The sequence below is a fragment of the Natrinema hispanicum genome (genome assembly GCF_900111485.1).
GTDB lineage: Archaea > Halobacteriota > Halobacteria > Halobacteriales > Natrialbaceae > Natrinema > Natrinema hispanicum_A.
The window spans coordinates 55,514-97,340 of the sequence record NZ_FOIC01000013.1; the positions used below are offsets into that span (position 1 = coordinate 55,514).

Sequence of the window (41,827 nt, forward strand, 5' to 3'; positions counted from 1 at the left end):
GGCTCTCGTTGACGACCGTTTCTGGGTTGATCTGGCCGTAGGACTGGATACCGGCCTCCGCTGCGATGTTCGTTATACCGGCCGTCGTCAGGACCTCGTTGATGAACGTTCCCGACCCGGCAGTGTATCCATCACCCATCGCGTAATACGCCGTCGGACGGTCCGCCCCCTCGAGCGTTCGTTCGACGATCTCGAGTTGCTCGTTCATCCAGGTAATCGTCTCTTCGGCACCGTCACACTCGCCGGTGAGTTTGCCGGCCGTCCGGACGTTTTCACGAACGTCCTCGAGCGATTTGGCGTCGCTGAACTGATAGACGGTCAGGCCCGCGTTCCGAAGCTGTTCGATGTCGCCTTCCTTCGTCGCGTTCGCCGCTAACACGAGGTCAGGATCGAGGTTGACCACCTGTTCGTGCTTGATCGTCCAGCCGTCACCGATGTTTACACGATCACCGCGGTCAAAATCACTGGTTGCATAGCCGTAGGGCAGCCCCACGAGACGGTCCTCGGCACCGATTTCGTACACCGTCTGCGTGTCGCTGGCCTGTAGCGTGACGATCGATTCAGGTCGCTCCTCGAGCGTAATGGTCGTGCCAGTCGCATCGGTCAGCTCGAGGGGGTACTCACACGTCACGTCGACGGTCGATTCTGGTTCGGCGTTCGACTGCCCGGCCGCAGTGGGCGCGAACGCAGAAACGGCAATTAGCAGGGCAAACAGGACGGTTATGTGACGTCGCATCGCTCCCACCTCAACCCTACTTCAACAAATATTTGCCTACTGCAAGATTGGTTGTCGGGTATGTATCGATCGGGTCGGACAGCAGTGTGGTCGGCGGGGCTGTTCGTCCTGCTCGGCGCGGTCGTTCTCACCAGCGCCGCACTCGGACCGGTCAGGATCGATGTCGTGACCGTCGCGATGGCGATGTTGAACGCGGTCGTCATCCCTGTCGGGGTGACAAGTAGCAGTGCGTCGCTTCCCGTCTTCGGCGTCTCCGTTCCGACTCCGGGACTCGAGTACGCGACCGTCTTTTCGTTCGACGTGCCGGTGACACACCAGATCATCGTCAAAGACATTCGACTGCCACGGATCACGCTCGCGGCGACGGTCGGACTCTCGCTCGGTGCCGCGGGAACGGTGATGCAGGGGTTCTTCCGGAACCCGTTGGCGGATCCGTCGATCATCGGCGTCTCCTCGGGTGCCGCAGCGGGTGCGGTCGCGGCAATCGTCTTTCCGGGTCTCATTCCCTTCGGAAGCCTCCACGTCCCGGCCTTTCTCGGCGCGCTCGCGACGGCGTTTCTCGTCTATGCCATCGCGACAGAGGGTGGCCGAACGCCAGTCGCGACGCTATTGCTCGCCGGCGTTGCGATCCAGACGTTTCTCGGCGCGATGATATCGTATATGCTCGTCCATAGCGGTGACTCGCTTCAACAGGCCGTCTACTGGATGATGGGGCATCTCAACAACAGCCAGTGGGGAGACGTGGGATTTGCTCTCCCAATCACGCTGGCGGGCGTTCTCGCACTCTGTGCGTTCCGACAAGAGCTGAACGTCCTGTTGCTCGGCGAGGAAGACGCACACCACCTCGGCGTGGAAGTCGAGCGGACCAAACTCCTCTTGCTCGTGCTCGCGAGCATCGTAACCGCCGCCGGCGTCGCAGTTGCAGGCGTCATCGGCTTCGTCGGCCTCGTCGTGCCACACATCATGCGGCTGATCGTGGGGCCGGACCACCGGATCCTGTTGCCGACCAGCGCACTCGCCGGCGCATCGTTCCTGGTGGCGACCGATACTCTCGCTCGGACCGGTCCGGCCGTCGTTCCGGTCGGGATCATCACGGCGGCGCTTGGCGCACCCTTCTTCCTGTTCCTGCTCAGCCGCCGGGAGGTGCGCTCGGTATGACCGAGCCCGGGCAGTCCCCCGAGACGGCTGATTCCGACCTCGAGAGCGACGAGCAGTCGCGTCCGGATCCAGCGACGATCTCCGTCGAGGACTGCGCGCTGTCATTCGGCGAACTCTCGGTACTCGAGGACGTCTCGCTCACGATCGAGCCGGGCGAGTTCGTCGGTTTCGTCGGACCGAACGGAGCCGGAAAGACGACGCTGTTGCGGACGATCAGCGCCGCGCTCGAGCCCGATTCAGGCACTGTCGCGATCGACGGGACCGACGTTCACGATCTTTCGTCGCGGGCCTCGAGTCGGCTCGTGTCGGTTGTGCCCCAAAACACCTCGATTTCGTTTTCGTTTCCCGTCCGCGATGTCGTCGAAATGGGGCGACATCCACACCGCTCGCGGTTCTCGTCGGCAACACCCGAGGACCATGCTGTGGTCGAGCGCGCCTTAGAGCGCACCCGGACGGCGGAGTTGGCCGACCGACCGATCGACGAGGTAAGCGGCGGCCAGCGCCAACGCGTCGTTCTCGCGCGGGCGATCGCCCAGGCGACGCCAGTCATGCTGTTAGACGAACCGACGGCGAGTCTCGACGTCAACCATCAAGTCGAGACGCTCGAGCTCGTCCGCGAACTGGTCGACGAGGGCCGAACCGTCATCGCAGCGATCCACGATCTCGATCTCGCGGCACGCTACTGTGATCGACTGGTGTTGCTGTCGGACGGCACGGTCGCCAGAGACGGCCCACCAGCGACGGTGTTAACCGGCGACGCGCTCGCCGATTCGTTCGACGCGAACGCGGTCGTGACACAGAATCCGGTGACGGGAACCGAGACGGTGACGGCGCTGGCAGACGCCCACGAGCCGGAGCCAGCGTCGCGTCCGGACCAGGTTCACGTCCTCGGGACAGGAGCCGCCGCAGCCGGCGTCATCGCCAGACTCGCGGCCGCGGGGATCGACATGACGCTCGGTCCCGTCTCGAGCGGCGACGCTGCAGCCGAAACCGCCCGTTCGCTGGGCGTCGAGGCCATCGAGACCGAACCGTTTGCGCGCTTGGCCCCCGAGGACCGCGCTACCGCCGAGACGCTCGTTCGGGAGGCCGATGTCACGGTGCTTGCCGATCTCGTCCTCGGGGCCAGCACGCAGCCCCTGCTCGACACACTCGAGACGGCCGACGGGCTGGTCGCCATCGAGACGCGGCCGCTCTCCGAGCGAGATTTCGCAGGGACGGACGCTCGAGCACGGTACAACGCCTGTTGTGAGCGCGCAGTGGACGCGACGCTCGAGGGACTCCTCGAGGCGGTCGCCGACGCGACAGTAGGTGGCTCGTCATCGCGGCAGTCGGTTGACTCGATCGACGCCAACGACTGAGACGGCCTGCTGTAACGAATTCATAGCACGTCCCACAGCGATCGTTGATGGATCGATACTGACTTCGCAGCCGGTAGTAGCACGGACTCCTTGTTCAGCAAAACTCGTGGCACGCGGTAAGTACAGATGATGTACTGGCCGAAGTTGACGCTGTATTAGACTTATATATCATCTCGTCTAATTTTGAATAGATGGCTCCCGATATTGAGATGGACGGCGGAACGACTGAGACAGATCGAGGTGAACATGTGGGACTGTCACGAAGCGCTGTTAGAAACGGGATACTCGACGCTGTCGGAACCGTTGCCCTTCTTGGATTCTCTCTTTTAGCCCTCTTCATTGGTGTGAGAGGATTCTTTATCGATTCTTCAATAGCTATCAGCGGAGCATTCATTGTTATTTCATGTCTGTTGGCCGCAGCAGCATTTAATCTCATCCCGCCATTCCGGAATTAGAGTTACAATAGAATTCAGTGATGTTCTAAGCAGTCAGTTTGCACCTGTAGTTACCGACTCGGAGTTGTACTTGTGAGCGCAGTGTGACACTGCCGCCCCGCGAGCGGACTGGACGGTTTTTTACCCCTCCGCCTCCGAGTGGCCGCCAATGACCGAGTACGATTACGAGGCCCTCGGACTCGTCGCCGGGCTGGAGATCCACCAGCAACTCGATACGGCGACGAAGCTGTTCTGCCAGTGTCCGACCGACCTCCGCGAGCCCGATGCGGCGACCCGTTCGTTCACGCGCTATCTCCACCCCACCCGGAGCGAACTGGGCGAACTCGACGACGCCGCCGTCGAGGAGAGCATGGTCGAACGCGAGTTCGAATATCTTGCCTACGACTCGACCTGTCTCGTCGAGGAAGACGACGAACCACCCCACGAACTCGACGACGAAGCCCTCGAGACGGTGCTCGAGATCGCCCAGCTGATGGACATGAACCCGGTCGATCAGGCCCACGTCATGCGCAAGATTGTCGTCGACGGGTCGAACACGAGTGGCTTCCAGCGCTCGTCGCTGGTCGCCACCGACGGCGAAATCGAGACCAGCGATGGGGCCGTCGGCATCGAGGATCTCATGCTCGAAGAAGAGAGCGCCCAGCGCGTCGCAGAAACCGACGACGGGGTGCGCTACAGCCTCGACCGACTGGGGATCCCACTGGTCGAGATCGGCACCCGTCCGGATATTTCGACACCCGAGCAGGCGCTCGAGGCTGCCGAACGGATCGGGATGCTGTTGCGCTCGACGGGGAAGGTCAAACGCGGCCTGGGGACGATCCGCCAGGACGTCAACGTCTCCATCGAGGAGGGTGCCCGCGTCGAGATCAAGGGGGTCCAGAGTCTCGACGACATCGACGATATCGTCCACAACGAGGTGGGCCGACAGGTCGAACTCGTCGCGATCCGCGACGAACTCGAGGAACGCGACGCGTCGGTCGGCGACACGCAGGACGTGACTGCGGTCTTCGAGGACACCGACAGCGGCGTCATTCAGGGCGCGCTGAATTCGGGTGGCTCCGTGATGGCAGTGCCGCTCTACGGCTTCGACGGCCTCGTCGGGCGTGAGATCGCACCCGACCGCCGCCTCGGCACTGAGTTCTCGGATCACGCCAAACGCCACGGCGCGGGTGGGATCTTCCACACCGACGAACTCCCCGCCTACGGCGTCACCGACGAGGAGGTCGCGGCCCTGCGCGATGCGGTCGGTGTCGATCCCGAGGACGCCGTCGCAATCGTCGCCGACGAAACGGAGATTGCCGCAAACGCCATCGAAGCCGTCGCCGACCGGGCCGCGACTGCGCTCGAGGGCGTGCCCGAAGAAACCCGCGGTGCGAACGACGACGGCACCACCCGCTACCTGCGCCCGCTGCCTGGCGCAGCGCGGATGTACCCCGAGACGGACGTCCCGCCGGTCGAACCGGACCCGAGCGAGGTGCCAGAGCCCGAACTCCTCACCGCGAAGGTCGAGCGCTATCAGGACGAGTACGATCTCGGCGAGGGGCTGGCCGAGCAGGTCGCCTACGGCAAGTACATGCCGCTATTCGAAGACGTAGTTGCTGATAGTGTCGATCCAACGCTGGCCGCGACGACACTCGAGTCGACGCTGACCGAACTCCGTCGCGACGACGTTCCCGTCGAGGCGCTTACCCGCGAGCACATCGAGGACGTCCTCGAGATGGTCGACGACGGCGACTTGCCAAACGAGGGCGTGCCGGACCTGCTGACGGTGCTGGCCGAGGAGCCAGATCAGACGGCCGAGGCGGCAGCCGAAGAGGCCGGGCTCGGCGGTGCCGACGAGGACGAGGTCCGCGAGGCCGTCGTCGAAGTCGTCGAGCGCAACGAAGCGCAGGTCGAAGACGAGGGCATGCAGGCGTTCTCCGGGCTTATGGGCGAATGTATGGGCGCGCTCCGTGGGAAGGCGGACGGCGACCTGGTGAGTCAACTGCTGCGCGAAGAGATTCAGAAGCGAGCCTGAGCGCATACGTCAGTTCGGCCTCGAACTCGAGCCGATTCGATCCCGTTCTTACCCGTCGACTAATTCCTCGAGCAGCGTCTCGAGGCTGTAACTCTGCAAAGCATCCCGTTCTTCGACCGCCGAGATGACGAACGTCGAGACGGTTCGGTCGACACCCTCGAGTTCCTCGAACTCGGCGATCAGGCGCTCGACCATCTCACTGCCGCTCAGTCGTGCGATGACGATGAAATCCGTCTCACCCATCGTGAAGTAGACGTTCGTGACGCCCTCGACGGTCAGGAGCCGATCCGCGAACTCCTCGTAGGAGCCCTGGTAATCGGCATGGATCTCGACCAGCACGGTGACGCCGAGGCCGAGTTCCTCGAGGTCGATGTCGTAGCGGTCGTTTGCGATGATTCCCTCCTCACGAAGGTTGTTGAGTCGGTAGTGGATCGTCGAGACCGGAATGCCGGTCGCTTCGTGGAGCTGTTCGGGGCTGCCGGTCTCGAGTTCGGCGATCGCCTTGAGCAAGCGCACATCGCGGTCGTCCATACGACGGCGTCGGATGGCGGGCGACATGTGTCTTCCGACCGATGTAATTGGAGATATCTACAATAAGGACGCCAGCTATAGGGCAGTAATCGGAATATATCCATATGTGTGGTTCTTGATTCGGGAAATCGCGGTTGGTTGTAGAAGCATCTAAATAGAACAGTCGTTTCCGAATCGCGTATGACTACGATCGATTCAGTGCCAGATGGGTACCGCGACGCGGTGCTCTTTTCGACACTCGCACTCTGCTGGGGCAGTTCGTTCGTTGCGATCGAAATCGGCCTCGAGTACGTGCCGCCGCTGCTGTTCGCCGGGCTTCGCTACGCGCTTGCGGGCGTGATCGTCCTCGGATACGCGGTCGTCGTAACCGATCGCACGCGACCACGAGGGAAGGCGGAGTGGCTAGCCGTCACGGTCGCCGGCGTCTTCGTCATCGCGCTCTATCACGGGCTGTTGTACCTCGGCGAACTGTACGTCTCGGGGGCTGTGGCAGCGACCGTTGTCAGCACAGCACCGATCCTGACGGCAGCATTCGCCGGCATCATCCTCCCGTCAGAACGGCTCGCACCCGCCGGCGTCGTCGGCTTCGTACTTGGGCTCGCTGGCGTGATCGCGATCGTCCAGCCCTCCCCCGACGCGCTCGCGGGTGAGGTCACCGTTGGCGCTGCCCTCGTGTTCGCCTCCGCGATTGCGTTCGCTCTCGGCAGCGTCCTCGTCCGGCCGATCGACGCGGCGGCGCTGCCGCTCGAGACGCTCCAGGCGTGGGCGATGCTCATCGGCGCGGGCGTGTTGTTGGGGTGGTCGTCTCTGCGCGGCGAATCGATCGCAGCGGTCGAACTGACCGCCGAGATGCTGCTCTCGTTTGGCTACCTGACGATCATCTCCGGCGTGTTCGCCTTCTTCCTCTACTTCGAACTGCTCGAGCGAAGCGGCGCGACACAGGTCATCCTCGTCAGCTACGCCGAGCCGGTCGTTGCGATGGGCGTCAGCTGGCTCGCGCTGGGACACGTCGTCGACTCGCTGACGCTCGTCGGGCTGGTGACGATCCTCGCCGGCTTCGTCGTCATCAAACGTCGGGCGCTCCGGTCGTTGCTCCGCTCGCTCCTCGAGGAACGGTCAGCTACGACCTCGTGAAGACGTTCGGCGTGCGCCAGCGATCCGCCCCATAGCCGGTCGATCGCTTCGAGCACCAATCGACCGGTCGCTTTGAACGGCTACCCAGCATCTCTCCTCCCAACTCGTGGGAATTGTTACCATTAGTCTATTTCGAAGCGTGAAACCTCGAATACCTGCACTGGCGGAAACATTTATCAGCACGCACGTTGGCCGATTGCATGACCAATGTCCGAGACGCGAGATTCCGAGACGACGGCGCTTACAGCGGTTTGTCACGTGCGCGCACCGTTACTGCTCGAGCCGATCGACGAGCAGATTGAGACGCTGCAGGCCTGTGAGTCCGAGGGCGCGATCGACGAGTTGCTCCTGCGCAGTTGGCCCCAGGAAGTCGCACTCTCCGATGAGAGTCCGTATCAGGAAGTCATCGACACCTACGAACGGTTCGCACAGTGGGCCGACGACCGCAGCGTGAGCGTTCAGCCGCCGTTCCGGGAGCGGTCGACGACGTCGCAGGTGACCGGCAAGACGCGAGACCGGCTGGTGACGCCGCTTCTGTGTCTCGAGGTGTACGCCGACGACGAACTGGTCGGTGTGTTCCCACACACGGACGAGCGAACCGAGGAGACGTACACGACCGACGAGGCGATCGCCACGCTCAGAACCGGCGAGGTGCCGGAACCACTCGGTTCGGTCGCACGCGAGGACACGCGCGCGTCTGCGACGAATACGTGTCCCGACTGTGGCGGGACGCTGGTCGACGGCCAAGGGCTATTCGCCTGCAATGACTGTGGGTGGATCGGAACCATCACCGAAACTGGACGATACGAGCCACAGCCGGCTGAACTCACGAACGAACGTGAGCCGTCACCCGTCGCGACTCGGTAGTCAGCGCGCCAGGACGACCACACGCAATTACTCGCGAGCGAACTCCCCGCCGTACTCGGCGTCGACCGTCACTGTCGTCTCGGCGCGGTTGACTGTGGCCGTGTTCGCTTCCGTTCCCAGTGAGGACTCGAGTGTTCCTTTATCGACCAACTCGTCACTGCTGTAGCTGACGGTGGCGCGTGCAGTCGCGGTATCGCTACTGGTGACCGAAAGGTTCTGATGGACGCCGTATGCACCCTCGAACGCACCGAATTCGAACTGTAACTCGTTCTCGGTGCCCGTCTGATCGTCCGAGAGCGTCCCCGACGCGAACGCATCGTTCTCTGTGTAGAGACAGCAGGCGATACCACTGTTTTTGCCGGCACGAAGCAGTTGCTCGAAGTCACCGTCGGCCTCGTGTTTCGGTGTTTGGTCGCCGGCTGCTGTCGCGACTGTTCGCTCGACGGCGGCCGCCGGGTCGAACGACGAGTCGGCCGCGTTGGGATACGAATATGCGTAGACAGTCTCCGTGACACCGACGATTTCGTCGCTTTCACTGTCAGCGTAGACAGCGTATCCGTCGGACTCGGTCTCGAGGGTGTATCCAGCAGCCTCGAGATCAGAGGTGATACCGTCGCGGTCGTACGAACCGACGAGGGCGTACACGCCATCGGCGTAGACGAACTGTTCCTCGCCGTTGGCGGTCTCGTTGTTTTCGTTGTATGCGTTGAAACCGGCGGATGTGGCCAGCTTTTCGAGTCCGAACGAACTGAGGAGCGCGACGACGACAGGGTTACCGACGAGTGGGTCCGTCGGCTCTTTGCCCGCCTCGGCACCCTGGTCTTCGATCAGGGTCGACATCGTCCTGACGTCGATCGCGCCATAGAAATACTCCGATTGATCGGTCGTCGGTAGCATCGACGCGTACGGAGGGAGCGTCTCAGCAGCCGAGTTCGTGGTCCCACTGTCGGTGGTATCTGTGCTATTGCCATTGTCATTGCCATTACCATTGCCGTTTCCGCCGGACGACGACGAGCAACCGGCGAGAAGCGCCATTCCGCCAGCGAGTAATCCGAGCGCGTTTCGGCGACGAATGTCAGTCATCCTGTGGTGATGGTCACTGAATCCGTATTATTGTACTGACTTGCGAGACGTCGTATCACACACTGTCACTGTTTTCGGCGGGCCGTTCGGTTGCTCGACGGAGAACCCCAAGTAGTGTGTTTGCCTCACGTTCGGTCACGTCGGCCCGACCGAATACCCGTCGGACCATCCGCATCGTCTTGTCTTGTTTTTCGTCGGGATGGTTGAGTTCCTCGAGCAGCGCACCCCACTGGTCGTAGAGCCGATCGACGGTCGGCTCGGGGGCGCGGACGCGCTCGAGGTCGGGCAACTGCGTCTCGTCGAGGGTCAGCGATCGGAGCTCATAGAGCGTGATCGTCGCGGCCTGCCCGAGGTTGAGCACGGGATAGTCGGCGTTTGCCGGGATCGAACAGATTTCGTCGATTCGAGCCAGTTCCTCGTTCGTCAGACCGACGCGTTCGCGGCCGAAGACGAGTGCGGTCGGTGCCTCGACGGTCGGGAGTCGGTCGGCGAGGTCTGCGGGCGTCGAGTAGGGAAATCGCATGTGGCTGTTGTCGTCTTCGTTCGTCACCGCCGTACAGCCGATCGTGTGATAGTTTTCTACGAGATAGTCGAAACTGATCTCGTCGGCGTTCGGCAGCACGTCCTCGCGTGCGTGGCCGGCGAAGCCGTAGGCCTCGCCGTCGGGATCGAGTTCGGGTGGGTCGACGAGCAGGAGGTCCTCGAAGCCGAAATTCTTCATCGCGCGGGCGATGGTCCCGACGTTGCCGGGCGATTGTGCGTCGACGACCGCAACCGCTGGCGGCGTTCGACTGGCAGGTGGCTCGGATGATGGCAAATCGTCGGTCATTGGGACGAGGGTGAGACGAACTCGAGACGAGTCGGTGCAGTCAGGTCGCCAAACGAGTCGCTGGGAGACGGCGATCGTGACTGAAACGCTGTGGCCGTCGGAGTCATGGCCGAGATTCGGGGTGGGACCGCAAAAAGAGACGCGTTCGCGGTTCGGTGGGGAGATGACTGACGACGAGGTAGCGACGGCCGTCGAGAATCGACTTATCTAGAGGCTTCTAGAGAAGAGACCTAGATAGACTAGTAGATACCATAGAATGATATTATACTAGTACTCTAGTATATCTAGTGTATAGTCTAGTATGTAGTACTATACTAGTATGAGAACATTCCGTCCTGTCGTAGCTGGTTTTGTTTTGCTTCGTAAAACGCCGGGGGACACTAGCGAATGTATTTTCGACCGGAGAGCGCTCAGAACGGGGCAGAATTCGTGTATCGGCTCTGATAACGGAGTGTGAGAGGGACACACCCCCCTCGCGTTTGTAACTCCATATCCGTGTGTGGGTTCTGATCTGGAACACACCAGTATCGCGGATGTAAAATCGGTCCAAAACCGGTGTTTTCTTCCGGATATTCGGCGATCAATCTCGACCACCCCCACCCTCACGGCGTTACAAACGCGAGGGGGGTGTGTCCCCGGTCGATAATCGGTAGATCAGTCACTCGAGTCGCTCTCGAGTGAGATTTCGACGGTCGCTGCGGGATTCTGTCCGTGGCCGTCGGATGGGATCGTAGAGTCGAAACCCAAGCCAACGTGTCGCTGACCGGGTCGAGCATCCGAGCCTTACACCCGCGATGGGGGTGGGGGTAGCCACCGCGAGCGGTTAGAAGCGCGAGGGCGGCGGTTCAAGCGACTCTCAGCTATACGGCTACGAATGCTGTGTTACGACGCTCTGACGGCTGGTTTACACTCGCGAGCGATCTCCACAGCTTTATTTCAGTCCAGTTGAAAGGGGCGGAGTAACGCAATGTCCGCCAACGACGATCGAGACCCGCTCTTTCGGTACGACGATCCGGTCTTTGCCGACGAGCGTCTGCTCGAGATCACGCACCTGCCCGGTCCGGATCGGATCGTCGGGCGTGACGAGCAGATGCAACGGGTTGCGGACGCCCTGAATCCGGCGATCTTCGGGAGCGAACCCAACCACCTGTTCATTTTCGGCAAGACTGGGACCGGCAAATCGCTCATCTCACGGTCGGTCACCCAGCGCGTCATCACGGAAGCCGAACACGACGACGTCACCGTAAAGTACGCCTTCATCGACTGTGGCGAACAAAACACGGAGGCGTCGATCGTCAAAACGATCGCCCAACTCGTCAACGACCCCGACGAGAGCGGGATCACCGTTCCCGACCGCGGTCTGGGTACCGGCGATTACTACAAGCGCCTCTGGCAGGCTGTCGACCACTGCACCGACGTCACCATCGTCATTTTAGACGAGATCGACATGCTCGAGGACGACGAGGTCCTCCGCAAACTGTCGCGAGCCGGCGAGAACCGCCGAATTTCGGACTCGAGTATCGGCATAATCGGCATCTCGAACAAGATCGATTTCCCCGATCACCTCTCCGAACGCGTCAAGTCGAGTCTCTCGCGGGACGAACTCGTCTTTTCGCCGTACGATGCGAATCAACTCGTCGAAATCTTAGAGAAACGCCGTGACGCCTTCCACGACGGCGTGCTCTCCGACGATGTGATCCCGCTGACAGCCGCGCTCGCGGCCCAAGAACACGGTGACGCGCGCAAAGCTATCGACATCCTCCGCAACGCCGGCCGAATCGCAAAGAAGCGAAACGAGTCTCAGGTCACGGCCGACCACGTCCGCGACGCCAAAGAGAAGACCGAGGCCGACCGCTTCAACGAGTTGATCGAGGGGTCGCCCCAGCAGGCCAAGGCGATTCTCTATTCGCTGACGTTGCTGACCGAAAACAGCTCGGAAAAGGAGTTCCCGACGAAGATTATCTACAACCAGTACAAGGAAGTCGCTCGCCAGCTCGATTTCGACGTCCTCTCGGAACGCCGGGTCCAAGAGATTCTCCAGGAACAGAACTTCCTCAACGTGATCCAGTCCGAACGCGAAGGCCGCGGGCGCGGCCGCGGTGCACACGCGAAACATCGCCTGCTCGAGAACCCCTCGATCGTCAAGAAAGTGCTCCTGCGGGACTCACGGCTGGCCGTCTTAGAAGACGACGAGTAGCCCACCGGCTGCCGGTTTTGCGCTTTCCACCGTGTCGGTCTCGGCTTCCCGATCCAGCCGACGTAAGCGAGCACCGTTCGCCGGAACCACGATACCTTTTGGCATCGCTTCCACAGACGGGATATGGACAGCGTCGACGCCGCCGGACTGGGGATCGGTGACGAGTATCCGCCCCGGATCATGGGTGTGTTGAACATCAGCGAAGAGTCGCCGTACGATCCGAGTGTCTACGACGACCCCGGCGAGGCGGCTCGGTACGTCGACGAGGAACTGATCGGTGAAGGGGCCGACATCGTCGATATCGGCCTCGAGTCGGCCAACAAACGCTTCGACGTACTCTCGGCCGAGCAGGAACTCGAGCGGCTCCATCTTGCGCTCGAGACGATCGAGAGCGTCTCAGGGGATGCGATCTTCTCGATCGAGACCCGCTATGCAACGGTCGCCGACGAGGCCCTCTCGCAGGGCTTTGACATGGTCAACGACATCTGCGGTTTCGCCGATCCGGAGCTGCCCGCGGTCTGTGAAGATCACGACGCGGCGGTCGCGAAGATGGCGAGCCCGCCGGATAGAGAGCGGCCAGGTGCCGTCGAGGAGACCGACTGGGCCGCCCGGAAATCGCCCGCGTGGGCTGCGGAGGCTGACTACGTCGATCAGGTCTACGAGGCGCTGAAGCAGAACGGCCTGACCGACAAGACGATTATCGACCCTGCCTTTGGCGGCTGGAGCGAGGCTCAGACACTCGCCGACGACCGTGAGACGTTCCGCCGACTACGGGAGTTTCGCGCGCTCGAGCGACCGATGCTGGTCTCGATCAATCGGAAGAACTTCCTCGGCGAAATCGCGGGCCGCGAGACCGATGAGCGACTGCCGGTCAGCCTCGCGGCAACGTCGATGGCCGTCGAGCGCGGCGCACACGTGATCCGGACCCACGACGTGGCCGAGACGCGGGACGCGGCCCTGATCGGGAAGGCGTTTACCGAGCGCGCGAGCGCGACCGCAGATGGGATCACGATCTCACAACTTGACGTCCACTCCACCCGCGAGTTCCGAACGCAACTCCGCGAGCGCGGCGTCGATCCAGCGGTGGCCGACGACTGGCAGGGCCAACTCCTCGAGGTCGATGGGCTCGATCCCGATGCGGGCGACCGGCTTGCGGCCGTCGCGGCCGACCAGGGTGCGGTCGTCAGACGTACGGCTGACGGGACGTGCTTGCTCGTGGGATCAACAGCCGACGTTTCCGGCGTTGCTGGCGAGCTATCGGGTGAAAACAGCCGCCTTGGGGATTTCGCTGAAAAGCTGTCAGGACTGCTGCGTTAAGAGAAAGCTTATGCCGGAGGGTTGAAAATGAGCGAGTGGACGCCGGGTAGCCTCCCGGGTAGGGGTACTTTGGAGGTGACCCCCGGCCCACAACACGGAATTATTGTGGTACTGCGTTGCCCAGTGACAACTTGGTCCGTTCTTTGGTGTCGGTCGAGACCGAACACACAAACCCGTCCAGCGCCGAGCACGAGCTGACTATGGAATTCGACGAGTGGGAACCGGTCTATGAGGCGATCTTGGACGATTTCGGCTACGACCGGGCCGGTGACGAGCACGGGCGTGATCTGCTCGCGTCGCTGCTCGAGACGTCCCTTGACCCCGCCGAGCTTTCGAGCATCCGCGATTCGACCGTCGCTGTTGCCGGTGCTGGCCCATCACTCGAGACCGAGCAAGCTCTCGAGCGAGCACGCGCGGCCGACGCCGTCGTCGCCGCCTCGACCGCCGTCGACACCCTCGCGAGCCATGGGATCGCGGTCGACTGCATGGTGACTGACCTCGACAAGAACCCCGAGACCGTCGTGGACCTCACCGAACGGGGCGTTCCGGTCGCGGTCCACGCCCACGGCGACAATCTCGACGCGATCCGTGCGGTCGTCCCCGACTGTGACGCTGCAGCCGTCCTCCCGACAACGCAGGCCGCGCCTCGCGATCCAGTCAGAAACTACGGCGGCTTCACCGACGGCGACCGCGCGGCGTTTCTGGCGGACCACGTCGGCGCTGCACGCCTCACGTTCGTCGGCTGGGATTTCGACGACCCCACAGTCGACGCGACGAAAGCCCGCAAGCTCGAGTGGGCCGAGCGACTCCTCGTCTGGCTTGAGTCACGCCGTGGCGAGCGCTTTGCGGTACTCGACGGTCGGCGAGACGAAATTGGGACCGACGCCATCCCGATCCCGGAGTAATTACGCCGCTGCAGCGCCGATCACGGCCGTTACTGAATCCGATACTCGACGATATCGCTGCTGCCACAGGCCGGACACGTCGACACGGACTCGAGCGTGGTCCCACAGTGTCGACACTCTTTGATGACCGTTCGGTCGTCCGTCCGGAACAGAACCGTCTCGAGCGCTTTCCGCACTGTCGACTGCGTCGTGGTACCGTTCTCTCGACTTCTCATGACTGGTCAGTTGTGAATATCACAATTCGTTATTGTCTCGCTATACGAACTGACACGGGATTCGATACCGATACGACGTGGTAATCGCCTCCTACGGCCCGGAATTTCGTTCGCTCGGAACTCAGCGGACGAGTTCGTACTGGACGGGGCCGTCGGCGACCCGTTCGACCAGGCCCTCGCGCTCGAGTGCTTGCAGGTGTGCCGTCGCTTCGCCGGCACCGAACTTGACGTGGATGCCTTCGAGGTCGCCGAACAGTTGGCGGGCGACCGCCCACGGCGTTTTCGCGGCCGCCGTCGGCTCGCCGTCCTCGAGCGCTGCGAGCACCCGCTGGGACCGTTCCCGGTGATGCTCCAGCATCTCTGCGATGCGCCCCCGTTCGACCGTGGCTCCGTGACCGGGCAACAGCCGCTCCGGGCGATCGGCGAGTCGCTCGAGCGTGCCGCGAAACGCCCCGAGCGGATCGCGGTCGACTACCGATTCGTCGGCGTTGGTCGCCGATGCTGCCCTCGGCTTGTGTCTGTCCTCCCGGAGCGTCCGCGTATCGCTACCCCCGACGTTGGGCGTGACGGTCGGTAACACGGCGTCGCCGACCAGCAGAAAATCATCGCCGGCGAAAGCCGTATGACCGAGCGTGTGGCCGGGTGTCGCAACGACCTCGAGTCCCGCGACTCGATCCCCGTCCGCGAGTCGTTCGACCGGCGTCTCGTCGGGCATCGGGGAGACCGGATCGCCGTCGATCACGCTATCGACTGCTGCCGTCGGCACGCCACAGCGTCGCATCACTGCGGCGTCACGCTCGAGGCGGCGCTCGCGTTCGCGTGCGTAGTCGGCCACTAGCGCCGCGTCGCCGGCACCCATCGCGAGCGTCGCGTCGGCTGTCTCGGCCAACCGGGGCGCGAGCCCGGCGTGATCGGCGTGCCAGTGGGTGACGAGGACATACTCGAGGGACGCGGGAGCGACGCCGGCGCGTTCGAGACCCGCGTGTAGCTCTTGCCACGCCCGCTCGGTCGGCGGCCCGGGGTCGACGACGGCGCGGGCGGCGACGAGATACGCGCTATTCCCTCCTTCGGGCCCGTCCCTGCCGACCTCGATTCTCGAAACGGAAGCAGCAGCCATTACGCGGGTGTCCGTCTCGAGATTCCTTAGTCGCCCCGTTCGGACCCGACGATGGACGGCGGCTTCGAGATCACGGCTCGCTTGAGGACGAGACGGATCGCACGTCTCGAGTGAACTTAAAACAGTGCGTCGAGCTCGCCGCCGGTATCCATCAGTGACGCGAACTCCTCGTCGGCACTGGCTTGGACGTCCGCGGTTGTCTCCTGTGTCTCGATCGCGACCTGCTGGAGCCGGTCGATCCGTGGCACGTCGGTCACGCCCGACAGCAGGACGATCGCGCCGACTTCGTCTCGCTCGGGGATCGGGTAGTCGCCACCGCGGATCTCCATGCTGCCGGTCTCGTCCTCGAGCCACTGGCGGCCGCGCTCGACGCCCTTGCGGTTGAGGTGTTCCGGCGGGCCGCTGGCGACGACGAGGCCACGGTCAGCACTGGCGACGTCACAGGGCAGCGTCAACCGGCCGAGGGTGGCCTTGCGGACGAGGCTGGTCAGCCGGTTGGTCGCCGCCCCTTCATCAAACGTCTCGTCGCTGCTGGTCAGCGAGGAGAGGAGTCCCTCGTTCGTCTCGACGGTCTCGCTCGCGTAGCCGATGGTCGAGACGCCGCTGCTCGAGAGCGTGTTGATGATTTCTGAGGAGTCGACGACGCTTTCCGCGACGTGATCTCCCTGTCGGACTTCGCCGGCAGCAAAGAGCAGGCCGAACCGCTCAGCGATTTCGCGGTTGATGCGGTCGTAACCGCTGCCGACGGACTCGCCGGCGCTGCGCCAGGCGTCGTTATCGAAGACCAGCAGGTTGTCGACCTCGTCGACGAACGTCCGGAACGATCGGGCGGCGTTGAGCGTGTAGATGCTGCCCTCGTCCGTCCCGGGAAGGAGGCCCAGCCCGTAGACCGGCTGGGTGTAGATCCGTTTCAGCTGTCTCGCGAGAACCGGTGCCCCGCCGCTGCCGGTGCCGCCGCCCATGCCGGCGACGACGAGGAACGCGTCGACCTCGTGGACTGGAATCCGATCGATCGCGGCCTGAATCTCATCGCTGTCCGCGTTGGCAATCTCTGCACCGAGTTCGTTGTCCGCGCCGACGCCGTGGCCTTTAACACGAGCCTGGCCGATGAGAACGCGGTTTTCCATCGGGACGTGCTCGAGCCCCTTGAGATCCGTCGTCGCGGAGTTAATCGCGATCGCCGATTCCACGAAGCCGCCATTGATCCGAGCGTCGAACGCCAGGAACTCGTCGACGACCTTCCCGCCTGCCTGACCGAAGCCGATAAGTGCGAGTTTCATAGCTGTCTCTCGTGGCCGTCCCCGTGGGTGGCCGCGACCGATCGGCGAGGATCGGCGCGCCCCGATTAAATGGGAACTGGTTCCACACCACATCTCTCCGGAGACACTGACATTGTTATGGCCGACATACAACTGAACGGAAGACTATCTTTGATTCGTTAATCTCTCCCAACCACTAGTTTCATTACTGAAAGACTGTCAGTCATGCCGTGCGAGCGCGGCCGTCGCTCACGGATCGCCGGTAACACGATATTTTCACTTCTCGAGTCGTCAGGTCACGTGTGATCGTACACTGGCACCGTCGGGATCTCCGCCCGAACGACAATCGCGGACTCGCACACGCTGTGGACGACGGGCCGGTCGTCCCGCTGTTCGTCCTCGATCCGACCGTCCTCGAGCACGCCTCACCGATCCGGGTCGCGTGTCTGCTCGAAGCCCTCGACGACCTGCGGGCGTGGTACCGCGAACGCGGGAGCGACCTGCTCGTCGTCCGCGGCGAGGCAAGTGCGGTCGTCCCCGAGATCGCAGCCGAGTCCGACGCGACGCGCGTCGTCTGGAACGAGGACTACAGCGGCCTCGCACAGGAGCGCGATCGAGCAGTTCGGGCAGCGCTCGAGGACGACGGCGTCGCCTGTGAGTCAGTCCACGATGCGATCCACCACGAACCGGGATCGATCACGCCGAATCAGGGCGCGCATTATTCGGTGTTTTCGTACTTCTGGAAGAAGTGGCGCGACCGCGAGAAACGGGACCCGGTCGACGAACCTGACGCTGCCGATCTCGCGACCGTTTCGGGCGAGCCGATCCCGTCGCTCGCGGAGCTGGGGTTCGACGAACCGGAGGCGACACCACCGACGGTGACGACGGCCGCGGCTCGAGAGCGCGTCGCTGACTTCTGTGCGGGGCCGATCTACGACTACGCAGAGCGACGCGATTACCCAGCCGAGAGCGGGACGTCGCGGCTCTCTCCACATCTCAAGTGGGGGACGATCGGCCCGCGGGAACTGTACGCAGCAACCGAACGAGCCGCCCAGCGGGCACAGACGGACGACGACCGCGAGAGCGTCCGTGCGTTCCAGCGCCAACTCGCCTGGCGGGAGTTTTACGCGCACGTGCTCGAGTTCAATCCCGAGACCGTCACCGAGAACTTCAGCGGCTACGAAAACGAGATCGAGTGGCGAAATGACCCGGCCGAACTCGAGGCCTGGAAAGCCGGCGAGACGGGGTATCCGATCGTCGATGCGGGGATGCGACAGCTTCGCGCGGAAGGGTGGATGCACAACCGCGTGCGGATGCTCGTCGCCTCGTTTCTGACCAAGGACCTGCTGACCGACTGGCGGGCGGGCTACGACTGGTTCCGGGCGAAACTCGCGGACCACGACACCGCAAACGACGTCGGTGGCTGGCAGTGGGCGGGCTCGACCGGCACTGACGCCCAGCCGTACTTTCGGGTGTTCAGTCCGATGAAACAGGGCCGCGAGTACGATCCCGACGGCGAGTACATCCGCGAGTACGTTCCCGAACTTGCCGATGCAACTGCCGCAGAGATCCACAGCTGGCACGAATTAGCGCCGGCTGAACGAGAGCAGGTCGCCCCCGAGTATCCGGCACCGATCGTCGACCACGCCGACCGCCGGGAGCGTGCGATCAGCCTGTTCGAACGGGCACGTGGTGAGTGATCGCCACGACGCTGATCTGACACCCGATACTCGATTAGCACCTCCCAAAATACGAACAGAAGCGTTACTATCGCCCACTCAATCACTGAATTAGCCAATATACTTATCAATATGTATCTCTACGGTGCTAGTATGTCCATGCCGGATGAAACGTCGGTGCCCGATGGGGGGAGATCACCATCACAGGCGATCATCGCGGCCATCGCTTCCGAAGAGGGCATCGACGTCACTGCTGTCGAGCCTCCCGAGTACGACCCGCTGTTTACGGTTGTCAATCCGGAGGCACTCGACGATCTGTTCACCACCACCGGCGATGGTGCCAGCAACGTGGTGGTACACCTCGAGTACGAAGGCTACGAGATCACCGTCCGTCCCGGGTGCGATATCGAGGTCCGTGATCGCTCGTCGAGTGACTCGACCGGCCAGCCGATCGAGGAGTAGTCTCGCCGCTTACTCGGTCCAGTACGCTTCGCTGGGCTGGGTCTCGAAGCGCGCACGCCGCAATAGATCGATCGCTTTCTCGAGGCCCTCCCGGGAGCTGGTCAGAGAGTCCTCGTGTTCGATGCTCAGCACACCGTCGTAGCCAACCAGCCGCAACGTGGAGACGATGTCCTTCCAGTGGGCTTCGCCGTGGCCGTAGCCTACCGAGCGGAACAGCCACGACCGGTTGGACTCGTCGTCGTACGGGGTCGTATCGAGCACGCCCTTCTCGCGGGCCTGTGCGTCGTAGATTCGGGTGTCCTTTGCGTGGACGTGGTGGATCGCGTCGCGCTCGCCCAGATACCGGATCGCGTCGGTGATCGTGATTCCCTGCCAGTAGAGATGTGAGGGGTCGAAGTTCGCGCCGATCCGCTCGCCGGTTGCCTCGCGCAGCCGTGCCAACCCGTGAGGTTCATAGACTAGCATATTTGGGTGCATCTCGATCGCCACGTCGACCTCGTGGTCGGCGGCGAAATCGGCAATCTCGCCCCAGTACTCGGTCGCCTGTTCCCACTGGTACTCGAGCGCATCGGCGTGTTGTGGTGGCCAGGGTGCGGTGATCCAGTTGGGCGTTTCGTCGGTTGGGCTGCCCGCTGGCAGCCCCGAGAAGCAGGTGACTGCGTCGACCTCAAGTTGGGCTGCCAGCCGGATCGCCTCACGGAGTTCGGTGTCGGCGTGTTCGGCGCGCTCGTCGTCGGGATGCAAGGGGTTGTTATGCGTCGCGAGCGCGCTAATCCGCATGTCATACTCCGCAAGCAGATCGTTGAGTTCGGCCTGTTCGCGCTCGTCGTCGAGATACGCCGATCGGGTGAGGTGAGCTTGCCCCGGGTGACCGCCGACGCCGGGCTCGATTGCGCCGACGCCGAGCGTGTCGAGATACGGCAGCGCTTCCTCGAGCGATTCGTCGGCCAGTGGCGGAGTGTGAACGCCGATCTCCATGAGGGCAGCGACCACACCCGGCGAGATAAAACGACGGCTGGCAGGCACTCGGTAGCGGCGGCGGGCGGTGAAAGTCGACGTCACTTCCGAACACTGACTGACGGTGAGCCGTCTCAGCCGCTGATCGTCAGAATCCTGTCGTTGACGGTCACGTCGCTGGCGTCGTCCGGGATGGCGAACTCGAACTGTTTGTCACCGACGATGATGATCGCCGTGTCGTCGACGATGTCGACCGTCGGCGTCTCGCCGCTGGGACCGAAATCGACGGCAATGATGCTCTCGTCCTCGTATTCGCGGTTGGTGATTGTGATATCTGTCGTCTCGTCGGCTGCAGCCTCCAGTTCGGGTGGTGTTTCCATACCATGCGTTAGTGGCTCAGTACTGTAAACGTCGCGCCCGATATTGCTCGTCAGTCACTCTCCTCGAGCGTGACTGTCTTGCCCTTCTCGCTCGAGTCGTAGATTCCGTCGATGACCCGCTGGACTGCGAGTGCCTCCTCGACGGTGTTGTGGCGCGTTCCGTCGTTGACGATCCGGTCGAAAAAGGCCGCCTGTTCGTCCGAGTGGGTGTCGTTCTGGCGCGTCTCGACCGATGTGTCCTCGAGATGGTCGGGACCGACGCTGCTCGCCGAGTAGAGAGAGAGGTCGCCTTCGAGGAGATCGAACCGGGCAGCGGCGTCGGTGCCGCGGGTAATGAATTCGTGGGTCGCCGGCCGGTTGGTCGCCCACGCGACCTCGAGCGAGATCGTTCGGTTGTCCGCACACCGGATGAAGGCGCTGGCGGAGTCGTCGACGTCGAAGCCGCCGGGGCCCGCATCGTCGGCCCACATGTCGAGGTAGGCATACTCCTCGCGAGAGCCGAACTCGCTGCGAGCAACGCCGCTGACCTCCTCGACCTCGGGGTACCCGAGCAGATACAACGCCAGATCGATGGCGTGGACACCTAGATCGATGAGTGCGCCACCGCCAGCGATCTGTCGGTGGGTAAACCACGTCCCCCGTCCCGGGATCCCGCGTCGACGGACGTAGTTGGCCTCGACGTGCGACACGTCGCCGAGTTCACCCCGGTTGATACGGTTTTTGACGATCCGAACCGCGTTCGCAAATCGGTTGTTAAACCCCACCATCGCGTAGCCGTCCGAGTCCGCTGCTGCCTCGGCGATCCGCTCTGCGCTCTTGAGGGAGTGAGCCAGTGGCTTCTCGAGTAACACGTGAATGTCGCGCTCGAAGGCGTCGATCGCGTACTCTTCGTGGTACTTGTTCGGTGTTGTGATGATGACGGCGTCGACGGTATCGTACAAGTCGTGGTGATCGTCGTAGACGTCGACGTCGTACCGACGGGCAAAGCGCGTTCGCGCCTCGGTGGCGACGTCCATGCCACCGGCGAGTGTCACGCCGTGCTCGACGAGCCGTTCTGCGTGGTACTGGCCGATGTTGCCGAGCCCGACGATCCCGGCTTCGATATCGGATCGATCTCGTATCATTTCGAACGTATTGTCTGCTGTCGGCAGTCGGTTCGTTTCAGCCTGATACACCGCTTCCCGCTATATCAAATCATTCGGCTCGAGTGACTTCTCTCCATCGCCAACTGAGGGCGTGGGTCGAAGATCGCTTTGTCCGGCCGACACCGTGAGCGACCGGTTCTATCGTCAGCGAAACTGACTCGTCTCTCGATCGCACACGACCGATCGTCGCCAGCGATGAGGGCGGCCGTGCGCTGCGCTCGAGGACGGGCGAGCCACGAGCGCACTACTCGGCTTCCGTCGGTGCTGTGCCGGACTCTGGTCCCTCGAGGCCGGTGATGCCGTGGACCAGCGCCTCGCCGGTAGCTGCATCGAAGAGGTGGATCTTCGAGCGGTCTAACACGACGTTGATGTCCTGATCCGCTTCGATCTCCGTGTCGGGGGTGACGCTCATTAGCAACTGGTTCGGCGACGTGGCGGGGTCTTCCTCCATCGACCCTGCCGCGCCCTCGGCCAGCAGCAGGTAGACGAACACCTCATCCCCCATGGGCTCGAGCACGTCGGTCTTGGCGTCGATCGGCTCGGTCGGCGCGGCAAGCGAGTCCGCATACGCCGTCAGATGAACGTCTTCCGGCCGGATCCCCAGCGTGACGGCGTCGCCGACCGCGACCTTTGGCAGCCGCGCGGCATCCAGTTCGACGGTGAAGTTGGCCGTCTCGAGGCTGCCGTCGACGAGTTCGCCCTCGATGAAGTTCATGGAGGGCGACCCGATGAAGCCGGCGACGAACCGATTTGCCGGCTCGTTATAGCAGGTCAGCGGCGGTGCGAGTTGCTGGAGTCGCCCCTCGTTGAGAACGGCGATCCGGTCGGACATCGTCATCGCCTCGGCCTGATCGTGGGTGACGTAGATGATCGTCGTCTCGAGTTCTCGGTGGAGTCGCTGGAGTTCGGTCCGCATGTGGACTCGCAGCTTCGCGTCTAAGTTGGCCAGCGGTTCGTCCATCAAGAAGACGTCCGGGTTGCGCACGATCGCGCGGGCGATCGCCACCCGCTGGCGCTGGCCACCGGACAGTTCGTCGGGCATGCGATCTAACATCCCCTCGAGTTGGACGATGTCGGCGGCCTGCTCGACGCGACGGTGGACCTCCTCGTCGTCGTATGTCCGGAGCCGCAGCCCAAAGGAGATGTTCTCGAAGACGTCCATGTGGGGGAACAGCGCGATGTTCTGGAAGACCATCGCAACACCCCGATCCTTTGGTGCGAGGTTCGTGACGTCGTCGTCGCCGATGTACACCTGCCCCTCGGTCGGCTGTGTGAGTCCGGCGACGGTCTCCATCGTCGTCGATTTTCCACAGCCCGACGGGCCGACGAAGGTGACGAACTCGCCGTCTTCGATCTCCATACTGACGTCGTCGACCGCGGTGACGTCGTCGTAGCGTTTCGTGATGTGCTCGAGTTGTACTCGTGCCATTGGGTTACTCCTTGAGTGCGCCCGCGGTGAGTCCGCTGACGATCTTTTCCTGTGCGATGACCACGAGAATCGCGACGGGAATCACCCCGAGGATGCTCGCAGCGGCCATGAGGTTGTACAACACCTGATACTGCCCCTGATAGGCGAGGATGCCGTCGAGGATCGGTGCCCAGTTCTCGGGCTGGCCGTCGGTCATCAGGAACGAGAAGAAGAACTCGTTGTAGACGGCGATGAAGGTCAACACGCCGGCAGTCGCGACGCCGGGTGCCGACAGCGGGATGATGACCCGGAAGAGCGCGCCGAGTCGGGTCGTCCCCTCGACGCGTGCGGCGTCCTCTAACCCGTCCGGGATCTGCGAGTAGAACGTCGTGAGGATGAAGATCGCCAGCGGCATGAAGATCGCCGACAGCGGCGTCACCAGCGCGAATGGCGTGTTGTAGAGCGTTCCGTCGCCGGTGATCGGCCTGAGAATGGCGAACGAGGTGTTAAAGAGGTCGTTCAGCGGGATGAAGAAGGCTGCCGGTGGGAAAAACGAGATGACCAACACCAGCAGCATCAGCGGCGTTCGGCCGGGGAACTCGAGGCGGCCGAAGGCATACCCCGCGAGGCTGGCGATGACGAGGACGACGATCGTCGAGGCCAACGCGATCACGAAGCTGTTGAACATGTAGATGTGGAAGGGGATGACCTGGAAGACCTCGACGAACGCGCCGGGATTGAAGCCGTTGGGCGTGAAGACGATGTCCTGAAGCTGTCCCTCCGGCGTCAGCGCGACCATCAGCAGCCAATAGAAGGGAAACAGCGTCGTAAAGAGGAAGAAGATCGCGGCGACGTAGAACATCGCTCGATAGACCCGCTCGGGGTGTGAGATGGAGTCGGACACCCACTGCTGGAACGGGCCGCGGTCGAGCTCCGCGTCGCGGTCGTTCTCGACGACCGCCCCACCATCGGGACGGCGGAGCGTGGGATCACGCGGCTGGCCGTCGCTGCCATCGTTACTGTTGGTGTCGCTCGAGTCAGCGGTCGTCGGATCTGTCGAATCGGTTGGATCAGCCATCAGTACATCCCTCCGTCGGTGTCGCGGAAGAGCAGCACGTACACGCCAATGATCAGGCCGATGACCAGCGCCGTCGCAAAGGCCACGGCAGCGGCCGTCGCGTAGATGCGCGTGCCGCCGAACATCGCTTCGACGACGAGACAGCTCAGCGACGGCACGGTCGTACAGCCAGCGGTCGACTCGATCAGGCCGTACACCCGCATTGCGTCCATCGTTCGGAACAACATTGCGACCAGCAGGGCCGGCATCACGAGCGGGAGCGTGATCAGTTTGAACCGCTGCCACGGCGAGGCCCCGGCGACGCGGGCGACGTCGTACAGACTCCGGTCGACACTTTGGAGCCCGGCGAGGATCAACAGGGCCATGAACGCCGACGATTTCCAGATGTCGGCCACGAGGATGATGATGAACGCGTCCTGGCTGTTGGCCAGCGGCGTCCCGCTGAAAATCCCGAGACTCTGCATGAGGTCGGAGCCGAACCCGACCGTCGGCTGGAACAGCAGGAAGAAGATCATCCCCTGAATGACGATCGGCACCGCCCACGGGAGGATGATCGCCACGCGAACCCAGCGTCGCCCGGTAAATTCCTGATCGAGCACGTAGGCCTGTCCGAACCCGATCACTGTCTCGACGACGACGCTGACCACCGCGAACGCGAGCGTGACGAACAGCGCCTGTTGGAAGAGCGGCGTGCCAAGTTCGATAAAGGGGAACGACGATGTCAACCCGACGTCGAGGAACTGCCGTGCCAGCCGCGCGTTCCCGGCGAGAATGTCGATGTAGTTCTCGAGGCCAACGAAGCCACCGAGCGGGTCCAGTCCCCGCGTCTGGTTGGCACGCAGCGACATGACGAACGTCCGGATCATCGGATAGAACGCGATCAGCGTCAGCAACGCGAAGGCCGGCAGTAACAGCAGGTACGCGTAGGCTGCTTCACTTAGGCTTTCCATCCAGTTGACGGCGGCGTTTCCGGTTCGCTCGTGTTCGTGACTCGGTCCCGGTTCACCGCCGGTCACCGTTCCGCCGTCGGGCACGGGGTCAGTGTCGGTCCCCGTCCCATCGTCGGTCTCAGTTGTCATTTGTTCACACCTCCGCTTCGCTTTGCTCGAGTTCGTTCGCGAGGTCGTTCATCGCCGCCTCGGGCGATTGCACGCCGCGGTAGGCCGCGTTGACGGCCTGATAGATCAGTGCGGACTGTTCTGGCCAGAGGTCGGTCGCGGGTCGTGGGATCGCGTTCTCGCTGGCCGACTGGACCACGTCGGCGTAGCGAGCGACGGGGCCGACGTCGCTCGGGTCGACGTCCCCGACCAGATCGAGGTTCGGTGGCAGGAACCCACCGAGTCGGAAGACGGTGAGCATGACTTGTCTGTTGGCGAACGCCTCGAGAACCTGCAGCGCCTCTTCCTCGCGGTTCGAAAACGGGCTCACCGCGAGGTTCCAGCCACCCAGCGCCACAGCAGTCCCACCGACGTCCGAATACTGGGCCTCCTGTTGGGAGACCGCGTACGGCCTCGTCATCACGCCGAGGTCCTCGCCGAAGGCGTCCTCCGTGCCCGTCTCTGCGATCGCATACGACCAGTTGCGGTTCGAGACTGCTTCGCCACCAGCAAACGGGTTGAGCGACTGCTGCTCTGTCCACTGGACGATCGCCGACGGGCAGATCTGCGGATAGCCATCGAGGGTGTACTCCTCTTCTCCCGCGATGAACGACCGCATCATCCGGATTGCGTCGATGACTCGCTGATCGTCGACGGTGATCGGCCGATCCCCGGCGGTAAACAGGTTGTCAGCCCCGCCGTAATACGCCCCGCCCCACGACGTCATCACCTCGTTGAACGTACAGCAAGACAGCCCCTCGTAGGCAGCTGCCTGGGTCGTGAACCCGTAGTCGAGGCCAGCCTGGTCTCTCGCGTCGCGAATCGCAGCCGAAAACTCCTCCCAGCGCGGTGGGTCAGTCGCCCAGCCGCCGGTATCGTAGCCAGCGTCCTCGATGAGGTCCTGCCGATACAGGGTAAAGCCGAGGTCCGGAAACAGCGGTAAGGCATGGAGATCGCCGCCCTGGGGAGCGCGCGCCGTCTCGAGGCTCGCCTCGAGATAGTTGTCGTTGACGTACTGCAGCGTCTCGTCCGGGAGCCGCTCGGTCAGGTTGACTGTTTGGTTCCGAAGGATGAACGGAACCGTCCAGCCGCTGTCCATCATGTGGATGTCGGGTGGGGCACGTCCCGCCTCGAGTGCTGACTGGGTGGTCTGCATTCGTGCTGCGGAATCGCTGACGACGGTCTGGATCTCGACGCGGATGTCGTCGTCGAGACCGGCGTCCCAGAGGGCCTGCTGGATCGACGGCTGATCGCCGTCGCTGTGCATGATCCCCGCGACGTCCGAGGCAGCAGTCATCACCACCGTTCCCGGCTGGCGACCACGCCCGAGACAACCGGTGACGGCCATGGCCCCGGCCGCGGTCGACACTGATGCAGCCTTCAGAAACGACCGCCGCTCGAGGCGCGACCGGTCGCGTCGACCGACAGTATCGCGTCCCATGACCAGTAGAACGCCGACGGCCCCGAACTTAGTTGTTAGTTATAAATACTGTACTAAACTGTGACTGTCGAGTCGTCGTGTTGGTTACACCGGTTTCGCCAACGTGCGCGGCGGTGTTGGACGGGTACGCTCCTGTTCGATGGCGATATTGCCCCTTTCAATCACTGATTGCCGCGTGACGGTTGGCAGATGCCTGCAGACGACGGATATCTCATTGGAGCAAACAGGGACGGACCGTCTCGGACACCAGCCTGTGACCGCTCGAGCACGGTCCGCGACCAGTCGACGATGGCCCGGTCTATGTCATCGGGACGGGGTCGTCGTTCGTTGTACTGCCGTCATACGGACTATTGTCAGTCAGTTCCGGCGCACCCGCGACCCGTCATGCGAGTGCGCCGGGACAGCGGGACAGCAGACCGCTCAGGCGTCCTCGATCGCCGGGGGTTCGTCGCGGCCGATATGGATTTCGTGGGCCTCGACGTCCTCGAGAGCAGCGACGCGGCCGCCGACAGAGACTTCCTCGCCCTCCTCAGTCTCAATCGTGAGGCTGGCGACCTCCTCGCTGACCTCGAACGAGATATCGCGAACCTGCCCGCGGACGATCCGCTGGCCACCGATTTCGACGTCGCGGCCGTCGATGGTCGCGTAGAACTCGCCGCCCTCATCGAGCAGATCCTTCACGCATCGGCGAATCGAGGCGTACGCTCGGGGGTACGACCGTGCAGTGTCGTCCTCGCCGAGCGTTCGATCGGCAGTCGTCCAGAGAACGGTCCCGAAGAACCCGGAGATAAGAAAGCCGAGTGCCGACCGGTTGAAGATGACGCCGTAGCGGTCCTGATCGTCACGCAGGGCATCCTGGGTTGCGTACATCGAGTAGTTGCCGTCGGCGACGGCGACGACCGGTGTCGTGATCCCGCGACGAGCACGAGCGGTCGATGCGACCGCGCTGTAGTCGAACGCGTCCGGATCGGGTGCCTCGCTCGCTGGCGTCACGATCAGGTCGACGCTCACGCCGGCGTCGACCGCATCACGGAGATCAGCCTCGAATCTGGTCAGCAGGTCCGGTGTCAGCGACAGTGCGAGTTCGAACTCCGCGCTGTCGATGACCTCCTCTAAGTAGCGCAGGATCGTCGACCGCGATTTGACCAGCGAGACGGCCTCCGTGTCTCTGGCCGGTGCGGTATAGCGGGCCTCGAGGTCGGCGATCATCTGCTCGAAGGACGTCTGGACGTCGTCGAACGCTTCCGCAGGGTCGATCGCGACGACCTTCATCGGGCGGGACTCGCGCAGTTCGACCAGGCCGCGGTCGCTCAGGCTGCGGACGGTGTCGTACACCCGGGGCTGGGGGATCTCCGTTCGGTCTGCGATCTCGCTTGCAGTGAGCTGGCCCTGCTCTAAGACGGTGAGATAGGCGTCGATTTCGTACTCGCCGAGATTAAATCGGTCGCCGACGCGTTCGACCGTCGAGCGAAGTTCGTCTGGTGCCATACCTCACGCTACGGGTCCAATGACTAAATGATTTATTATACATCGAGTAGCACGCGTTTTCGAAATCGGGTTGTTTTCCGACCGACCGCGCGACGAGATGGTCAGAACCCTTAACCACAGGGGGGCAGAGTGTCTTGTCATGCGCTGGGTCGTTCTGGCAAACGAGCGTTCGATCGAGTGGTCTGCGGTTGAAGCTATCCAGACCGAGCTCCCAGCATGGGTTCCGTCCGAAGTGGTTGAGTTCGCTCTCGCACTCGTCGTGCTCGCCGTCGGCTGGTACCTCTCGAAGGTCGTCGTTCGTCTCGCCGGCCGGACGGTTGCCCGCCGGATCGAACGACCGAGCGTCACACGATCGGTTCTCAGCGGCGTCAGAGTCGCTGCCTTGCTCTGGACCGTTACCATCGCTGCCAGCATCCTCGGCGTCGGCAACACGCAGATCCTCCTTTCGGTGACCGTCATTTCGGCCGTGATCGCGGTTGTCCTCGCTCCCGTGGTCGGCAGTCTGATCAACGGGTTCTACGTATTGGCCGACCGCCCCTACGAGATCGGCGACATGATCGAGGTAACTGACGCCGGTCACCGTGGGTTCGTCGAGGACATCACGATCCGATACACCAAGATCTTCACCCTCCAGAATACCTTCATCGTCATTCCGAATTCCGACATTCACGCGCGTGACGTGATCAATTACTCCGCAGAAGACGAGCGCACGCGGGTCTCACTGACCCTCGAGATTACCTACGACAGTGATCTCGAGGCGGCGCGTCGGGCCGCCGAACGGGCTGCCCGGTCCGTCGACGACGTCATCTCTGGGGGACCAGACATCCGAATCGGCAGTGCCCGGTACGCTGCGGCACCCAAATGCAACATCAAAACGTACGGCGATCACGGGATCGTCCTCGAGCTCTTCTTTTGGATGGAACACCCCTACAAACAGCCGATCATCCGGTCGGCGGTCCAGGAGGCAATCGGCGACCGATTCGCGGAACTCGACGTCGAGTTCGCCTACCCGCGCCGGCATCACGTCTTCGACGAAACCAGCGGGGTCGCCCGGTTGGCTGTCGACGAGTCGGGCTTCGAGCGACCGACGACCGACTCGCCCGTCGAGCCAAGCGAGAGTCCCGCGGATCCAGCGGATCGGTAACGGTCTCGTCCACGAGATGACCTGTCTGAACCGGTCGAAACGCTCCCAGCGACTCGTAGCGTGGGTGTAATTTATACCGAGGCCGGTCCAATTCGGTACCTGACCGATAGATGTACGACGATATTCTGATTCCCACGGACGGAAGCGACACGATTTCCGAGACACTCTCCCACGGGCTGGCGATCGCCGCCGATAACGACGCGACGGTGCACGCGCTGTACGTCGTCGACAGCCGGATCACCGCCGCCGCCGACGACGAGACCAGCGCGGACCTCGAGCGCTCGCTCCAGGCCGAAGGACAGGAGGCCGTCGCCGCTGTCGAAGAGCGAGCGGCCGATGAAGGCCTCGAGACGGTTAGTGACGTCCAACACGGGACGCCGTCGAAGACGATCCTCGAGTACGCCGACGAACAGGAAATCGATCTGATCGTCATCGGGACGCGGGGGAAGAGTCCACGCGAGAAGGTCACGTCACTGGGCAGCGTTTCGGAGCGGGTCGTCGACAACGCTTCGATCCCGGTGTTCGTCGTTCGGAATGCGGGAGCCCACGAGTAATCCGAGACTGTTTGCTGATACCTCTTAGGCGCGTGCGCTTTCGACCGTGATGACCTCACAGTCGAGGTGGCGTCGAAGATACTGTTCGATGTTCGGATTGTCGGTAAATCGCTGGAAGATCCGTCGGAGCCGACTCGCCTGTTTGGAGCCGATCACGACGACGTCGGCACCCTCGGCGGCGACCTCGTCGAGGATGCTCTCTTCGACGAGAAAGCCGGTCCGGACGACATATCGGGCCCGTTCGATCCGACCGAACGCCTTCTCGACGGCGTTTTTCAGATCGACCCGCGTCACTTTCTTCCCGTTCTGGTAGAGGTTCACGTGCAGCACCGTCAGCGCTGCATCTCGCGACCGGGCGATCTCGATCGCCCGCTCGAGCGTTCGTCGCGAGTGCTTCGACAACGGGTACCGAACGGGAACGACGACCAGCGACATTAGCCAACCGGACGATTTCCGCGCGGGTAAACCTTTCAGTACGGACTGTCATCCTTGTGAACCTGTCACATGTGGCAGTGATACGAACGGCTGGCCGAGGTCGTGGTCGCTGTTCGCCGCGTGTCGGCCCATCTACGTCGGAAAGACAATCATTTATCGGAAGCGACGTTATCGCTGGGCATGCAAGCTTGGTCGACCGACGACGGTGACACCGTCTACATCTCGGAGACGGAGGGCGACAAGGGATCGAAAGGGCCGTTTCTCGTCGTCTATGAGTCCAGCGACGCCGAGCGCCGCTATGGCTGGTTCTGTACGAACTGCGAGTCCCTCGATACCGCGATGGACGCGATGGGCCGGATCAAGTGCAACCGGTGTGGTAACTTCCGCAAACCGACCGAGTGGGACGCCGCCCACGAGTAACGTCTGCCCGCCGCTCTCGTGGGTATCGTTCGTGTTGTCCGCGTTTCGTCATGGCCTCGCTGTTGGTGAATAGCACTCCCTATTGTTAGTCGCAACCCAACTCCGATAAGACAGATGACCGAAACTATTGCAGGTTGCTTCGAAGACGCGCAGTGATACGGCGAATCTTTGTCACGTACTAACATTTATGAGGGACGGTCTCATAGATGGTATCGAATGGGTCCTGTTAACATGCGACTCGTCGAGCAGGCCAGGTCGATCTTCGCAGAGTTGGGTTACACCGTCGAAGGCAACGGCCCCGAATTCCGCGCTGAACGTGCGTGGAAAGTCGTTCACGTAAACACCGTTCTCGAGGCGGACGAGCTGCCGGCCGCATCGGCGGGACAGTTCCACTGTTTCGTCGCCGAACCAGACGATGCCGATGACCTCGAGACACGACTCGAGCGGGCCGAGCCGAACTACGAGTGGGCGATTATCGTCGTCGACGGGGAAGACTATCAGGTCGAACGAGCGCCCCCAGGACCCCGAGCATCGGCATAAAAACAGCAGCGAGCAGATCGTCGTTATTTTTCGAGCGCGCGTCGCGTCGCAGTCACACCGGCACCTGGATCGACATCTGCGCCCATCGACTCCAAGACGTCACCCAGCGCCGTCACGACGTAGATGACGTTCTCAGGTCGTGCGGAATGTCCCATACAGCCGATCCGGAAGATTTCGCCGGCGAGATCGCCGAGTCCGCCCGCGATCTCCAGATCGTACTGCTCGAGTAAGGCATCACAAACGTCGCCGTCGTCGATGCCGTCGGGAACGCGGACGGCGTTGAGACTCGGCAGCCAGTACTCGTCGGGGGCGTTCATCTCGAGGCCCATCGCCTCGACGCCGGCTTTCAGCGCGCCGGCGAGCCGTTCGTGGCGCGCCCAGCGATCTTCGATCCCCTCCTCGGCGACGAGTCGCAGGGCCTCTCGGATCGCGTAGACGTTCGTGATCGGCGCGGTGTGATGATAGGAGCGCTCGTCGCCCCAGTAGCCCTCGAGCAAGGAGAGATCGAGGTACCACGAGCGGGGATCTTCCTCGCGCGAGAGGACCTTGTCCATTGCCTCGTCCGAGAGCGTCAGCGGGCTCGCACCCGGTGGACAGGAGAGACACTTCTGTGGACCAGAGTAGGCCACGTCGATGTCCCACTCGTCGACGCGCAGTTCGACGCCGCCAAGCGACGTGACGGTGTCGGCGATCACGAGCGCGTCGTGGTCGTGGGCTGCGGCCGTCAGCTCGGAGACAGCAGGTTGAAGCACGCCCGTACTCGTCTCGGCGTGGACGAACCCGAAGATATCGGGGTCGTGTTCGGCCAGCGCATCCGCGACCACGTCGGGCTCGAGGGGTTCGCCCCACGGCGCATCGACTTCGACGACCTCGCCGCCGGCCCGCTGGGCCATTGTGGCCATCCGGCCGCCGAAGTAGCCGTTGGTCGGGACGAGCATCGTATCGCCGGGTTCGACGACGTTGCCGATCGCGGCTTCCATTGCGGCCGAGCCGGTCCCCGAAACCGGAATCGTCCACTGGTTGTCCGTCCGGAAGGTGTAGCGCAACAGCTCTTGGACCTCGTCCATGATCTCGATAAACGAGGGATCGAGGTGGCCCACGAGCGGCGTGCTCATCGCCCGCAGCACGCGTGGATTGACGTCGCTCGGTCCGGGCCCCATCAGGGTGCGATCCGGTGGTGTGAGTTCGCCAACGGATGGCGCGCGAGTCGCCTCGGTCGACGGTTGCTGAGCCATGGGCGTGTGCTCGCCGGCCACTTGCAAAGACCTACCGACAGCGGCGAACGATCGCTCCCGTTCGGACCCCGACGATCGGGTGTCGGGCGTCCCGTCCGCAGACACATTATAGGGTTGTGCGAGGGGTGTTGACATAGCTACGAGGCGCTTAAGATGACCCGCCACATACCCGATATATCCATGTTCGTCGGGCATGCCCTGCTCGCGTTCGCCGTCGCGGCGCTGGTCGCCGACTGGCGGGGATGGGATCGCCGGCCGGCCCTGCTCGTCGGAGCCGTCGCAGGTGCGTTCGCCGCGGTTCCGGATATCGACGTCGCATACGCGCTCGTCGGCCTGCTCGAGTGGCAGGCTCTCGGCGGCGATCTCGGGGCCCCGGCGGCGTTCTGGGGCGCGAGCCGGGCCGTCCACCGCTCGGTCACGCACTCGTTGGTCGTCGGGGCGGTCGCCGCGCCGGCGTTTGGACTGCTCGCCGTCCGCGGGCGCTCGGCGCGCTCGCGCGCCAGCCATCTCGCCGGGATCGCCCTTCTCGGGGCGCTCGTCGCGGTCGCGCTGATCTGGGATGGTCCCCTCGCCGCGTTCGTGATGATACTGTTCGTAGCCAGTGGTATCCTCGTTTCCCGCGGGATCGCCTGGCTGTCGACGCTGCCACCAACGACGGTCGCCCTCGCTGCACTTTGGGGGCTCTGGTCGCATCCGTGGGGCGATCTCGTGACTGGCTCGCCACCCGACTGGCTGTTCCCCTTCGGCCCGCCGCTTCTCGAGTCACGCGTCATCCTCCATCCGGACCCGACGCTGCACCTACTCGGTGCGTTCGCGGTCGAACTCGCCACGATCGCGTTCGCGATCGCGGTGGCGTATCGGGTCACCGACCGATCGATCCTCGCGTCCGTCGACCGCCGGGCCGCCGTCGGCGCTGTCTACGGTGTCGCCGCGCTCGCCGTGACGCCGCCGACGCTCGAGGTCTCGTATCACTTCGTCTTCTCCATTCTTGGCGTTGGCCTCCTCTGTGGTGTCGTTCAGGACTCGTACTGGCGTCCCTTCCGCGCGCGCGATCGATTGCTCCCGTCCGTCGACGCGATCTTCGAGACCGGGCTCACGACGGTCGCAGCTGTGGCCGTCGCGCTGGTTGCCTATGCCACCGTCTACCTGTTTGTCACGCCAGCGTGATCTCCGTGCGTTCACGTCGAGTCACTGCGCGACGACTACGCTTTTGTGAGAACGGTCAGTACGATCCAGTGTGTCGCAGGCTTCACTCGAGGACCTGATCGCAGACGGCCGAACCAACGCAGCGATCGCGTGGGGATTGGTTAGTGCAATCGCGGCCGTCGGCGTCGGCGCGCTGGTGACCGGGAGCATCCTCTGGACGACGTTTGCAGTGGCGCTCGTGGTCCTTGCATTGTTCCCGCCGCTTGCCCTCCAGTCGCCACAGGTCATGCTTCCGTGGGAGGTGTTGTTGCTGGCGGCGCTCCCGATCTTCGATGCTGGCCTTGGCGTCGGAATGACGGGATACGTCACCTCGTATCTCTCCGTAGCGGCGATTGCACTCGTTCTCGCTGTCGAACTCCAGACGTTTACCGCCGTGCAGATGACATCGGGATTCGCCATTATCTTTGTCGTCATCACGACGATGGCCGCGGCTGCCCTCTGGGCGCTCTTCCGATGGAGTGTCGCCGGCATCCTCGGCGTTCCGTTTCCGGCTGATCACGATGCCATCATGTGGGAGTTCGTCTATTCGGCCGTCGGTGGTCTCGTGGCCGGCGTCGTCTTCGAACTCTACTTCCGGCGACTCGGCCGGTCCGAACACTGCAGTCCAACGGACGACACACCCATCGCGAGGGGTGAGGATGCGTAGTCTCTCCAGTGTGTTGCCATCTCGGGAGCGCCAGCGACAGCTGACGTATCTCATGGAACTCGGGTTAATCGGGATGCTGTTCATCGGCATCGACAGGGGCAACGCTGGGATCGTCGTGAACACTGCAGTGGCGCTTTTCGTCACGCAACTCCCGCCGATTCTCGAGCGCGACTACGAGATTCCGATGGACCCGCGGCTCACACTCTGGATCACCACTGCCGTCTTCCTTCACGCGTTTGGCACCGTTGGCCTTCCGGGGACGACCAGAACGCTCTATACGCAACTCTGGTGGTGGGACCACATGACCCACGCGCTTTCGGCATCGATCGTCGCCGGTGTGGGCTATGCGACCGTCCGTGCGCTCCACGAGCACGCCGATGGCATTCATTTCCCCCGGCGGTTCGTCGCCGTCTTCATCCTGTTGTTCGTCCTCGCGTTCGGCGTCCTCTGGGAGATCCTCGAGTTTGCGATCGCGCTGTCGGCCGAGGCGTTCGGGATCGACGCCGTCCTCACGCAGTACGGGCTCTCGGATACGATGCTCGACCTTGTGTTTAACTCGATCGGCGGACTGATCGTCGCGCTATGGGGTGGTGCTTACCTCGCGGATGTCTCCGGCGCGATTCGTGACCGTCTCGAGGCCCGAACCGAGTAGGCGACATCACGAGCGCTCTTCCAACCCGAAAACGACGCGCAGTTTTACGTCGGGTTGTGGTGTAGTGACATGGGCGATGGTCTTCAAAAAAATCACGCTCATCGGAACCAGTCCTGACAGCTTCGATGCAGCAGCCGACGACGCAATCGACCGCGCAGAAGAGACACTTCAGAACGTTCACTGGATCGAAGTCGACGAACTCGGCGTCGAGGTCGCAAGCGTCGACGACCGGGAGTACCAAGCCGAAGTCACCGTCGCGTTCGAACTCGAGGAGTGACCTGACGGCCGCCAAACCGGCCGGAAGTCGAGCAGCCACTCGCCGGCTGCCACTCCTTTTTCACAGCAGTTCTGGCTCGAGAGATGGACGGAGACCGGAGCCGTGACCGCTCAGAAGCGAGACCGGGATCGGTTACGTTCGGAACGATTCGCCACAGCCACACTCGCTGACGACGTTTGGATTGTCGACGTGGAATCCTTCGGCCTGCAGCCCGCTTTCGTAGTCGAGGACGCTGCCCTCGATGTACTTCAGGCTCGCCGGATCGACGAACACGCGCAGATCGTGATGTTCGTAGATCGTATCGTCTTCGTCGGGCGCATCGTCGAAGCGCATCCCGTAAGAGAGGCCGGCACAGCCTCCCTGCTGGACGAACAGCCGGAGGCCTGCCTCCGTGACGTCGAGGCCCTCTCCCTCGAGCAGCGAAATGGCCTGCTCGGCCGCGTCTTCGGTCACTTCGATCTTCGGGCGCGTGTCTGCTTCCCCGCCGTCGATACTGTCCGTGCTCATACCCACCCATTCCGGCGCAACGATGTTAACTGTGACGCCCTCAGTAGGCAGAGACACTAGCCGAATCCGGTTACGCAGTCGGCTGGGTCCGCGTTCGTCTCTCGTCTCGCCCGAACTGATTCACACACTGTTCGCAGGACCGTCATGTGATCAGGGGTGCCGTGGTCGTCATACTGCCGGACAAACCGGTTCATCTCTCGATCACACCCAAGACGCTGTCGCCAACGGCGACAGCCGTCGAGACGCGATCGAGTAGTCACTGACGTTTGTCCGGTCGTCTCAGTAGCTCTGATAGCCGCTCGAGCGTTGCCGAAGCAACCGATACCAGGTCCCGAACTGCCGTCGGTCGTTTCGCGACAGCTCGATATCGTGTTCTGCCAGCAGCTCGAGCATCCGTTCGAGTTCGCAGTCGTACCACATCGAGAGGAGCCGCACGTTCCGCTGTGCGTAATCGTAGTTGCGCTCGAGGACGCGCCCGTCCATCGGATCGACACGCGGTTCCATCTCACTGCTTACTCCGTGTTCCAGCTACGTAAAACCGATATGCGCTTCCGTAACCTATTTCCAGCCGCTCAATCGCGGATTACCACCCGTTAGCGGTCGGTCTCGTCGTCCAGCCGAAGCCGGACGCTCGCGGCGTGGGCCTCGAGCCCTTCCGCGTCGGCGAGAGTGGTGATCGTCTCACCGAGGTCGGCCAAGCCGTCCGCGGAGAGGCGCTGGACCGTCGTCGACCGAAGGAACGTCTCGACCGAGAGGCCACCGGCTACGCGCGCCCCACCGTTGGTCGGCAGGACGTGGTTCGTACCACTGGCGTAGTCGCCCGCTGCGACAGGCGTGTTTGGCCCGAGGAAGACGCTGCCTGCGCTGTCGATGCGCTCTAAGATCGACTCGTCGTCATCGGCGATGATCGAGAGGTGTTCGGGGGCGTACGCCTCCGTAAAGAGGATCGCCTCACTCATCGATCGTGCGTGGAGGACCCCACTCGCATCGTTCGCGAGCGCTTCCCGGATAATCTCTGCACGGTCGCGGTCGCCGACCTGTTCGTCGACGGCTACAGCCACAGCGTCGGCGGTCGCCTCGTTGTCCGTGACGGCCACGACCGAAGCGTTCGGATCGTGTTCAGCCTGAGCGATCAGTTCCGCGGCGACGAGCGCTGGATCTGCACTTTCGTCTGCTACCACGACGACTTCGCTCGGGCCCGCAAGAAAGTCGATTTCGACGTCACCCCGGACCTCGGCTTTGGCCGCGGTGACCCACTTATTGCCGGGTCCAACGATCTTATGAACGTTGGTGATCGTCTCCGTTCCATAGGCCAGCCCCGCGATCCCCTGTGCGCCGCCGACGCTGTAGACCGTGTCCGCGCCCGCGATGTGGATCGCCGCCAGCGTCACCGGGTTCAACTCGTCTGCCGGTGGCGTGACGACTGACACATGGTCGACGCCGGCGACGACCGCCGGGACGATCCCCATAATCGCGCTCGAGGGATACGCCGCCGAGCCGCCGGGGACGTAGACGCCGACGCGCTCGAGCGATCGAAAGCGCCGCCCGAGCGTCCGTCCCTCGCTGAACTCTCGTTGCCAGTCGTCGGGGAGTTGCGCCTCGTGGAACTCTCGGACGTTCGCCACGGCCGTCTCGATCGCATTGCGAATGCCGTCGTCGACCTCGTCAGCGGCTCGCTCGCACTTGTCGGTGATCTCTATGTTGCCGACCTCAATGCCGTCGAACTCGCTCGTAAACTCGCGGACAGCGACGTCGCCCTCGGTGCGGACCCGGTCGACGATGTCGCGGACGTCTCCCCTGACCGCCTCGATGCCAGCGTCGCGCTCGAAGAAGGCAGCGCGATCGTCCGGCCCGAGGTCAGAAATCGCCTGCACGTCGATTGTCATGCCTCTGGATTCGGACGGCGGGCGAAAAACGGTTTCCTTCCGCTCATGTCTCCCCGCGTTCGATCGGCCAGAGGCCAACGAAGTCGAGGGTCGCCCTGACGAACAGATAGACGAGCAGCCCGAAGCCGACGATCGCTAGCGGTGCCTGGATGAGATCCGCGACCTCCACCTCGAGGACGATCCGGCTCAGTCCACGGATGACGAAACTCACGATCACGAGCGCAAATCCGATGAGCGAGAGTTTGACGAATCCCGACTGGTCCATAGCGAGCCGTACGCCCGGGATCGCTAAATGATGTCGGTTGGTTCTACGGCGGCGAGCGCGCCAACAGCCATCATCGAACGTCGGCGCTGGCAGCCCGGCTGATCGCGTAAATCGCGACCGAGCCGAAAGCGAGCGCGAGACAGACGAGGACGGCCAGCGCTGGCACGAGCGTATCCCACATTCCCCCAAAGCGGGTGACTTCGATCACCGTCATCGTGTCCTCGCCGAGCATCACCGCGCGGGTAGCGTCGACGCCATACGTGATCGGATTGAATGTCGCGACCGTCTGGATCCACGTCGGGAGCGCTGGCAGCGGGAGGAACGCGCTCGAGACGAACAGCAAGGGCAGCTGGAGCAGGTTCGCCCCGATAATCGTCGACTCCTCGTCGCGGGTCACCACGGCGAGCACGTTCGAGAACGCGGTGAACCAGACCGAAAACAGGACGCAGATGCCCGCGATCGCGACGGCCCCAACCAGCCCGGTCGCGATCTCGGCACCCAGTATCACGCCTAGACTGAGCACGATCGTCACCTGTGCAATGATACGGACAACCTCGGCCAGCGTCTTGCCGACGAAGACGGCGACGCGGTTCATCGGACTCACCAGCGTCTTTTCGAACATGCCGTTCTCGATGTCGTTGACCAGCCCGATCCCCGACGTCGCCGCCGCCACCAGCGCGACCTGGATCACGATCGCCGGCACGAGATACGTCTCGTAGGTAACTCCCTCGAGCGCACTCGTCGCGACGCCGCCGAACACCTGCGTGAACAACACGAGGAAGATGATCGGCTGAACGAGCGAGACGACGAGTACGAACGGGTTCCGAACCGATTTGATCGTCCACCGAACGAACGTCGTCCACACGTCGCTTGCGAAGCTCCCGCCGTAGCGGTCGCCGGTCTTGACACTCATCGGCTCACCCCGTCGGCGTCCGGGGCGGCCCCCGTTTCGCCGTCGTCTGTCATCGCTGCTTCTCTCGCGTCACCGCCGTCACTGACCGCCTCGGCCTGCACATCGCCACCGTCGGCCGCGGCCGCTTCGGTTCGCTCCCCAGTCACCGCGAGGAACACGTCGTCGAGCGTCGGCGCGCGAACGTCGAACCCGACCACGCCGATATCGGCGTCCCGCAGCGCGACCAACAGATCCGTTCCGCGCGTTCGCGCGTCGCGTGCGGTCACCGTTAGGCCCGACTCGGTCGGCGTGATCGTCGCCCCCTCCGCGAACAGCGATTCGTCGCGGGCGACTGCCACCGCACGCTCGCTTTCGGCGGGCTCCGCCAGTTCGACGTCGAGGATCTCGCCCCCGACACGCCGTTTCAGCGTCTCGGGCGTTCCGTCCGCGACGACCGAACCGTCCTGAATGACCGACAGCCGGTCGCACAACTGGTCGGCCTCCTCGAGATACTGCGTCGTCAGAAACACCGTCGTTCCCTCGTCGTTGATCCGCTGAAAGTACTCCCAGAGCCGATTTCGCGCTGCCGGATCGAGTCCGGTCGTCGGCTCGTCGAGGAACACGAGCGGCGGCCGGTGGACCAGCGCCGTCGCCGCATCCAATCGCTTTTTCATCCCACCGGAGAAATCGTCGGCGACCTTGTCCGCGACGTCGGTCAACTCGACGAGCGCAAGCAACTCGTCGATCCGGTCGCCCCGCTCGGCCCGTGACACGCCGTAGGCATCACACGCAAACCGGAGGTTTTCTCGAGCCGTCAACTCAGGGTCGATGCTCGTTTCCTGTGCCATGTACCCGACCGTCGCTCGCACGCTCTGGGGCTCCGCGACGGCGTCGAATCCGTTGACCGTCACCGTGCCATCAGTCGGGCGCAACAGCGTTACCAGCGTCTTGATCAGCGTCGTCTTCCCTGCGCCATTGGGCCCCAGAAAGCCGAAAAACTCCCCAGTCTCTACGAGGAGATCGACACCGCGGACCGCTTCGGTCCCATCCGCGTACGTCACCGCCACGTCGCGGGCCTCGATAGCGTACTCGGTCACAGTCGTTCTAGGGCGACCACGGGGATATACCTGTGAGTTCGAAATCACTTACGCTGGTGGTCTTCAATAGCCCATCGCGTGGCGGCGACTGAACACCGCGCCGGAAATCCCGTCTCCTGGACGACGTTCGCGTCGTGATCGACGGCTCCCGGCCGCCCCTCTGACGGTCACCCACGAACACCGATGGCCCGGCTGTCGTCGGTCATCGTTCATCGCGCTGTACGCGACCGGTAATACGATGTTACCGCCCGCAGCGCGTCACAGACGGTAACGTGACTACTGCACTCTCGAGCGAACGAACGATCCGTCACTTCGAGGGCAAAAAAGCGCTGCATAACTATTCATCACCCACCACACCACCGTCCTATGTGGCCGTGGGAACACGCAATCGTCGCCTACCTCGCCTACTCGCTGTGCTGTCACATCGCCTTTCGGAAGTCACCGACTGGACTCGAGGCGTTCGCAGTCGTGTTCGCGTCAGTCCTCCCAGATCTGATCGACAAGCCACTTGCCTGGGAGTTCGGCGTGTTCGACAGCGGCTACGCCATTGGCCACTCGATCTTCTTTGCAGTGCCGCTAGCGATACTCATCGGAACGATTGCACACGCGGCCACGCGTCCTGGCGTTGGCCTCGCGTTCGGGCTCGGCTATCTGTCCCATCCTCCCGCGGATATCATCGACTCCGTGTTCCGACAGGGCGCCCTTCAGGTCGAACTCATGCTCTGGCCGATCACACCAGTTGAGGGACGACCACCTGGCCCGGGCCTCCTCGAGGGATTCTTCTACTTCTTCGACCGCTACTGGAGCGCTGTACTCACCGGCGACCTCTCGACGTATCTGTTGTTCCAGTTCGGTCTTGCCGGCGTGGTGTTGGTGGTGTGGCTCGCCGACGGCGCGCCGGTCCTCCGTGAGAGCCTCCACGCTGGGCTCCGCGTTGCTCGAGCATTTCTCAGCCGCGTCTTCGGCCTCTCGCGTTCGAATCAGCCTGACCGCCGATAGGTTTCGTTTCCTGTCGCGCTTCGACTTGCGCTGCTCGAAGCATCGCATCTTGTGACTGTCCAACGTCGTCCAGTGATCCCTCGAGACGACGGCCTTATATATACACCCGGCACTCGATATGAATGCGAACGACGTGGCCCACGACGCCACGTCCCCTCCGGCCGTTTCCCGGCACGGAGGTTGGATTATACCCCACTCTCGGGACAGTCGTTGATTTAACTCGACGGCTGTCACAGCTCAGTCTACTGGTTGTGTCACGATCGGTTTCCGACCGTGACGATCCAGTGGCCTTATATGTGGCAGGGCACTCAGTTGTGATCGCACACACCCACGCCGGCTATGGTTTCCGGCGTGGGGGCGATCCGACGCCCTTATATGTCTCAGGGTGGTTGGGTGTAAACGCGAAGAACGCGTGATCGACGGGCCGTTCAATCCGGTCCGTCATCTCGCCCGGACGGTTCGGGTCCGAAGGGGTTATGTACCCCCGATGGCTTATGAATACGTCCGGAAGGAAATGAGGATCCTACCCCTGCGGTCCGCCGTACAGATGGGATCTGATGTTAGCCTTGGTAGTTCGGTGACGCCCGATCGGTTATTCGATCTGCGTCAGCGAACGTGTGGACCCATGTGTGAGTGTATCTTAACATTCACCGCCAACTCCCCCAGCTTCGCTGGGGAAGAGCATTACATTCCGGTTGATCCTGCCGGAGGTCATTGCTATTGGAGTCCGATTTAGCCATGCTAGTTGCACGAGTTTGT

At 62.9% G+C, this 41,827-nt stretch carries 43 protein-coding genes and 1 rRNA gene (1 of these 44 only partly in view); 21 read left to right on the forward strand and 23 right to left on the reverse strand.

Annotated features, from left to right (window positions below):
• On the reverse strand, positions 1-736 hold the 5' portion of the coding sequence (locus tag BSG09_RS12690) for a PGF-CTERM-anchored ABC transporter substrate-binding protein (RefSeq protein WP_092933680.1). The gene continues 329 nt to the left of window position 1, outside the view; 736 of the gene's 1,065 nt are visible here — the first part of the coding sequence; it begins with the start codon at positions 734-736; its stop codon lies beyond the left edge, outside the window.
• A 60-nt stretch (positions 737-796) separates the two neighbouring features.
• Here BSG09_RS12690 and btuC point away from each other — a divergent pair, with 60 nt between their 5' ends.
• From btuC to gatE, 4 genes are all read left to right on the forward strand, one after another.
• Entirely contained in the window at positions 797-1,894 is a 1,098-nt protein-coding gene (gene btuC / locus BSG09_RS12695; RefSeq protein ID WP_092933682.1) for a vitamin B12 ABC transporter permease BtuC, read from the forward strand.
• Positions 1,891-3,252: a heme ABC transporter ATP-binding protein gene (locus BSG09_RS12700; RefSeq protein WP_092933684.1), complete on the forward strand. Its 1,362-nt coding sequence runs from the start codon at positions 1,891-1,893 to the stop codon at positions 3,250-3,252. The genes btuC and BSG09_RS12700 overlap by 4 nt, the downstream gene beginning before the upstream one ends.
• 191 nt (positions 3,253-3,443) lie before the next feature.
• Positions 3,444-3,707: a hypothetical protein gene (locus BSG09_RS12705; protein ID WP_092933686.1), complete on the forward strand. Its 264-nt coding sequence runs from the start codon at positions 3,444-3,446 to the stop codon at positions 3,705-3,707.
• Positions 3,708-3,855: 148 nt separating this feature from the next.
• The gene (gatE, locus tag BSG09_RS12710; protein ID WP_092933688.1) at positions 3,856-5,724 is read left to right on the forward strand and encodes a Glu-tRNA(Gln) amidotransferase subunit GatE; all 1,869 of its coding nucleotides are present in this window, start codon (positions 3,856-3,858) and stop codon (positions 5,722-5,724) included.
• 48 nt (positions 5,725-5,772) lie between these two features.
• Here gatE and BSG09_RS12715 read toward each other — a convergent pair whose 3' ends face one another.
• Positions 5,773-6,255, reverse strand: coding sequence for an Lrp/AsnC family transcriptional regulator (locus BSG09_RS12715; RefSeq protein ID WP_092933690.1), 483 nt, complete (start codon positions 6,253-6,255; stop codon positions 5,773-5,775).
• Positions 6,256-6,435: 180 nt separating this feature from the next.
• On the opposite strand from BSG09_RS12715, the gene BSG09_RS12720 reads away from it, so the two are divergent.
• Together BSG09_RS12720 and BSG09_RS12725 are read left to right on the forward strand one after the other, a co-directional pair.
• Positions 6,436-7,389 (forward strand): DMT family transporter, encoded by a 954-nt coding sequence (locus BSG09_RS12720; RefSeq protein WP_092933692.1) that lies wholly within the window; start codon positions 6,436-6,438, stop codon positions 7,387-7,389.
• A 207-nt stretch (positions 7,390-7,596) separates the two neighbouring features.
• The gene (locus tag BSG09_RS12725) at positions 7,597-8,256 is read left to right on the forward strand and encodes an HTH domain-containing protein (RefSeq protein ID WP_175542200.1); all 660 of its coding nucleotides are present in this window, start codon (positions 7,597-7,599) and stop codon (positions 8,254-8,256) included.
• Positions 8,257-8,283: 27 nt separating this feature from the next.
• Here the strand turns inward: BSG09_RS12725 and BSG09_RS12730 are convergent, their stop codons facing one another.
• Together BSG09_RS12730 and BSG09_RS12735 are read right to left on the reverse strand one after the other, a co-directional pair.
• Positions 8,284-9,339, reverse strand: a complete 1,056-nt coding sequence (locus BSG09_RS12730) for a hypothetical protein (RefSeq protein WP_092933694.1) — start codon at positions 9,337-9,339, stop codon at positions 8,284-8,286.
• 55 nt (positions 9,340-9,394) lie between these two features.
• Positions 9,395-10,168, reverse strand: a complete 774-nt coding sequence (locus tag BSG09_RS12735; protein ID WP_092933696.1) for an RNA methyltransferase — start codon at positions 10,166-10,168, stop codon at positions 9,395-9,397.
• Positions 10,169-11,135: 967 nt separating this feature from the next.
• Here BSG09_RS12735 and BSG09_RS12740 point away from each other — a divergent pair.
• The 3 genes from BSG09_RS12740 (at position 11,136) to BSG09_RS12750 (ending at position 14,587) form a co-directional block, all read left to right on the forward strand.
• Positions 11,136-12,365, forward strand: coding sequence for a Cdc6/Cdc18 family protein (locus BSG09_RS12740; protein ID WP_008014438.1), 1,230 nt, complete (start codon positions 11,136-11,138; stop codon positions 12,363-12,365).
• 123 nt (positions 12,366-12,488) lie between these two features.
• Complete coding sequence (gene folP, locus BSG09_RS12745) at positions 12,489-13,682, forward strand: dihydropteroate synthase (protein WP_092933698.1); 1,194 nt, start codon at positions 12,489-12,491, stop codon at positions 13,680-13,682.
• 200 nt (positions 13,683-13,882) lie between these two features.
• Positions 13,883-14,587 (forward strand): 6-hydroxymethylpterin diphosphokinase MptE-like protein, encoded by a 705-nt coding sequence (locus BSG09_RS12750; RefSeq protein ID WP_092933767.1) that lies wholly within the window; start codon positions 13,883-13,885, stop codon positions 14,585-14,587.
• 29 nt (positions 14,588-14,616) lie between these two features.
• Here the strand turns inward: BSG09_RS12750 and BSG09_RS12755 are convergent, their stop codons facing one another.
• The 3 genes from BSG09_RS12755 to BSG09_RS12765 all read right to left on the reverse strand — a co-directional run bounded on the left by BSG09_RS12755 (position 14,617) and on the right by BSG09_RS12765 (position 17,199).
• Positions 14,617-14,802, reverse strand: a complete 186-nt coding sequence (locus BSG09_RS12755) for a hypothetical protein (protein ID WP_092933700.1) — start codon at positions 14,800-14,802, stop codon at positions 14,617-14,619.
• 121 nt (positions 14,803-14,923) lie between these two features.
• Entirely contained in the window at positions 14,924-15,919 is a 996-nt protein-coding gene (locus BSG09_RS12760; RefSeq protein ID WP_092933702.1) for an MBL fold metallo-hydrolase, read from the reverse strand.
• Between the two features lie 116 nt (positions 15,920-16,035).
• Positions 16,036-17,199: a tubulin/FtsZ family protein gene (locus BSG09_RS12765; protein ID WP_092933704.1), complete on the reverse strand. Its 1,164-nt coding sequence runs from the start codon at positions 17,197-17,199 to the stop codon at positions 16,036-16,038.
• Positions 17,200-17,480: 281 nt separating this feature from the next.
• On the opposite strand from BSG09_RS12765, the gene BSG09_RS12770 reads away from it, so the two are divergent.
• Positions 17,481-18,878, forward strand: coding sequence for a cryptochrome/photolyase family protein (locus tag BSG09_RS12770; protein ID WP_092933706.1), 1,398 nt, complete (start codon positions 17,481-17,483; stop codon positions 18,876-18,878).
• A 132-nt stretch (positions 18,879-19,010) separates the two neighbouring features.
• Positions 19,011-19,319, forward strand: coding sequence for a HalOD1 output domain-containing protein (locus BSG09_RS12775; protein ID WP_092933769.1), 309 nt, complete (start codon positions 19,011-19,013; stop codon positions 19,317-19,319).
• A 9-nt stretch (positions 19,320-19,328) separates the two neighbouring features.
• On the opposite strand, the gene BSG09_RS12780 is transcribed toward BSG09_RS12775, so the two are convergent.
• The 8 genes from BSG09_RS12780 to trmB all read right to left on the reverse strand — a co-directional run bounded on the left by BSG09_RS12780 (position 19,329) and on the right by trmB (position 28,313).
• Complete coding sequence (locus BSG09_RS12780) at positions 19,329-20,297, reverse strand: sugar phosphate isomerase/epimerase family protein (RefSeq protein WP_092933708.1); 969 nt, start codon at positions 20,295-20,297, stop codon at positions 19,329-19,331.
• A 113-nt stretch (positions 20,298-20,410) separates the two neighbouring features.
• Positions 20,411-20,656 (reverse strand): DUF7127 family protein, encoded by a 246-nt coding sequence (locus tag BSG09_RS12785; RefSeq protein ID WP_092933710.1) that lies wholly within the window; start codon positions 20,654-20,656, stop codon positions 20,411-20,413.
• Positions 20,657-20,706: 50 nt separating this feature from the next.
• Positions 20,707-21,780, reverse strand: a complete 1,074-nt coding sequence (locus BSG09_RS12790; protein WP_092933771.1) for a Gfo/Idh/MocA family protein — start codon at positions 21,778-21,780, stop codon at positions 20,707-20,709.
• A gap of 265 nt (positions 21,781-22,045) precedes the next feature.
• Entirely contained in the window at positions 22,046-23,230 is a 1,185-nt protein-coding gene (locus BSG09_RS12795) for an ABC transporter ATP-binding protein (RefSeq protein ID WP_092933712.1), read from the reverse strand.
• Between the two features lie 4 nt (positions 23,231-23,234).
• Positions 23,235-24,287, reverse strand: a complete 1,053-nt coding sequence (locus BSG09_RS12800; protein WP_092933714.1) for a carbohydrate ABC transporter permease — start codon at positions 24,285-24,287, stop codon at positions 23,235-23,237.
• Positions 24,287-25,366, reverse strand: a complete 1,080-nt coding sequence (locus BSG09_RS12805; RefSeq protein WP_223174691.1) for a carbohydrate ABC transporter permease — start codon at positions 25,364-25,366, stop codon at positions 24,287-24,289. The genes BSG09_RS12800 and BSG09_RS12805 overlap by 1 nt, the downstream gene beginning before the upstream one ends.
• A gap of 4 nt (positions 25,367-25,370) precedes the next feature.
• Positions 25,371-26,825 (reverse strand): extracellular solute-binding protein, encoded by a 1,455-nt coding sequence (locus tag BSG09_RS12810; protein ID WP_092933716.1) that lies wholly within the window; start codon positions 26,823-26,825, stop codon positions 25,371-25,373.
• 420 nt (positions 26,826-27,245) lie between these two features.
• Positions 27,246-28,313 carry an HTH-type sugar sensing transcriptional regulator TrmB gene (trmB, locus tag BSG09_RS12815; RefSeq protein ID WP_092933718.1) on the reverse strand — a complete coding sequence of 356 codons (1,068 nt, stop codon included), beginning with the start codon at positions 28,311-28,313 and terminating at the stop codon, positions 27,246-27,248.
• A 139-nt stretch (positions 28,314-28,452) separates the two neighbouring features.
• On the opposite strand from trmB, the gene BSG09_RS12820 reads away from it, so the two are divergent.
• Together BSG09_RS12820 and BSG09_RS12825 are read left to right on the forward strand one after the other, a co-directional pair.
• Positions 28,453-29,457 carry a mechanosensitive ion channel family protein gene (locus tag BSG09_RS12820; RefSeq protein ID WP_092933721.1) on the forward strand — a complete coding sequence of 335 codons (1,005 nt, stop codon included), beginning with the start codon at positions 28,453-28,455 and terminating at the stop codon, positions 29,455-29,457.
• A 110-nt stretch (positions 29,458-29,567) separates the two neighbouring features.
• Complete coding sequence (locus tag BSG09_RS12825; protein ID WP_092933723.1) at positions 29,568-30,011, forward strand: universal stress protein; 444 nt, start codon at positions 29,568-29,570, stop codon at positions 30,009-30,011.
• A 24-nt stretch (positions 30,012-30,035) separates the two neighbouring features.
• On the opposite strand, the gene BSG09_RS12830 is transcribed toward BSG09_RS12825, so the two are convergent.
• Positions 30,036-30,446: a universal stress protein gene (locus tag BSG09_RS12830; RefSeq protein WP_092933725.1), complete on the reverse strand. Its 411-nt coding sequence runs from the start codon at positions 30,444-30,446 to the stop codon at positions 30,036-30,038.
• Between the two features lie 180 nt (positions 30,447-30,626).
• Between BSG09_RS12830 and BSG09_RS12835 the strand changes: the two genes are divergently transcribed.
• A complete protein-coding gene (locus BSG09_RS12835) occupies positions 30,627-30,866 on the forward strand; it encodes a DUF5816 domain-containing protein (RefSeq protein ID WP_092933727.1) in 240 nt (79 codons plus the stop codon).
• 231 nt (positions 30,867-31,097) lie between these two features.
• Positions 31,098-31,406, forward strand: coding sequence for a DUF7116 family protein (locus BSG09_RS12840; RefSeq protein ID WP_092933729.1), 309 nt, complete (start codon positions 31,098-31,100; stop codon positions 31,404-31,406).
• A 23-nt stretch (positions 31,407-31,429) separates the two neighbouring features.
• Here the strand turns inward: BSG09_RS12840 and BSG09_RS12845 are convergent, their stop codons facing one another.
• Positions 31,430-32,641, reverse strand: coding sequence for a pyridoxal-phosphate-dependent aminotransferase family protein (locus tag BSG09_RS12845; protein WP_092933732.1), 1,212 nt, complete (start codon positions 32,639-32,641; stop codon positions 31,430-31,432).
• 180 nt (positions 32,642-32,821) lie between these two features.
• Here BSG09_RS12845 and BSG09_RS12850 point away from each other — a divergent pair, with 180 nt between their 5' ends.
• The 4 genes from BSG09_RS12850 to BSG09_RS12865 all read left to right on the forward strand — a co-directional run bounded on the left by BSG09_RS12850 (position 32,822) and on the right by BSG09_RS12865 (position 35,422).
• Positions 32,822-33,808 carry a metal-dependent hydrolase gene (locus tag BSG09_RS12850; protein WP_092933734.1) on the forward strand — a complete coding sequence of 329 codons (987 nt, stop codon included), beginning with the start codon at positions 32,822-32,824 and terminating at the stop codon, positions 33,806-33,808.
• Positions 33,809-33,878: 70 nt separating this feature from the next.
• A complete protein-coding gene (locus BSG09_RS12855; protein ID WP_092933736.1) occupies positions 33,879-34,493 on the forward strand; it encodes a hypothetical protein in 615 nt (204 codons plus the stop codon).
• Positions 34,486-35,145, forward strand: coding sequence for a hypothetical protein (locus tag BSG09_RS12860; protein ID WP_092933738.1), 660 nt, complete (start codon positions 34,486-34,488; stop codon positions 35,143-35,145). Before BSG09_RS12855 ends, BSG09_RS12860 begins: the two co-directional genes overlap by 8 nt.
• 76 nt (positions 35,146-35,221) lie before the next feature.
• A complete protein-coding gene (locus BSG09_RS12865) occupies positions 35,222-35,422 on the forward strand; it encodes a dodecin (protein ID WP_092933740.1) in 201 nt (66 codons plus the stop codon).
• 132 nt (positions 35,423-35,554) lie between these two features.
• Here BSG09_RS12865 and BSG09_RS12870 read toward each other — a convergent pair whose 3' ends face one another.
• From BSG09_RS12870 to BSG09_RS12895, 6 genes are all read right to left on the reverse strand, one after another.
• Entirely contained in the window at positions 35,555-35,929 is a 375-nt protein-coding gene (locus tag BSG09_RS12870; RefSeq protein ID WP_092933742.1) for a HesB/IscA family protein, read from the reverse strand.
• Between the two features lie 279 nt (positions 35,930-36,208).
• Positions 36,209-36,433 (reverse strand): hypothetical protein, encoded by a 225-nt coding sequence (locus tag BSG09_RS12875; RefSeq protein WP_092933744.1) that lies wholly within the window; start codon positions 36,431-36,433, stop codon positions 36,209-36,211.
• Positions 36,434-36,522: 89 nt separating this feature from the next.
• A complete protein-coding gene (hisD, locus tag BSG09_RS12880) occupies positions 36,523-37,815 on the reverse strand; it encodes a histidinol dehydrogenase (RefSeq protein WP_092933746.1) in 1,293 nt (430 codons plus the stop codon).
• Positions 37,816-37,858: 43 nt separating this feature from the next.
• Positions 37,859-38,080 carry a hypothetical protein gene (locus tag BSG09_RS12885; protein WP_092933748.1) on the reverse strand — a complete coding sequence of 74 codons (222 nt, stop codon included), beginning with the start codon at positions 38,078-38,080 and terminating at the stop codon, positions 37,859-37,861.
• Positions 38,081-38,150: 70 nt separating this feature from the next.
• A complete protein-coding gene (locus BSG09_RS12890) occupies positions 38,151-38,993 on the reverse strand; it encodes an ABC transporter permease (RefSeq protein ID WP_092933751.1) in 843 nt (280 codons plus the stop codon).
• The gene (locus BSG09_RS12895; RefSeq protein ID WP_092933753.1) at positions 38,990-40,069 is read right to left on the reverse strand and encodes an ABC transporter ATP-binding protein; all 1,080 of its coding nucleotides are present in this window, start codon (positions 40,067-40,069) and stop codon (positions 38,990-38,992) included. Before BSG09_RS12895 ends, BSG09_RS12890 begins: the two co-directional genes overlap by 4 nt.
• 366 nt (positions 40,070-40,435) lie before the next feature.
• On the opposite strand from BSG09_RS12895, the gene BSG09_RS12900 reads away from it, so the two are divergent.
• Both BSG09_RS12900 and BSG09_RS21835 read left to right on the forward strand, forming a co-directional pair.
• Positions 40,436-41,068, forward strand: coding sequence for a metal-dependent hydrolase (locus BSG09_RS12900; RefSeq protein ID WP_092933755.1), 633 nt, complete (start codon positions 40,436-40,438; stop codon positions 41,066-41,068).
• Positions 41,069-41,756: 688 nt separating this feature from the next.
• Positions 41,757-41,827 (forward strand): 16S ribosomal RNA (locus BSG09_RS21835); the annotation flags it as partial.

Coding starts and splice junctions, on each gene's coding strand:
- BSG09_RS12900 (WP_092933755.1), top strand. CDS start 40,436: ATGTGGCCGTGGGAACACGCAATCGTCGCCTACCTCGCCTACTCGCTG.
- BSG09_RS12835 (WP_092933727.1), top strand. CDS start 30,627: ATGCAAGCTTGGTCGACCGACGACGGTGACACCGTCTACATCTCGGAG.
- BSG09_RS12790 (WP_092933771.1), bottom strand. CDS start 21,780: ATGATACGAGATCGATCCGATATCGAAGCCGGGATCGTCGGGCTCGGC.
- BSG09_RS12775 (WP_092933769.1), top strand. CDS start 19,011: ATGTCCATGCCGGATGAAACGTCGGTGCCCGATGGGGGGAGATCACCA.
- BSG09_RS12870 (WP_092933742.1), bottom strand. CDS start 35,929: ATGAGCACGGACAGTATCGACGGCGGGGAAGCAGACACGCGCCCGAAG.
- BSG09_RS12760 (WP_092933702.1), bottom strand. CDS start 15,919: ATGGCTGCTGCTTCCGTTTCGAGAATCGAGGTCGGCAGGGACGGGCCC.
- BSG09_RS12765 (WP_092933704.1), bottom strand. CDS start 17,199: ATGAAACTCGCACTTATCGGCTTCGGTCAGGCAGGCGGGAAGGTCGTC.
- BSG09_RS12740 (WP_008014438.1), top strand. CDS start 11,136: ATGTCCGCCAACGACGATCGAGACCCGCTCTTTCGGTACGACGATCCG.
- BSG09_RS12780 (WP_092933708.1), bottom strand. CDS start 20,297: ATGGAGATCGGCGTTCACACTCCGCCACTGGCCGACGAATCGCTCGAG.
- BSG09_RS12850 (WP_092933734.1), top strand. CDS start 32,822: ATGTTCGTCGGGCATGCCCTGCTCGCGTTCGCCGTCGCGGCGCTGGTC.
- BSG09_RS12715 (WP_092933690.1), bottom strand. CDS start 6,255: ATGGACGACCGCGATGTGCGCTTGCTCAAGGCGATCGCCGAACTCGAG.
- BSG09_RS12730 (WP_092933694.1), bottom strand. CDS start 9,339: ATGACTGACATTCGTCGCCGAAACGCGCTCGGATTACTCGCTGGCGGA.
- BSG09_RS12865 (WP_092933740.1), top strand. CDS start 35,222: ATGGTCTTCAAAAAAATCACGCTCATCGGAACCAGTCCTGACAGCTTC.
- BSG09_RS12705 (WP_092933686.1), top strand. CDS start 3,444: ATGGCTCCCGATATTGAGATGGACGGCGGAACGACTGAGACAGATCGA.
- BSG09_RS12840 (WP_092933729.1), top strand. CDS start 31,098: ATGCGACTCGTCGAGCAGGCCAGGTCGATCTTCGCAGAGTTGGGTTAC.
- BSG09_RS12820 (WP_092933721.1), top strand. CDS start 28,453: ATGCGCTGGGTCGTTCTGGCAAACGAGCGTTCGATCGAGTGGTCTGCG.
- BSG09_RS12830 (WP_092933725.1), bottom strand. CDS start 30,446: ATGTCGCTGGTCGTCGTTCCCGTTCGGTACCCGTTGTCGAAGCACTCG.
- BSG09_RS12750 (WP_092933767.1), top strand. CDS start 13,883: ATGGAATTCGACGAGTGGGAACCGGTCTATGAGGCGATCTTGGACGAT.
- btuC (WP_092933682.1), top strand. CDS start 797: ATGTATCGATCGGGTCGGACAGCAGTGTGGTCGGCGGGGCTGTTCGTC.
- BSG09_RS12845 (WP_092933732.1), bottom strand. CDS start 32,641: ATGGCTCAGCAACCGTCGACCGAGGCGACTCGCGCGCCATCCGTTGGC.
- trmB (WP_092933718.1), bottom strand. CDS start 28,313: ATGGCACCAGACGAACTTCGCTCGACGGTCGAACGCGTCGGCGACCGA.
- BSG09_RS12825 (WP_092933723.1), top strand. CDS start 29,568: ATGTACGACGATATTCTGATTCCCACGGACGGAAGCGACACGATTTCC.
- hisD (WP_092933746.1), bottom strand. CDS start 37,815: ATGACAATCGACGTGCAGGCGATTTCTGACCTCGGGCCGGACGATCGC.
- BSG09_RS12720 (WP_092933692.1), top strand. CDS start 6,436: ATGACTACGATCGATTCAGTGCCAGATGGGTACCGCGACGCGGTGCTC.
- BSG09_RS12890 (WP_092933751.1), bottom strand. CDS start 38,993: ATGAGTGTCAAGACCGGCGACCGCTACGGCGGGAGCTTCGCAAGCGAC.
- BSG09_RS12805 (WP_223174691.1), bottom strand. CDS start 25,366: ATGACAACTGAGACCGACGATGGGACGGGGACCGACACTGACCCCGTG.
- BSG09_RS12700 (WP_092933684.1), top strand. CDS start 1,891: ATGACCGAGCCCGGGCAGTCCCCCGAGACGGCTGATTCCGACCTCGAG.
- BSG09_RS12875 (WP_092933744.1), bottom strand. CDS start 36,433: ATGGAACCGCGTGTCGATCCGATGGACGGGCGCGTCCTCGAGCGCAAC.
- BSG09_RS12800 (WP_092933714.1), bottom strand. CDS start 24,287: ATGGCTGATCCAACCGATTCGACAGATCCGACGACCGCTGACTCGAGC.
- folP (WP_092933698.1), top strand. CDS start 12,489: ATGGACAGCGTCGACGCCGCCGGACTGGGGATCGGTGACGAGTATCCG.
- BSG09_RS12860 (WP_092933738.1), top strand. CDS start 34,486: ATGCGTAGTCTCTCCAGTGTGTTGCCATCTCGGGAGCGCCAGCGACAG.
- BSG09_RS12785 (WP_092933710.1), bottom strand. CDS start 20,656: ATGGAAACACCACCCGAACTGGAGGCTGCAGCCGACGAGACGACAGAT.
- BSG09_RS12885 (WP_092933748.1), bottom strand. CDS start 38,080: ATGGACCAGTCGGGATTCGTCAAACTCTCGCTCATCGGATTTGCGCTC.
- BSG09_RS12725 (WP_175542200.1), top strand. CDS start 7,597: ATGTCCGAGACGCGAGATTCCGAGACGACGGCGCTTACAGCGGTTTGT.
- BSG09_RS12735 (WP_092933696.1), bottom strand. CDS start 10,168: ATGACCGACGATTTGCCATCATCCGAGCCACCTGCCAGTCGAACGCCG.
- gatE (WP_092933688.1), top strand. CDS start 3,856: ATGACCGAGTACGATTACGAGGCCCTCGGACTCGTCGCCGGGCTGGAG.
- BSG09_RS12795 (WP_092933712.1), bottom strand. CDS start 23,230: ATGGCACGAGTACAACTCGAGCACATCACGAAACGCTACGACGACGTC.
- BSG09_RS12755 (WP_092933700.1), bottom strand. CDS start 14,802: ATGAGAAGTCGAGAGAACGGTACCACGACGCAGTCGACAGTGCGGAAA.
- BSG09_RS12810 (WP_092933716.1), bottom strand. CDS start 26,825: ATGGGACGCGATACTGTCGGTCGACGCGACCGGTCGCGCCTCGAGCGG.